Raw genomic sequence first — 54,368 nt, forward strand, 5'->3', positions numbered from 1 at the left:
TATAGTCCTGCACCGCCTGATTGTAGTCGCGCCGCGCCTGCGTGATGCGGTTCTCCGTTCCCTCCAGAGAAACCAGCAGGTCGCGATACCCCTGCTGGCTCTTCAGCTCCGGATACGCCTCCTGCAATCGTTGCAGCGATACGCCGACCGTAGTCTGCGCGGCGGCGAAGCGTTGCAGCGCCGCCGGATCGGTCAGCTGCTCGGGGGACAACCGGATCTGGTTCGCCTCCGCCCGCGCGCGCGTCACCTCGACCAGAATCGCCTTCTCCTGCGCGCCCGCCGCTTTCACCGTCGCGACCAGATTGGGGATGAGGTCGGCCCGCCGCTGATACTGGTTCTGGACATCGGCCCAGCGCGCCTTGGCGTTCTCCTCGGCGGCAGGCACGCTGTTGACGCCGCATCCTGCCAGCGAGGCGGCAATTACGACGGGGGCGAGTTGGCGAAGCTGCATGGTGGGGCCTCCTGTTGGGTAGCGGTATAGGGTCGTGAGGTGGCTTGGCGAAGAGCCATTCGCGCGTTAGCTTGCGATCATCTGGATCAGGAGGCGGTCATGCTCGACGAGTTCAAGGCATTTATCGCGCGCGGTAACGTGCTCGACCTGGCGGTCGCGGTCATCATCGGCGCCGCCTTCGGCAAGATCGTGACGTCGCTGACGGACGACATCATCATGCCGGTGATCGGCAAGATTTTCGGCGGGCTCGATTTCTCCAGCTATTTCCTGCGCCTCGGCGCGATCCCGGCCGGCTATGCCGGTTCGCCCAGCGATTATGCCGCACTGAAGAAGGCGGGCGTGCCGATCTTCGGCTATGGCGAGTTCATCACCCAGGCGGTCAATTTCCTGATCGTCGCGTTCATCATCTTCCTGCTCGTCCGCGCCGTGAACCGCATCGTCCCCAAGGCACCGGAGGTCGTGGCGGTGGAGCCGGCCGAGGTCGCGCTGCTCCGCGAGATCAGGGATGAGTTGAAGGCTCGCCGAGCGGATTAGCATCGCTAATCCGCGTGGCGCAGCGAGCCTCGGCCGGCCTCGCCCCGGCGAGGACCGACGGCGTGGCTCTGCCACGCCGCGCCTTCAAGCCGCCGCCAGTTCCTCCGCAGCCGCGTCGGCCAGGCTGGTGCCGTCCAGGATGCGCGCCGTCTCGTCACGGACACGCATCATCGCGTGGCGGATCGCACAGTTCGCCTCGTCCTTGCAGTCGCCGCAAGACCGATAGGCGGTGCGGCTGACGCACGGCACCAGCGCCAACGGCCCCTCGATCACCCGGATGACCTCGCCGAGCGAGATGAGATGCGTCGGCCGCGACAGGCAATAGCCACCCATCTTGCCGCGATGCGAGTGGATCAGCCCGGCCTCGCGCAGATCGGCGAGGATCAGCTCAAGGAACTTGCGCGGGACGGTGGCGGCGGCCGCGATGCGCGTCATCGGGATCGGCGGCCCGCCGGCGGGCGCCTCCGCAAGATAGAGCATCGCGCGCATGGCGTAGCGAGAGCGTTGGGTGAGCATACTCCCCTCCCGTTAGTGGGAGTTTGTGGCGGCGCAAAGGCAGTTCTTCTCGGCCGGGCCCGGTCCGGTCTCGGCATTGCGCCGTTCGGTGGCCCGGCCTATATCGATGGGGCAGGGGCAACCCGGCTATGGCGATAAACGACGGCGTATAATAGATACAGCGGACCCGGGGGCAGTACCCGGCGGCTCCACCAAAACCCTCCTTTCAGGAGGGGTTCTGATGGGGCCGAACCAGGATCGACGTGTGTTGAAAAGCGCTGACTTTCGCTCGGAATGGGACCACCGAAACGGCCCATTACACAAGTGCCAACGATAACGAAGCACTCGCGATTGCGGCGTAACTGAGGGCCTCGCGGCCTAAGGTTACTCCAAGATAGCGCGGTCGGACCCCACCGGGCAACAGAAGGGGACTCCAGCGGTCAGGGGACGCCGAGCAACAGAAGTCCCCACCGCGCCGCGCGGCGGCCGGCCACGTCCGGCCAACTCGCACAAGCGCGGCTGGCGGGAAGCGCAGCGCTCCCGTCCGACGTCACGACGCTGCTTCGCCGCGACGCCTCTTTCTTCGACGCCAAGCCCGACCGTCGTCCCCGCGAAGGGGACCCATCGCCTACCTTTCGAATTCCGGCACCGGCCGTATTCGCCTTCACCCGAAGGCGGGTCAGTGCGTTCGTGACGACGACGATGAAACTGCCGCGACAAGGCAAGGCTCCGAGGCGAACGACGGCCTCACCAGCCAACGACAAATGCAACGTCATTCCTCCGCCGGCTCGTCATGGATCACCCACGTCTCGTTCTCGACGATCGTGCTCTCGAACGGCACACCCCGCGCGTCATGCCCCGGCCGGAAGCGATAGCGCTGGACGATCAGCCGACAGGTGGTGTCGTCCAACAGCCGGCTCCCGCTCGATCGCGTCACCGCGCATCGCGACACGCGGCCACGCACATCGACCACGAAGCGGACGCCGACCGTCCCGCTGACGCCCTGCTCGCCGGCGTCGAGCGGATAGTCCGAGTCACGAATGCGCCCCCCGGTCCGGCGCGGCGGCACGTCGCCCGCGCCGTCGCCGTCTCCATCGCCCCCGGCGCCGAAGCCGTTGCCTTCGCCGCCGGCGCCCGTCCCCGGTCCGGCGACGTCGGCGGCGCCCGCGCTCGACTGCACGTCGGTGCTCGCGACAGGCGCGACGACGACGGTCGGGGGCACCGGCAACACTATCACGGGCGTCGGTGCGACGATCTCGGTCGGCTTGGCGCGCAGGTTCGGCGGTGCCGCCGCGCCGGCGGGGCGGTAGTTGCGAACCCGCGGCGGCACGACCTTCTCGGGGGGCGGCGGGTCCGGCGGCAGGACGCCGAACAGTTTCAGCCCGTCGTCGATGCGTCCGCCGCGCCCGATCGCCAGCCCTGCGACGAGCGCCCACAGCAACAACAGCACCACGCCGCTCGCGATCGAGGCGGCGGCCAGCCGATCGCGTTTGCCGAGCGTCGTCATGTCATACGCATACCGGAGAACGGCTGAACGATCGCTGGCCGCTCTTCAGCGTCGAAAACCGAACTTCCGCTCCAACTCTTCGCGGGTAAAGGTCGGTGGTGCATCCAGCGTCCGAAGGTTGCCGCGTTCGAGCCGGAACAGATTGGGCGCGATCTCGCGATACCAGGGCCGGTCGACGGGTGCCGCATAGGCGCGCAGATGAGCGAGATAGGCGTCAAGGGTGGCAAAGGTGCGTCCGTGCGCGGATGGCAGGCCGGTTCCGACGGCTATTCCGTCCACGGCCGGCTTTCGCACGCCTTCTCTCCACGAACGGTCCGGCCCGGCCGGGGTCTGGGTGCCGATCAAGCAAGCCGCCGCACATCCAATCCCGAGCATCGGCTGGCGAACGTTCCACATATTTCGGTGAATAGCGGATTAACCGTTGAATATCACCCGCGTTCGTGGTGCTTTGGAGCATCTCAACGGCAAGCCGCCCGATCGGGCGAGGGGGAAATACCATGTCGATCGATCTGACCGCGATGGCGAACGCCAAGTTCGACGATGCCAATCTGGCGTGCGGTTGCCCGCTTTGCATGGGCAAGTCTGTCATTGCGCGCAGCCACGTCGCCGCGACCGACGAGTCGATTCGCCATACGGTCGACACCACGATCCAGGCGGCACCGATCAGCCAGGGGGTGACGCCGACCCACTTGACCGGGACGCTGACGGCAGGTGAGGAGTACGATCTGTTCGGGCTGTCGGTAGTCGCCGGCCAGACCTATTCGGTCGCGCTGCGCGGTGTCGGCGCGAACGGCATCGACGACCCGCTCCTGTCGCTGTTCGACAGCAATTTCGGGCTGCTCAACTTCGACGACGACGGCGGTCGGGGCATCACATCGCTGCTCACCTTCACTGCTGCCACGTCCGGCACCTTCTACCTGACGGCGCAGGCGTTCGGCGCCGGCGATGTCGGCGACTACGCACTCGACGTCTGGGTGAAGCCGGCGGCGGACGCCGTGCCGGAGACCTTCGCCGCCGCCCCGACGATCGGGCTGGGCACCACCTTCGGCCATATCGACACCAGCAACGACGTCGATACCTACAAGGTCTATCTCGAGGCCGGCAAGCTCTACACCTTCGAACTCGCGGCCGGGGCCGACTACGCCACGACCTCCACTGCGGTGCCGACCGGCGAGGTCGATACCGTGCTTGCGCTGTACGCACCCAACGGCTCGCTCATCACCTTTAACGACGACATCACCTATCCCCGCGATATCAGCTCGGGCCTGTCGTTCGTCCCAGAGACGAGCGGGTTCTACTATGTCGACGCCTTCGGCTATCCCGATCAAACCGGCGGCTACACGCTAGACATCAACCAGATCGATCCGTCGCAGTTCGATCCGCTGGATGCGATCAACTGGGTCAACGCCAGCAACATCCCGACCGAAACCATCGCCGGTGCCGAGTACGCCTATGTATACTTCGGCGATTCGGACGAGAACTTCAATCAGACGGGCGACGACGGTCAGCCGATGGTCACCATCGACTGGAACAACTTCGAGAAGCAGCAGGTGATGCTCGCGCTTGAGGAATATTCGCGCATCCTCGGCATCACCTATGTCATCACCGATGACTCGTCCAAGGCCACGTTCCGCCTGCTGAAGACCGAATCCGAGCAGTACGGTGCCTATTTCTATCCGCAGGACCCGGCCTATGGGGCGGAGCAGGGCGTCGGCGTGTTCAACGTCCTCAGCGGCGGCTGGAACCAGCTGAGCCAGGTCAGCCTGCTCAAGGGTGGCTATTCCTTCGCGGTGCTGCTGCACGAGTTCGGTCACGCCCACGGCCTGGCGCACCCGCACGACAATGGCGGTGGGTCGGACATCATGCTGGGAGTCACCGGCGCGACGGGCTCGCTCGGGCTCTATGACCTGAATCAGGGCGTCTACACCGTGATGTCGTACAACGACGCGTGGCAGCTGCATCCCGATGGCCCGACGCCGTACACCCGCACCAACATCGACAGCGGCTGGTCGGGCACGCTCGGCGCCTTCGACATCGCCGAGCTGCAGGACCGCTACGGCGTCGTCGATCGGAACACGGGCAACAACGTCTACTTCCTGGGCGATGCCAACGACTTCGGCACCTATTACCAGACGATCTGGGACTCGGCCGGCACCGACGAAATCCGCTACACCGGATCGCGCGACGCGCAGATCGACCTTACCGCCGCGACCCTTGACTATTCGCCCACCGGCGGTGGTGTGGTTTCGTTCGTCGACAACATCTGGGGCGGCTACACGATCGCCAACGGGGTGGTGATCGAAAACGCGACAGGCGGGTCGGGCAACGACATCCTGATCGGCAACGCGGCCGCCAACATCCTGACCGGCGGTGCGGGCAACGACACGCTGCAGGGCGGGCTCGGCAACGATACCCTCAACGGCGGCGACGGCATCGACCTGGCGAGCTACGCCGACGCGACCGCGGGGGTCACCGTCCGGCTCGACTCGGCGGGCAAGAAAACGACCGTCATGGGCACCGACACCTTCATCTCGATCGAGGGCGTCATCGGCTCCAAGTTCAACGACACGCTCTACGGCGACGGCGGCTCCAACGTCCTGGAAGGTCGCGCGGGCGAGGATGTGATTCGGGGCGGGGCGGGCAACGACACGATCATCGGCGGCGCCGGCCGTGACGCCATGGCGGGCGGAGCGGGCGCCGACCGGTTCGTGTTTCTAAGCATCGACGACTTCGCCCCGGTCGTCACCGGATTCGCCTATGGCGACAAGATCGAAGACTTCAGCTCGGCCGAGGGCGACAAGATCGACCTGTCGGCGATCTCGAACGATCCGTTCGTGTTCCTCGGCACCGGCCGCTTCCACGCGACCGGCGAGGCAGAAGTCCGCTATGTCCGCGGCACCAACTCGACCTTGGTCCAGATCGACGCCAACGGCGACGGCATCGTCGACGGCGTCCTGCAGCTGAAGGCGATGCCGCTCTCCGCCAACGACTTCGTCCTCTGATCCCGTCGGATGCCGGAGCGTCCCGTGGGACGGCTCCGGCATCGTGACGCCAAGTGGCAAGCGCGAGGATCATCACCACCTGCTTCACGAAGACGGCGGGCAGGTAGTTCCAGTCGCCGCGATGGACTAGCGTGCACCTGATGCCGACGACCGCGATTGAATCCGTGATGCCCACCGCATCTCAACGCGGCCTTTCCTTCAGGCGGTTCTCCGCCCCCTGTCGCATCGCCTTGAACGCCCCGTCGCGATTGTTCAGCCGAGGACTTCCAGCGCGTGAGCCTCAAGGACGAACAGCCGTTAGATCAGTCCGGCAGTGTGCTCAGCGCATCGGACGCGACCTGCGTCGTCGGTCTCCTTGTTCCCGCCCGGTCCGGCGTACGATGTTGATCTCAAGCCCGTCGGCGCGGCAGGGTCGGATGATTTCATCGACGACCGCGTGCGCCATCCGCGCGGCGCTGCCGTCGATCTAGAGCTCATAAGTCACAGCGTCCTTGTACCGAGCCGTCTCCCCAATGCCTCGGACGTACGGCATCGGGTCGACGATCTCGAGGCGCCAAAATTGGATGGTCCTGCCGTTATGCCGATGGGCTACCGGCACCCACGGCGCCTTTACGCCGATCCTACGGAAATTCCGCACATCGTGCACCGGAGCATTTGACGCGCCGGGCGGCGAAGGCGTCAGTCAGCCGTCTCAGCGTACCGCGACACGCCTTGAAGTCCGGCACCGTCGTCGGCCGATCCAAGCCCGGCGCCGCCCGCAGCACGGATACTAGCCGCCCGCCAGCACCGGCCCGATACCGGACCGCTCACCGATACCCGCCCGCTCGCGGACTCCAGCGTAACGAGGGGAGGGCGTGCGGCGCCAGCGCGCTCTCGCCCGCCTGATAAAGCCTGATCTCGCGCGGCAACCCCCTTTGCCAGCGCACGAACCGGACCTTGAGCATACCGGGCGCCTCGACCGGAAACTGCTCGGGAAGCGTGCCGACCTCGCGCCCGGACGGCAGGCGCAGGATCGGCCGGGGCACCGTCTGGTCCGGATGGGTCGCGAAGAAATCGACGGCATAGGCACGATCGAGCCGCACGATGTCGACGGTCAGCGCCGGTCGCCGGTCGGGGCCGGGCACCGCGCACCGCTCGACGAACGCGGCGAGTACCGACCAGTCGGGGCCGAGCGCAGCGACGGCAGCGCCCGACAGCGCGCCGCACTGCGCGACGTCCAGCGGCGTCGAGTAAGGCGCGGATGCTGCCGCCGGCAACGCGGCGAGAAGCGAAAGAAGAAAGACCCTCATCTCAATCGCGCGTCCAGAAGGTGACCCTGCCCCAGTCGGACGCGGTCCACGGATCGCGCACCGTCTTCTCGCCCCGACTGCGCGCGCCGGGCCACGAACTCGATGCGCCGGATGCGGACGCCGGGAAGGTGCCTGACGAGGGCAGGGTCGCGCCGCTGTTCATCCTGAAGCCACCCGACGGACGTGGCGGACCCGGCATCACCATCACGACATGGCCGTGACCACCCGGCACCGCGAGTCCGCCGATCACGACCTTGCCGGCATTGGCGAGTTGTCCAGCCTCGGCGAGCGCCACCTTGCGCCAGCCGCTGCCGCGCGACTGCATGTGCGTCATCAGGTCGTTGGCGGTGCGATAGGGTTCGTCGGGGCTGCCCATCGCACGCAGCATTACCTGGATCGAGTGGCTGCAATCACGCGGATTGGCGTCGTACCCCGCACGGCCCGCCGCCGCGAGGCGCTCGGCTGCCCCCGGACCGTCCTGCGCCACGCTATTGCTCCCGCCCCGTTATCGTCGGCTTGGCGCTATCGCGACGATCGTCGCCGGGCAAGAACGGCCGGTGCCCGAAGTCCGCGCAGACGCTCGGGACTGCATGGTCCGAGTCCTAAGTCGTACCTACCGTCGCTCGGCCCAGGGAGACGGTCGCGGCGACCTTGCTGCGGCGGCGGTCGGCGAAGGCGAGGCGACCGAAACCGATCAACATCATCGCGCAGGTCGCCGGCTCCGGCACCGAGCCCGTCGGCAGACCCGGCAGCGCCTCTACGTCGAACGACGGTTTATAGTCCGCCACATCGACGTCGCCGCTGCTGTTCACCAGCATGTCGGACAAGGAGAAACGTGATCCGGCGACCTGCTGGCCAGCCAGGACCTGGAACGGGATGGTGTCGGCAGAGTCGCCGGGCGCGTTGATCGATCTCGCGAATAGGGTGCCGAACCCGAGCGGGGATCAGCCTCTGGGTCGGTTGGCCCAAAGCATCGGTCGACGTCGCAAAGGCGTCGCCACCGCCGGAGACAGCCTCGTCGTCGTTGACCTGTGCCATCGCCGGCGAGACCAGAATCGCGACAAATGCGAAGGCAAGAAGCATGGCTCCAACGAGCATCCCCTGTGGGAGTCGAAATCCCACGCCGTTCTTGATGGGCGTGGCAAGGTCGACTTGATCTCCGTTCCAAGGCGGCGGAGTCGCGTACCCGAACACGAAGAGAGGCTCGGAACCTGGGTCCCGGGCCTCTCTCGCTTCAGCCGTCGGCCCGAGTGCGTCAGTCGCGATCGCCGGTCAGGAAGGCGGGCGCGAAGCTGGGCGACGGGGCGTTGTCGTCCGTTCCGCCCTCGCGGCGCGGACCCCGATCTCCCCCATCGCGACGCGGACCACGCCCCTCTTCCCTGCCGCCGCCGTCACGACGCGGACCACGATCGCCGCCGCCATCGCGACGGGGCCCCCGGTCGCCGCCGCCGCTCCGCGGGCCACGGTCACCACCACGGCCGCCTTCACGCGGCTCGCGTGCGGGACGGGTGTCCTCCAGCTCGGCGCCGGTCTCCTGATCGACGACGCGCATCGACAGGCGGACCTTGCCGCGCGGATCGATCTCCAGAACCTTGACCTTGACGGCCTGACCCTCGGCGACGACGTCGCCCGGCTTCTCGACGCGCTCGTTGCGCATCTCGGAGACGTGGACCAGCCCGTCCTTGCCGCCCATGAAGTTAACGAACGCACCGAAATCGACGATGTTGACGACCTTGCCGTCATAGACCTTGCCGACCTCGGCCTCCTCGACCAGCCCCTTGATCCAGGCGATCGCCGCCTCGATCTGCGCGGGGTCGGACGACGACACCTTGATGACGCCCTCGTCGTCGATGTCGACCTTCGCGCCGGTGGTGGCGACGATCTCGCGGATCACCTTGCCGCCCGTGCCGATCACTTCGCGGATCTTCGACTTGTCGATCGTGAAGCTTTCGATCCGCGGCGCGTGCGCCGACAACTCGGTGCGGGTCTGGTCGAGCGCCTTGGCCATCTCGCCCAGGATGTGCGCGCGGCCCTCGTTCGCCTGCGCCAGCGCGACCTTCATGATCTCCTCGGTGATGCCGGCGATCTTGATGTCCATCTGGAGCGAGGTGATGCCCTCGGACGTGCCCGCGACCTTGAAGTCCATGTCGCCGAGGTGATCCTCGTCGCCCAGGATGTCGGACAGGACCGCGAAGTCCTTGCCCTCCAGGATCAGGCCCATCGCGATGCCGCTGACCGGCCGCTTGATCGGCACGCCCGCGTCCATCAGCGACAGCGAGCCGCCGCACACCGTCGCCATCGACGACGAGCCGTTGCTCTCCGTGATGTCCGACGTGACGCGGATCGTGTAGGGGAACTCCTCCTTGGTCGGCAGCACCGCGTGCAGCGCCCGCCAGGCGAGCTTGCCATGGCCGACATCGCGACGCGACGGCGCGCCGAAGCGACCCACTTCGCCGACCGAATAGGGCGGGAAGTTATAGTGCAGCATGAAGTGCTGATAGCTCAGCCCGTTCAGCCCATCGATCATCTGCTCGGCATCGCGCGTGCCCAGCGTCGTGGTGGCGATGGTCTGCGTCTCGCCGCGCGTGAACAGCGCCGAGCCGTGCGCGCGCGGCAGGAAGTGGACCTCCGCGCTGATCGGGCGCACCGTCTTGGTGTCGCGGCCGTCGATGCGCTTGCCGGTCTTCAGGATGGCGCCGCGGACGATCTCCGCCTCCACCTTCTTTACCAGCTTCAGCGTGCCGAGATATTCGGCCGGGTTGGCGTGCTTCAGATCCTCGAACGCCTCGCGCGCCTTGGTGCGGGCGTCGTTGATCGCGGTCTGGCGCTGCTGCTTGTCGGTCAGCTTGTAGGCCGCCTCCATGTCCGCACCGATCAGCTTCTTCAGCTTCGCCTTGTGCGCGGACAGATCGGCCGAAGCCTTCAGCTCCCACGGCTCCTTGGCGGCCTGCTCGGCCAGCTTGATGATCGCATCGATGATGTCCTGCGACGCCTTGTGCGCGAACATGACCGCGCCGAGCATGATGTCCTCGGACAGCTCCTTGGCTTCGGACTCGACCATCATCACCGCGTCGTGCGTGGCGGCGACCATCAGGTCCAGCTCGCCCTCGGCGACGTCCTTGTCGGACGGGTTGAGCTTGTACTCGCCGTCCTTGTAGCCGACGCGCGCCGCGCCGATCGGGCCCATGAAGGGCACGCCCGACAGCGTCATCGCCGCCGACGCCGCGATCATCGCCAGCAGGTCCGGCTCGTTCTCGCCGTCATACGACATCACCTGCGCGATGCAGTTGATCTCGTTGTAGAACCCTTCCGGGAACAGCGGGCGCAACGGCCGGTCGATCAGCCGCGACACCAGCGTCTCGCGCTCGGTGGCGCCACGCTCGCGCTTGAAGAAGCCGCCGGGGATGCGACCCGAGGAGGAGAACTTCTCCTGGTAATGGACGGTGAGCGGGAAGAAATCCTGCCCTTCCTTGACCGACTTGGCGGCCGTGACCGCGCACAGCACGACGGTCTCGCCGAGCGTCGCGAGCACCGCGCCGTCGGCCTGGCGCGCGACGCGCCCGGTTTCGAGGGTCAGCGTCTGGCCGCCCCACTCGATGCTGACTTTTTTGGTATCGAACATTTGATTTCCTTCACTCCCAACGCCCGATGCGGTGGGGGCCAATATGCGGGCTAAGCCGGCCCGCGGCGGTGTGGAGCGAGTTGTCGCTCCCGAGGGTCGAACCGAATTGTCCTTCCCTCCGTCATCCTCGCTAAAGCGAGGACCCAGCTCCAGCGGCTGGGGTGAGCGCTGTTGCGCCGGTGATCTGCTGGATCGGCACAGAGGCCGAATGCCAAAAAGGCGACCCGCAGGCCGCCTTCCCGTTACTTGCGAAGCCCGAGCTTCGCGATGAGGTCGAGGTAGCGCTGCCCCTCGGTCTTGCGGAGATAGTCCAGCAGCGAGCGCCGCTTGTTGACCATCATCAGCAGCCCGCGGCGCGAATGGTTGTCCTTCGCATGGCCCTTGAAATGGCCGGTCAGGTTGAGGATCCGCTCGGTCAGGATCGCGACCTGGACCTCGGGCGACCCGGTGTCGGACTCGCCGCGCGAATGCTCCTTGATGAGCTCCTGCTTGCGCTCTGCGGTGATCGTCATGCTATTTCCTTCGACATCGTCGTTACAGGTTGAAGCCCCGGACCACGCGAACCTGCCCGGCGCTGACCTCGACCAATGCTTGTGGCACGTCGTGGAGCGTCGCGAGGGTCACACCGTCGGCGGCGTCGATCCCGGCCAGCACACGCCCCTGACGGAGCGCTCCTGCCTGGTCGGGGGTCAGCGATAGAGCCGGGATGTCGTCCAGCCCCGCGCCGAGCGGCAGGAGGTATCGTTCTAGGTCGCGCGCCTTAGCGGCTTCACCCAGAATGTCCAGCGTTATCGCCTGTGCGAGCCCGAACGGGCCGGCCCGCGTGCGGCGCAGGAAGGTGACATGGCCGACGGTCCCGAGCGCTTGAGCGATGTCGCGCGCGAGCGAGCGGATGTAGGTGCCCTTGGAGACATGGGCGATGAGCGTGACCTCGTCTACCCCAACAATATCCTCGTCACCCCCGCGCAAGCGGGGGCCTATGACCTGAGCATCATCGACGTCCGAGGCAGAGGGAGTTGGGTCCCCGCTTACGCGGGGATGACGATCGAGGCGATGGATCGTCACATCACGCTTGGCCAACGTGACCGTTTCCCCCGCCCGCGCCAAATCGTACGCCCGCTCCCCATCCACCTTCAGCGCCGAATACGCCGGCGGCACCTGCTCGATCGGACCCGTGAACCGCGCCAGCACCGCCTCGATCGCGGCCATCGTCGGGCGCACTTCGCTGGTCGCGATCACCTTGCCTTCCAGATCGAGCGTGTCGGTTTCCTCGCCGAACCGGACGGTGAACGCATATTCCTTGTCGCCGTCGAGCAATCGCCCCGCCAGCTTCGTCGCCTCGCCCAGCGCGATCGGCAGCACGCCGGACGCCAGCGGGTCCAGCGTCCCGCCATGCCCGACCTTGGCCTTCGTATAACCACCCTCGCGCAAAGCGCGCTTGACCGCCGCCACGCCCTGCGTCGACCCGAGCCCGAGCGGCTTGTCCAGGATCAGCCAGCCATGCATGTCAGGCGTCGGCCAGCGCTTCGGCATGGTGGCGCCGGCACAGGGCGACGTAGCGCTCGTTGCCGCCGATCTCCGTCTGCCGCCCATGCGCGATCGCGCGGCCGTTGCCGTCAACACGCAGGTTCATCGTCGCCTTGCGCCCGCACGCGCACACGGATTTGATCTCGACCAGCGCGTCCGCCAGCGCGAGCAGGCGGGCCGACCCCTCGAACAGCGCCCCGCGAAAGTCGGTCCGCAGGCCATAACACAGCACCGCGATTCCATGCCGGTCGGCCAGCGCCGCCAGCTGCTCGACCTGCGCCGTCGACAGGAACTGCGCCTCGTCGACCAGCACGCAGGCGAGCGCGCCGCGTCCGTGCTCGTCCAGCACCAGCGCGCCGAGGTCGGTGCGCGCGTCGAAACCGGTGGCCGGCGCCGACAAGCCGATCCGCGACACGATCGTGCCCGCCGCGAACCGATCGTCGACCGCCGCGGTGAACAGCATCGTCCGCATCCCCCGCTCGCGATAGTTGAAGTCGGCCTGCAACAGGTTGGTCGACTTCCCCGCGTTCATCGAGGCGTAGTAGAAATACAGTTTCGCCATCAGGCAGGCTGCTCGATCTCGATCGGTGTGTCCGGACCGGCTTGCGCCTTAAGCCTCGTCTCGAACGAGATGAAGACGTCTGCATGGCGCGCGCCGACGAGATGCATCATGTCGGCGAAGTCCGCTCCTGCCGCGAAGCGCTCGATCGCCCAGCGCATCATGATCCGATCGCTGACGGTCAGCGACGGCAATTGGATGATGTCCTGCAACGTGGCCGCCAGATCGGCACGGTCGAAGTCGAAGCGAGACGACAAAAGCCATGCCGTTTCCAGCAGCACCGTGTCGCTCACGAAGCAGGGCGTCGCAAGCACGGCGGTAGCGCGCGGCGACTGGTCCGGATCGTCGCCGACGATGTAGCGAGCGAGGATGTTGGTATCGACGGCCCTCACTTGTCCCAGCGCGGTCCGCTACTTGTCCATAGCTTGGAGATCGCGCCGTTCATCTCCTCGACGGAAACGACCGGTCCACGATATTTCACCCGATTGCGGATGCGGGCGGTGATCTCGTCGAAACCGTCCCCGTCCGGCGCGACGGTTCTGCGGAGCAGGACGCCGTCGGGCCGCTCGACCACATCGAGCCGGTCGCCGGGCGCGAGCCGAAGGCGGTCGCGCACATCCTTCGGGATGACGACCTGCCCCTTGCCCGACAACGTAGTATACGCATTCATCAAGGTAAGATGCGTCTTACCTGCACTTAAGTCAATCCTCGGTTAAATCCCGCGCCACGCCCGGCTGCCGCAGCAACCCGTCGATCCGGCTGCCCTCGTCGAAGCTCTCGTCGGCCAGGAACTTCAGCTTCGCGGCGTATTTGGTTTGCACCCGATGCGCGACCTCGCGCTGCAGGAACGCCGTGTTCTGCCGCAGCGCCTTGAGCACCGCCTCTTCGTCCTCGCCCAACAGCGGCTTCACGAACACCGTCGCGTGGCGCAGATCCGGCGACATCCGCACCTCTGTCACGCTGACCATATGCTTCGCCAGCGTCTCGTCATGCACCTCGCCGCGCGCGAGCAGCTCCGACAGGATATGCCGCACCTGCTCGCCGACGCGGAGCAGGCGGACGGATCGTTCTTCCGGCGCACCGCTAGACTTCGGCATCGGCCAGCTCGGAAAAAAAGGTCAGCTTGTTGTGCGATGGATCATGGATCGTCATCTCGCGCGTGCCCCACGGCGTCGGCTGTGGCTCGCCGGGGCGGGCGTTGCCATGCTGCTTCGCCCGCAGTCCGGCAGCGTAGGCGATCACGTCGTCGCAAGGGATCCGCACCGCGCCGCCCGGCGAAGCGTCGCCGTAATGTTCCGACAGATGCAGCGTGCAGCCGCCAAGCACCACGCCCATGTACAACGGCAATCCGGGTTCGAACCGATGCTCGAACACCAGCTCGAATCCCAGAAAGTCCAGGTAGAACGCCTTGACGCGCGCCTCGTCGAAACTGCGTAGGACCGGGATCGGGGCGCCGAGCATCGCGAGCGGCGCCCTAAAGCGTCCGCTCGCGCATCTCGACCTCATAGGTCTCCAGATAGTCGCCGGCCTTGAGGTCGACGAAGTTCTGCGTGAACGTCACGCCGCACTCCAGCCCCGCGCGAACCTCCGCCACGTCGTCCTTGAACCGCCGCAGCGAGGCGATCTCACCCTGATAGATGATGACGTCGTTGCGCGTGATGCGGGCCTTGAGCGCCTTGCGGATGACCCCCTCGGTGACGAGCAGACCCGCCGCCCGGCCGTGCTTGCCGGCGGAGAACACCTCGCGGATTTCGGCGCGGCCGACGACGGTCTCGAACGCCTCGGGACCGAGTTCGCCCGCCATGCCGGCGCGGATCTCGTCCACCAGATCGTAGATGACGTCGTAATATTTCAGCGCCACCTTCTGCCGCTCGGCGATCTCGCGCGCCTTGGCGTTGGGGCGGACGTTGAAGCCGATGATCGGCGCGCCGGAGGCGCCGGCGAGCGTTACGTCGGACTCGGTGATTCCGCCGACGCCCGAATGCAGGATGCGGGCGCGGATCAGGTCGGTCGAGATCTTGTTGATCGACGCGACGATCGCCTCGACCGTACCTTGCGTGTCCGCCTTGACGACCAGCGGATACTCGATCGCCTGCTTGTCCTTGAGCGCGGAGAACATGCTCTCCAGGCTCGCGGGCGCGGTCGTGGTGCGCTTCTGCGTCAGCACGCTTTGGCGATACTCGGCGACCTCGCGGGCGCGCGCCTCGTTCTCGACGACCTGCAACTGGTCGCCCGCCGACGGCACGCCGGACAGGCCCAGCACCTCGACCGGCAGCGCCGGCCCGGCTTCCTTTACCTGCCGACCCTTGTCGTCGACCAGCGCACGGACCTTGCCGCTCTCCGCGCCGACCACGAACACGTCGCCGACCTTCAGCGTCCCGCGACTGACCAGCAGGGTCGCGACGGGGCCGCGGCCCTTGTCCAGCTTCGCCTCGATCACGGTGCCCTCGGCGGGCCGATCGGGGTTGGCCTTCAGTTCGAGCAGCTCGGCCTGCAGCTGGATCTTCTCGATCAGCTGATCCAGCCCGGTCTTCTTCAGCGCGGACACCTCGACGTCCTGCGTCTCGCCGCCCATCGCCTCGACCTGCACGTCCTGCTCCAGCAGGCGCTCGCGCACGCGCTGCGGATTGGCCTCGTGCTTGTCGACCTTGTTGATCGCGACGATCATCGGCTTGCCCGCCGCCTTGGCGTGATTGATCGCCTCGATCGTCTGCGGCATCAGCCCGTCGTCGGCCGCGACCACCAGCACCACGATGTCGGTGACGTCGGCGCCCCGCGCACGCATCTGCGTGAATGCCTCGTGGCCCGGCGTGTCGAGGAAGGTGACGCGCGACTTGTCCTTCAGCTGCACCTGATAGGCGCCGATATGCTGCGTGATGCCACCGGCCTCGCCGCGCACCACGTCGGTGCCGCGCAAGGCGTCCAGTAGCGAGGTCTTGCCGTGATCGACATGGCCCATGATCGTCACCACCGGCGGCCGCGTCTTCAGCGTCTCGACCTCGTCGTCGCTCGTGTCGAGCGCCAGGTCGATGTCGGACTCCGACACGCGGCTGATGTTGTGGCCGAACTCGGTCACCAGCAGCTCGGCCGTATCCTGATCGATCGTCTGCGTCATGGTGACGGGCATACCCATCTTGAACAGCGCCTTGACCAGATCCGCGCCCTTTTCCGCCATGCGGTTGGCGAGTTCCTGGACGGTGATCGCGTCGGGGACCTGGACGTCGCGGACCTGCTTCGCCTGCGCCTCGCGCGGGCCGAAGTGGCGCTTTTCCTTCTCGCGCGCACGCTTCAGCGCGGCGAGCGAGCGCGACCGTGCACCGTCGTCGCCGAGCGCGCGGTTGACGGTCAGCTTGCCGCCACGCCGCTCGTCGCCTTTGCGATCGCGCTGCTGCGGACGCGCCGGCTGCGCGCCGGTGCGCGGGGTCGCGACACCGGGGCCGAACCGCGGTCCGGCCTGCGCACCACCCTGGGCGCCGCCACTCGGCGCGGCGGCGGCGGGTGCGGCGACCGGCTCGGGCTTGGGCTGCGGCTTGGGAATTTCGGGGCGGGCGACCGGCGAGAAACGACGCGGCGCCGGCATCGCCGGGTCGCGCGCCAGTTCCGCCGACAGGGGCGGCGGGGAAGGGGGGGGCGGCGGCGTCGGCGCCGGCGCGGGAACGGCTGCTTCGACGGCCCGAGCGACTTCGGGCTCTGGCTGCGGAACGACCGCGGGCTCGATGGTCGGCGCGGGCGTGGGTGCCGCCTCGACGACGGGAGCGGCCCCGACGGGCTCCGGCGCCTCCTCAACGGCGGGTTCCGCCGGGCTCTGGGCGCGCTCGGCGATACGCTGGCGCTCTTCCTCGGCGGCGCGATCGCGCTCGCCGATCTCACGACGGCGATTGTCTTCCAGCGAATGCATCCGCTGCTCTTCGGCCTCACGCAGCAGACGTCCCTGACGCTCCTGCGCGGTCTCACCGGCCGGCGCGCGCGGCGCCACCGGCGGTGCCTGCGTCACCGGCGCGGCAACTGGCTCGGGCGCGGCCACCGGCGCGGCGGCGGCGCCGCCCGGTCCGATCACGCGGCGGCGCTTCACTTCGACCTCGACCGTATTGGTGCGGCCGTGGCTGAAGCTCTGCTTGACCTTGCCCACCTCCACCGTGCGCTTCAGCCCGAGGGGGGCGCGCATGCCGAGCTTGGGCTTTTCGTTGTCGGTCTCGCTCACTCAAAATCCTCAGTTCGTTCGACGGCCGATTGCCCGGACGGAAGTCCGGGCGCCGATGCGCCTTGCGAGGCCGTTTCGCAAGACAGGGATAGGAGTTCGGCACCGATGAAGTGCAACCAGCGGCCGAGCGCTTGCGCGAGCCGATCGGCCGCAGCCCCGTCGGTCACGCCGATATGTACCACGTTTTCGCGTCCCAGCGCCATCGACAATATGGGACGCGCGACGGGCAATGTTAACCCCTTCAGCCCGCTGCCTTCCGCGTCGCGCCCGACGCGCCACGCCTGCGCCAGCTTGCCCGCGCCGTCCGCACTCGCATCGGCGGCATGGTACAGCGCGTGCAGCTGCCCCGACCGTCCCGCCGCGGCGATCCGCTCCGACCCGGTCAGCAGCGTGCCGGCACGCGCCTCAAGCCCCAGCCGGTCGAAGGCGTTGCGCTCCAGCGCCGCCTCGATCTTCGCGGGCAGGTCGGGCGGGATGACGAACGCCGCTCCCTTGAACGCACGTGACAACGCCCCTTTGAGCTTGCCCTTGGCGAGCGCCATTTCCAGTTCCGCGCGCGTTACCCCGATCCAGGCGCCGCGACCCGGCGCCTTGGCCCGCACGTCGGGCAGGATCGCGCCGTCGGGCGCCAGCGCCAGCCGCACCAGCGATCCGGGCGATGCCCGGTCGCGGGTCAGGATGCACGAGCGGATGGGGTCGTCCTCCCCTCGATCCGTAGGAGAGAGGGGCGGACGCGCGGCGACCGGATGAGGGGACGTGCCCTCACCCTGAACGCCATGTGCGTTGGCCTCCTCCCCTGCGGGAAGAGGGCGGCTGCTGTCGCCTACAGTGTCATCGTGCCGAGTCCGCATGCGCGTCCTCCTCGGCAGGGGTCTCTTCGCCGGCCGCCGTCACGTCCTCTGACTTCGCCGACGCTGCCGCGTCGTCCTCGAACCAGTGCGCGCGCGCCGCCATGATGATCTCGTTGCCCTGCTCGTCGGTCAGCCCGTACTCGCTCAGGATGCCGCCCTTCGGCTCGGGCCGCTTGGGCGCGTCTTCGTTGCGACGGCGCGGCTCGACGCGCTTCTTCTCCACCAGTTCGTCGGTCGCGAGATCGGCGAGATCGTCCAGCGTCAGGATCTTCGCCTTGCCCAGCGTGACCAGCATCGCTTCGGTCAGATAGGGGATGTCGACCAGCGCATCCTCGACGCCCAGTGCGCGACGCTCTTCGCGCGCCGCCTCGTTGCGCCGCTCCAGCGCTTCCTGCGCGCGGCTCTGCAGCTCGTCGGCCAGCTCCTCCAGCCCCTCGATCCCGGCGATCTCCTCGGGCTCGACATAGGCGACCTCCTCCAGCGACGAGAAGCCCTCCGCGACCAGCAGCTGCGCCAGCGTCTCGTCGACGTCCAGCTCGTTCTGGAACGTCTCAGTGTTGGTGGTGAACTCGCGCTGGCGCTTTTCGCTAGCATCCGCTTCGGTCAGGATGTCGATCGCCTTGCCCGTCAGCTGCGAGGCGAGCCGGACGTTCTGCCCGCGCCGCCCGATCGCCAGGCTCAGCTGATCGTCGGGGACGACGACCTCGATCCGGTCCTCTTCCTCGTCGATGATGACGCGACTGACGCTGGCGGGCTGCAACGCGTTGACGACGAAGGTCGCGGTGTCGGGCGACCAGGGGATGATGTCGATCTTCTCGCCCTGCATCTCCTGCACGACGGCCTGAACGCGGCTGCCCTTCATGCCGACGCACGCGCCGACCGGATCGATCGACGAATCGCGGCTGATGACGCCGATCTTCGCGCGGCTGCCCGGATCGCGGGCGGCGGCCATGATCGTGATGATGCCGTCGTAGATTTCGGGCACTTCCTGCGCGAACAGCTTCTTCATGAAGTCGGGATGCGAGCGGCTGAGGAATATCTGCGGCCCGCGATTCTCGCGCACGACCTTGAAGATCAGCGAGCGGATGCGGTCGTTGACGCGCACCACCTCGCGCGGGATCTGCGCGTCGCGACGGATGACGCCCTCGGCGCGGCCCAGGTCGACGACGATGTGGCCGAACTCGACGCGCTTGACGACGCCGGTGATGATCTCGCCCGCGCGGTCCTTGTATTCCTCATACTGGCGTTCGCGCTCCGCGTCGCGGACCTTCTGAAAGATCACCTGCTTGGCGGCCTGCGCGGCGATGCGCCCGAACTCGATCGGGGGCAGCGGATCGACGATATAGTCGCCGATCGCTGCACCCGGCTGCAGCTTTTCGGCGCCCTTCACGTCGACCTGGGTGAAGTAGTTATCGACCGCCTCGACCACCTCGACCACGCGCCACAGGCGGAGGTCGCCGGTCTGGATGTCCAGCTTCGCGCGGATGTCGTTCTCGGCGCCGTAGCGGGCCTTGGCGGCGCGCTGGATCGCGTCTTCCATCGCCTCGACGACGATCGCCTTGTCGATCATCTTCTCGCTGGCGACCGAGTTCGCGATCGCGATCAGCTCGGCGCGGTTGGCGGTGGCGCCGGAGGGGGTGGGGGCGGCCATCAGTTCTGTTCCTCTGCTACGGCGTCTTCGGCCGGTTCGTCTTCCAGCTCTTCCACACCATCGGTGGAGAGGGGTTGGGTGGCGGCGATCAGGCGGTCGGTCAGCGCCAGCTTGGCGTCGGCGATAGCGGCGAACGGGATCGCGACCTCGCCCGCGTCGGTCGCGAGCAACACGTCGCCGTCGCGCGTCCCGGCGAGATCGCCCTTGAACTGTTTGCGTCCGTCACGCTTCTCGGCGAGCGTCACCCGCGCCTCGTGCCCGCGCCAGTCGTCGAAATCGGTGAGCCGGGTCAGCGGCCGGTCGATGCCGGGGCTCGACACCTCCAGCCGATACGCTCCGTCGATCGGATCGCGGCCCTCCGCCTCCAGCGCGTCGAGCACGTCCGAGATGCGCCGCGAAAGCGCAGAGCAATCCTCGATCGTCAGCTGCCGCGTGTCGGGCCGCTCCGCCATCACCTGCAACGTCCGGTCGTCAGATCCGCCGAACAGCTTGACGCGGACCAGCGCGAACCCGAGCGCGGTCGCTTCGGGCTGGATCAGCGCGGTCAGGGCGGCGGAGTCGGTCAGATGGCAATCCTTCGGGTAAGCGGGTTCGGTGCCGCGGAGCCGGACCCCGCAGCCTCTTTCATCAGCGATGTAAGAGAGTGAGCGTGATATAGGTCAAACCAGCGCAGGCGGCAAGCGGCTCCGGTGACGTCGATCCTATTCCCTCCGTCATCGCCGCGTCACCCCTCCGTCATCCCGCGAAAGCGGGGACCCATCTCCCGCGCCGGGGATTTACACCACCGTACCAACCGACCAGCCGTTCGAGATAGTGCTCTGGTGTCGCTCGACCGAACAGAAGGAACGCCCCATGCGCCGCTTGACCCTGTCCGCCCTGGCGCTCGCCGCCTGCACCTCCGCCCAGACGACGCAGGCACCGGCGCAGCCCGGCCGCGCCAACCTGTCGCCGGTCGCCAAACCCTTCGCGGTCGAGCCGATCGGACAGTTCGATGCCCCCTTCGCGATGGCGTTCCTGCCCGACGGCGGGCTGCTGGTCACGGAAAAGGCGGGCAGGCTGAAGCTGCGCCGCCCCGATGGGTCGGTGGTCGAGATCGGGGGCGTCCCCGCCGTCGCCAAGGGCGAGCAGGGCGGGCTGCTGGATGTCGCCCTCGCGCCCGACTTCGCGCAGAGCGGCGTCGTCTATCTAAGCTACGCCGAGCCACGCCCGACCGGCAGCAGCCTCGCGCTGGCGCGCGGGCACTTGGGATCACAGCAGCCTCAATGCATCCGGGCGCCTTGTCCGGCGCAGATGCGGCTCGACGGCGTGCAGGTGATCTGGCGCGCCGGGTCTGACGGCAAGGGCGGCCAGTTCGGCGCGGTCATCGCCTTTGCGCCCGACGGCAAATCGCTGTTCCTCGCGTCCGGCGAACGCCAGCGCTTCACCCCCGCACAGGACCCCGATCAGGCGCTCGGCAAGATCGTCCACCTGACGCTCGACGGCGCGCCGATGCCCGACAACCCCGGTTTCGGCCGCACCGGCGCCGCCGCGATCGGCGTGATCGATCCGCCGAAGAATACCGCCGCGGCCGCCAGCGCGCCGGTCCGCGAGTGGCGCAACCCCGGTCCCAACACCGCGCCCGCCGTCACCTGGTCGAGCGGCCACCGCAACCCGTACGGCCTCGCCTTCGACGCGGGTGGGCGACTGTGGGAGGTCGAGATGGGGCCGAAGGGCGGCGACGAGCTCAACCTGATCCAGCGCGGCGGCAATTACGGCTGGCCGCGCGCGTCCAACGGCAGCAACTATGACGGCCTCGATATCCCCGATCATCGGTCCGGCGACGGCTTCGTCGCGCCCAAGGCATGGTGGAACCCGTCGATCTCGCCGGGCGGCATGATGATCTATTCGGGCAACCTCTTCCCCGCGTGGCGCGGCTCGGCGCTGATCGCGGCGCTGTCGGCGGAGTCGCTGATCCGGGTCGGCCTCGACGGCGACCGCGCGACGCCCGCCGAGCAATGGGACATGGGCACCCGCATCCGCGACGTGGCGCAGGCGCCCGACGGCTCGGTCTGGCTGTTGGCGGATGACGGCAAGCTGCTGCGCCTGACACCCGCCCGCTAGTCGCGCCCGCCCTTGCCGCTCCGACGAGACGAACGGGTGTAAGTGCAGCCCTGAGTGGGTGGCAAGTCGTTGCAATACCGCGTAAAGAGAGTCCACCGAGTAAGGGAGCGGGCGCGATGCGAACAACGGCGATGGCGTTGCCTCTGGCGCTCCTCCTGGCTGGGTGCGGCGATGGCGGCAGCGGCGGCGGCGCCTTCACGACGCCCGCCCCGACACCCGCACCCACACCCGCACCCACACCAACACCCACACCCACACCCACACCCACTCCCACGGCCACCCCGACCCCCACGGCTACCGTCACCGCGGTCTCGCGCACTTCGGTGGCCAGCTTCGACAATCCCTGGGCGATGGTGTTCCTGCCCGACGGACGGATGCTGGTGACCGAGAAGCCGGGCAAGCTCTGGCTGGTAACGCAGGTCGGGGTAAAGACGCAGGTCACCGGCGTGCCCGCCGTCTTCTTCGGCGGTCAGCTCGGGTTGCAGGACGTGGCGCTCGCCCCCGATTTCGCGACCTCGGGCCAGATCTATTTAAGCTATGCCGAACCCGCGACCGGCGGTCAGCGCCTCGCCGTCGCCCGCGCGACCTTGAGCATCGCGGGCGCCCCGGCGCTCACCAACCTCGCGGTCGTCTGGCGCGCGCAACCGACCACCACCGGGGGCCAGCTCGGCGCGCGCATGGCCTTCTCACCCGATGGCTTTCTCTACGTCGCCACCGGCGAGCGTCAGCAGGGCACGCCCGCTCAGGATTTGTCGGGCACGCTCGGCAAGATCGTGCGCCTGAACCTCGACGGCACGACGCCCGCCGGCAATCCCTTCGCCACCACCGCCGGCGCGCGGGCGGAGATCTGGACGCTCGGCCATCGCAATCCCTACGGCCTGGTGTTCGCCAGCGATGGCCGGTTGTTCGAGTCCGAGATGGGGCCGGCCGGCGGCGACGAGTTCAACCTGATCGCAGCGGGCAGGAACTATGGCTGGCCGAACGTGTCGGAGGGCGACAACTACGACGGCAGTCGCATTCCGCGCCACTCGACCAACACCGCCTATACCGCGCCGCTGGTCAGCTGGACGCCGGTGATCGCACCGGGCGGGATGATCCAGTATCGCGGCACCCGCTTCAGCGGTTGGACCGGCGACTTCATCCTCGCCGGGCTGGCGCAACAGGGCATCGTCCGCGTCCGCGTCTCGGGCAGCACCGCCGCCGAAGCCGCCCGCATCGGGCTCGGCAACCGCATCCGCGAGGTGGAGGAGGGGCCGGACGGCGCGATCTGGGCGCTGGAGGACGGCGACGGTGGCCGCCTCCTCCGCCTCGATCCCGCCTAGGCGGCCGGCCGCCCTCAGCCCCGCACCAGCAAATAGTTCATGCGCGCCTTGGCGATCGGCTTGTCGGGCGCGTCCTGCCAGGCGGTCGCCTCGACATTCGCCATGCGGTTGCCCAGCTTCGTCACCACGCCCGCGGCCAGCGTCGGCTTGTCGCGGCCACCGCGCATGAAATCGACGGTGACGTTGACCGGCTTGATTCTGCCACCTCCATCTTCGGCGAGCGCGTGCCGCAACGCGACGATCGCCGCCATCTCGAGCAGCCCGGTGATCGCGCCGCCATGCAGGAACCCCGGCCGCCCCAGCACCGGCTCGGCGAACGGCATCGCCAACAGCGGCGGCGCACCGTCGCGCGCCACCTCTTCCAGCCCGAGCAGCCGGGCATAGGGCGGCAGCGCGCTCATCCGCCGGTCAGCATGAAGGTGCCCGCGACATGCGCCAGCGGGTCGTCGGGATCGCCGTCATGCGCCTGCCCGCGTACGAACGAGATCGTCCGGGTAAGCCGATAGCATTCGCCGCGCCCGATCACCGTCCGCCCCGGCGTCGCGGGGCGCAGATAGTCGACCCGCAGGTCCAGTGTCGCATGCGGGACGAATGCGCCGCGCTTGATCCACACCGAAAAGCTCGTCGCCATATCCATCAGCGCGATGATCGGCCCCGACGCGATCACGCCGCTGTCCGGATCGCCTACCAGGTCCTCGTGCCAGGGCAGCTGCAATTCGGCCCAATCGGCGCCATGCGCGTGATAGGCGATGCCGAGGCGACCACCATGGCCACCGAAGCCGCGGGCGGTGAAGCGCTGAACATCGAAGGGGTCTAACACCGCGTCGCCCTACACAGTCGGACGACGGATCGGCAAACCTTTCAGCGATTTAACTGAAGCCCGTCCGAGACCCCTTCTAGCATCCTAGGAGGGGAGCACATCGATGCATTCATCGGACTTCGGCAGCGTAAGGACGCGCCACGACGGGAAGCGGCTCCGAAACGGAGCTTGATGGCCGCACCACATGGTCGTGCCACGATACAAGCCGGGCTTGCGCCCGGTCCTGCTCCTCGGCATCGACCGCCCAGGACTGACGGGTCCGCTCGCCGCGCGTGGGCTGGTAGCGCGTGCCGTTACCGCAGACCCGGTTGCCGCGCTGGTTGCCGACGGCGTGCCGCGTCCGCTTTGCCCTGCGGTGGTGGAGGCCGGCTCATTGGACGTGGCCGCCCGGCTCCTCGACGACGGTGCCGACGACGTGGTGCTGCGGAGCGACTCCGACGCCCTGGTCGCGGCGCGGCTGGACGCGCTGATCCGTCGGCTGCCGTTCGGTCAGGTGCAGTTCGGTGATATCGCGATCGACACGCTGGATCGTCGCGCGAGCAAGGCGGGCAAGCCGCTGCCCTTGCTGCCGCGCGAATATTCATTGCTCCTGTTCCTCGCCCGGCGTGGCGGCGCGCTGATCGATCATGCGACGCTGCATCAGGCGTTGTGGGACCGCCGGTTCGATCCCGGCACCAACGTCATCGCGGTCCACATCTCCCGGCTCCGCGCGAAGCTCGGCGACGGGCCGGTCACCGTGATTACCGAGCGCGGTCGGGGCTATCGACTGGCGCTCTCCACCGTCGACCGCTAGCCTGCCCGAAAATCGAGGAGAGCCAGCGATGAACGACCGCGTGACCATCACCGTCGAGGATCGGATCGCCGACGTGCGGCTGGCGCGGCCCGACAAGATGAACGCGATCGACCCCGCGATGTTCGAAGGGATCGGTGCCGCCATCGGCGCGCTGGCGGGGCGGACCGACGTCCGCTGCGTCGTGCTGTCGGGGGAGGGCAGGTCGTTCTGCGCCGGGCTGGACATGACCAGCATGCAGGCGGGCGGCTCCGGCACCAGCCGCGACCGCAACGATCAGGGCGCGATCCTGCCGCAGCATGTCAGCTGGGGCTGGCGCAACCTGCCGATGCCGGTGATTGCCGCCGTTCACGGGGTGGCGTTCGGCGGCGGGTTCCAGATCATGTCGGGCGCCGACATCCGCATCGCCGCGCCCGGCACCCGCTTCGCGATCCGCGAAACCTATTGGGGACTGGTCCCGGACATGGCCGGCTTCCCGCTGTGGCGCAGCCTGGTCCGCGACGACGTGTTGCGCGAGCTGACCTATACGGCCCGCGAGTTCGGGGCGGAGGAGGCGCTGGCCTATGGCTTCGTCACCCGTATCGCCGACGATCCCCACGCTGCCGCGATGTCGCTGGCCCGCGACATCGCGGCGAAGAGCCCCCACGCGATCCGCGGTGCCAAGCGGCTGTGCAACATGGCGCACGACGCCGACCCGCGCGCGATGCTGCAGGCGGAGACCGACGAGCAGGTGGCGGTGATCGGCAAGCCCAACATGATGGAACAGGTGCGGGCGAACATGGAAAAGCGCGCGGCGGTGTTCGTCGATTAGGCCGCCGTCAGCCGCCATTTCGCCAGACCGGCCTTGAACTCGTCCGGCAAGCCGCCGCCCGCCTCGTCCTTGTCCATCACGATCGTGACGTCGCACGTCGCGAGGCACTGCCCGCCCTGGAACATCGCCGCCAGGATCTGCCAGGAGCGATTGCCCACCTCGCCGATGCCGGTCGCGATCTCGACATCGTCGGGATAGCGGCCTTCGGCGAGATAGTTGATCTCCATCTGCGCCACGACCGCGCGCCGTCCTCGCGCCCCGTGGCCCCAGAGCTGCGCGGCATGATTGAACCGGGTCCGCCCGCTCTCGAACAACGCCGCGAAGGCGACGTTGTTGAGATGGCCGAGCACGTCCAGATCCTGAAAGCGCGTCTGGATTGCGTCGCGGTGCGGATAGGCGTCCGGCGACAGGCGCCACGCTGCGGGACGCGGCACCCTATCGCGGTGCCATGCGGATGGCGCCGTCCAGCCGGACGTCCTCGCCGTTGAAATAGCCGTTCTCGATCATCGTCAGCGCGAGGCCGGCATATTCCGCCGGATCGCCCAGCCGCTTGGGGAAGGGCACGGACGCCGCCAGCGCGTCCTTCACCGCCTGTGGCGCGCCGTTCATCAACGGCGTGTTGAAGATGCCGGGCAGGATCGTGTTAACCCGGATGCCCTCGCTCATCAGGTCGCGCGCGATCGGCAGCGTCATGCCGACGACGCCGCCCTTCGACGCCGCATAGGCCGCCTGACCCATCTGGCCGTCCTCAGCCGCGACGCTGGCCGTGTTGACGATCGCGCCGCGCTCGCCGTCGACGGGGTCGAGCGTCAGCATCCCGGCCGCCGATTTCGCGACGCAGCGGAAGGTGCCGACGAGGTTGATCTGGATGATCCAGTTGAACGCATCGAGAGGGAAGTGCTTGATCGAGCCGTCTTCCTTGGACCGGCCGGCGGTCTTGATCGCGTTGCCGGTGCCGGCGCAGCAGACCAGCACGCGCTCCTGCCCGTGCGCGTCGCGGGCCTTGGCGAAACCCGCGTCGACGCTGTCGTCGGAGGTCACGTTGACCTCGCAGAAGATGCCGCCGATGTCGGCCGCGACTGCCTCGCCCTTTTCGGCCTGAAGGTCGAAGATCGCGACCTTGACGCCCTTCGCCGCCAGCGCCCGCGCCGTCGCCTCGCCGAGGCCGGAGGCGCCGCCGGTGACGACGGCGGCGACTGAACTGTTCAACTTCATCTGATTCTCTCCTTCGTCACCCTGGCCTTGAGCCGGGGTCCCGCTGTCTTGATCCCGCGGAAAAGCGTCGTTCCGGGTCAAGCCCGGGATGCCGGTGCCGCCCTACCGCTTCACAGCCGTTCGATGATCGTGACGTTGGCGAGCCCGCCGCCCTCGCACATCGTCTGGAGGCCATAGCGGCCACCGCGCTTGTGCAGTGCATGGACCAGCGTCGCCATCAGCTTGGTGCCGCTGGCGCCGAGCGGATGCCCGAGCGCGATCGCGCCGCCGTTGACGTTGATCTTCGCCGGGTCGCCGCCGGTATGCTTCAGCCAGGCGAGCGGCACCGGCGCGAACGCCTCGTTGACCTCGTACAGGTCGATGTCGTCGATGCTCAGTCCCACGCGCTTCAGCGCCTTGTCGGTCGCGAACAGCGGCTCTTCCAGCATGATGACCGGATCGCCGCCGGTGACCGTCAGGTTGTGGATGCGCGCGAGCGGGGTGAGGCCGTGCTCCTTCAGCGCCCGCTCGCTGACCACCAGCACCGCCGACGCGCCGTCGCAGATCTGCGAGGCGTTGGCGGCGGAGATGACGCCGCCCTCCTTCAACAGCTTGACCGAGCCGATCGACTCCGGCGTCGCGTCATAGCGGATGCCCTCGTCGCGGTCGTGGCGAACGACGCCCTCCGGCGTCTCGACCTCCAGCCCGACGATCTCGTCGGCGAAGTCGCCCCGTTCGGTCGCGGCAGCGGCGCGGCGGTGGCTTTCATACGCGTACCGGTCGAGCATCTCGCGGCTGAACCCGTATTTCGCCGCGATCATCTCCGCGCCCATAAACTGCGAGAACTGGATGTCGGGAAAGCGCTCCGCCTGTTTCGGGCTCATCGCCTTGCCCAGCCCGGCCTGCGCGAACAGCATGCCCGTAGAGCCCATCGGCACGCGCGTCATCGATTCGACGCCCGATGCGATCACCACGTCCTGCGTGCCGCTCATCACCGCTTGCGCGGCGAACTGGATCGCCTGTTGCGAGGAGCCGCACTGACGGTCGATCGTGACGGCGGGCACCGATTGCGGCAATTTCGAAGCCAGCACCGCGCCGCGGCCGACCTGGAACGACTGTTCGCCGCCCTGGCTGACGCAGCCCATGACGACGTCCTCGACCGCCGCCGGATCGATGCCGGTGCGGTCGACCACGGCGCTCAGCACCTCGCCCGCCATGTCGGCCGGGTGCCAGCCCGCGAGCCGGCCGCCGCGCCGGCCGCCGGCGGTGCGGACCGCCTCGACGATATAAGCCTCGGCCATTTCCACTCTCCATAACAACTGTTATCCTCGCCTTCATTGCCCAAAGCGGGCGGGTCGGCAAGAGGTCAGCGGTGGACGTCAGCGAAGCGGTGGCCGAGCGCCGGTCGGTACGTGGGTTCCTCGATCGGCCGGTCGAGCCGGCGTTGCTGAAGGACCTCGCGATCCGCGCGGGGCGGGCGGCCACGGGGGGCAACATCCAGCCCTGGCACATCGATATCGTCCAGGGCGCACCGCTGGCCAAGCTCAAGCAGATCATGCGGGTTAAGATCGCGGCGGGCGAGAAGGAGAAGCCCGGCTACGACATCTACCCGCGCGAGATGACCGAGGCCGCCAAGGCGCGGACGTTCGGCGTCGGCGAGCTACTCTACGGCCATTTGGGCATCCCGCGCGAGGACAAGGCGGCGCGGCTGACCTGGTTCGCGCGCAATTTCCAGTTCTTCGGCGCGCCCGCCGCCTATTTCTGCACGGTCGACCGGCGGATGGGACCGCCGCAATGGGCCGATTGCGGTATGTACCTGCAGAACCTGATGTTGTTGGCGGTCGAGGCGGGACTGGCGACCTGCCCACAGGAGTGCTGGGCGATGTACCCCGCGACGCTGGAGCGCTTCCTGGGAACGCCGGTGGAGCGGATGCTCTTCTGCGGGGTGGCGCTCGGCTATGAGGATGTGGCCGACCCGGTCAACCGGATGCGGAGCGTTCGGGCCGCGGAGGAAGAATGGCTGACGGTAATCGCCTGAACGTGGCGGTACGCCATCCCAGCCTTCGCCGGATAATGCTAGCCTCGACGCCTCAAAGCACCACCGTCGCCGGCTTGCCCCGCTCCAGCCCGGCGAGGATCATCGCCTCCCACACCCCCGGGTCGCCCGCATCGGCCATCGCCTGATCCGGCTCCCGCAACGTCTTCAGTACCGCGATCGCGTCGGGCAGGTAGTCGCGCCAAATGTCATCGACCTGTCGCCCGGCCGACTCGGCGTCGCCTTCGGCATTGGCGCTGATGTGCTGCCCAGCCAGCACGCGCGCGACGCGCTCGACGGCGGGGGTGGTGGATACGTCCATGACAAGACTCCTCGCGGGTTCAGCCTGTAAACCCGCGAGGCGGCCCAAATGTCCTCAGCGCGGCGACGAACCCGCGCTGCGGCCACTGCCACCGCCGGGACGGCCACGACCGCCACCAGAGCGCGCCTGTCCGCCGCCACGACTGGCGTTGGCGTAGGTGCGCCCGTTCGGAGAGGTGCCGTGCGCGGTCTGGCCCGAGCCGCGGGTCGGCTGCGGAACGTGGCTCGCGCGCGGTCGTGCCGGGCCGCGCTGGCGATCCTCGCGGGGCGCGGGATCGGCACCGATCGCCTGCACCCGCGTCGCCTTGATCGCGTTCGCCTGTTGCAGGAAATCGGCGGGCAGCGGACGCTGCTCGATCTTCATCCGCGTCAGCTTCTCGATGTCCTTCAGGTACGGCTTCTCGTCATCCGCACAGAACCCGATCGCGATGCCGCTGGCGCCCGCACGCGCGGTGCGGCCGATGCGATGGACATATTGCTCCGGCACGTTGGGCAGCTCGAAGTTGATGACGTGACTGACGCCCGACACGTCGATGCCGCGTGCGGCGATGTCGGTCGCCACCAGGACGGGAGTCTCGCCCGACTTGAACGCGGCGAGCGCGCGCTCGCGCTGCGGCTGCGACTTGTTGCCGTGGATCGCGTTGGACGCGATGCCGTTGCCCGCCAGCAGCTTCACGACGCGGTCGGCGCCGTGCTTGGTGCGGGTGAACACCAGCGCCCGCTCGATCTGCTCGTCACGTAGCACGATGGTCAGCAACGCCTGCTTCTCCGCCTGATTGACGAAGGTGACATACTGATCGACGCGCTCGGCGGTGGTCGCCGCCGGCTTGATCGACACCGTCGCCGGGTCGGTCAGGTACGCGCCCGCCAGCTCTCGGATCGACGTCGGCATGGTGGCGGAGAAAAACAGCGTCTGGCGCTTGCGCGGCACCATGCGGACGATCTTCTTCAGCGCGTGGATGAAGCCGAGGTCGAGCATCTGGTCGGCCTCGTCCAGCACCAGCACTTCGATCGTCGACAGGTTGCAATAGCCCTGCTCGATCAGGTCGATCAGGCGGCCGGGCGTCGCGACCAGTATGTCGACGCCGCGCGACAGGTCCTGCCGGTTCTTGTTGATCGAGGTGCCGCCGAACACGGTGGCGACCGTCATGCGGCTGAACTGGCCGTAACCGCGCGCGCTGTCCGCGATCTGGCTGGCCAACTCGCGGGTCGGGGCGAGCACCAGCATCCGGCAATGCGTTGGCAGCACGCGCTTGGCCGACGCGACAAGGCGCTGGATGGAGGGAAGGACGAACGCGGCGGTCTTGCCGGTGCCGGTCTGCGCGATGCCGAGCAGATCGCGGCCCTCCAGCACGATCGGGATGGCGTCGCGCTGGATCGGCGTCGGCTCGGTATAGCCCTTGGCGGTGAGCGCACGGGTAAGCGGCTCGGCGAGGCCGAGATGAGCGAATGACATGGTAGAATAGCACTTTCGGTATGGTGCCGGGCTCGCGCGTCGACAAAGGACGGGCGAGCGGCGGGGAATAATGAACCCCCGCGTGATTTTGGGAAGCCCTGCTAGAAGCAACCGAGGCGGAGCCAGGATCGCGAAACGATCCGATCACGCTGCGTTATGACGCCTCGATATGAATGCATCTGTCATGCTGCACCGCAAAAGTCAAGGCGCGGCGGGTGACGGGGCCGTGTCGGTGTGCCAAGGCCCATGCATGACTGCGATCGGCATCTACGGCAGCGCCGGGCGCATGGGCCTCGCCATCGCGCAGGCGATCGAGGCGGCGGGGGCGCGGCTGGCGGGCGGGGCGGACGCGCAGGATGCGCCGGAGCCGATCGCGGCGGCCGCCGACGTGCTGGTCGACTTCTCCGCGCCCGGTGCGCTGGAGGATCACCTGGCGGCCGCCCGTGGCGCGGGCACCCCGATCGTCGTCGGCACCACCGGCCTGCGCGAGCGGCATCAGGCGATGCTCGACGCGGCGGCGGCGGAGATCGCGGTGCTGCAGACCGGCAATACGTCGCTGGGCGTGACGCTGCTCGCCAAGCTGGTGCAGGAGGCCGCGGCGGCGCTCGATTGGGACATCGAGATCGTCGAGATGCACCACCGGCACAAGGTCGACGCGCCGTCGGGCACCGCGCTGCTGCTCGGCGAGGCGGCGGCGGCGGGGCGGCGGATGCCATTGACGGAACTGAAGGTCGAGAGCCGCGCCGGGCTGACCGGTGCGCGGACCGAAGGGACGATCGGCTTCGCGTCCCTGCGGGGCGGCTCGGTGGTCGGCGATCACAGCGTGGTGTTTGCCGGGGAGGGCGAGCGGATCGAGCTCAGCCATTTGGCGCAGGACCGGTCGATCCTCGCCCGCGGTGCGGTGCGGGCAGCGCTGTGGCTCGCCGACCGGCCTGCCGGGCGTTATCGCATGGCCGACGTGCTGGGGCTGTGAGGCCGGCCCGATGAAACGGAAGGACGTTTTCGAGTTCTATCGCCGGCTCGCCGAGGCCGACCCCGATCCGCAGACCGAGCTCGAATATCACAATCCCTACACGTTGCTGGTCGCGGTGGCGCTGTCGGCGCAGGCGACCGACGTCTCGGTCAACAAGGCGACGCGGACGTTGTTCGAGGATGTGCGCGACCCGGCCGCAATGGTGGCGCTGGGCGAAGAAGCCCTGAAGGGGCACATCAAGACGATCGGGCTGTTCAATTCGAAGGCGAAGAACGTCATCGCCTTGTCCGAGCAGCTGCTGTCCGAGCATGGCGGCGAGGTGCCCGCCGACCGCGACGCGCTGGAGCGGCTGCCCGGCGTCGGCCGCAAGACCGCGAACGTGGTAATGAACGTCGCCTTCGGGGCGGAGACGATCGCGGTCGACACGCATATCTTCCGCGTCGGCAACCGGACGGGCCTCGCGCCCGGCAAGACGCCTCTGGCGGTGGAGGCTGGGCTGGAAAAGGCCACGCCCGCGCCCTTTCGCCGCCACGCGCATCACTGGCTGATCCTGCACGGCCGCTACGTCTGCAAGGCGCGAAAGCCGGAATGCTGGCGGTGCATCGTTGCCGACCTCTGCGCGTTCAAGCCCAAGACGCCGCTGCCCGGCCCGATGCCGGTAGCGGCCTGAGGAGATCGTCATGCGTCCCCACACCGCCCTGCTGCTCGCCGCGCTGTCCGTCGCCCCCGCCGCCGCTCGCGAGCGCGTGCCCGCCGCGATGCCGACCGGTCCGGCGGTGACCTGCCTCAACATCACCCAGCTACGCGAGAGCCGCGTCCGCGATGACCGGACGATCGACTTCTACACCAGCGGCCGCCGCGTCTACCGCGTCACGCTGCCCCAGGCATGTCCGCAGCTCGGGTTCGAGCAGCGCTTCTCCTACGAGACATCGCTGAGCCAGCTCTGCTCGACCGACATCATCACCGTGTTGCAATCCTATGGCGGATCGCTGGGTCGCGGCGCCAGTTGCGGAATGGCGCCGTTTCAGCCGGTGACGCTGATAAGGTGAGGGCTGGCGCGCAGGTCGCAGCGCTGCTAACCGGTCCATGCACGCACCCGTAGCTCAGCTGGATAGAGCGCTGCCCTCCGAAGGCAGAGGCCACTGGTTCGAATCCAGTCGGGTGCACCATTTGCTATTGTCTGTTCCCCGGCACGTGTGATGGCCGACTGAGGTAACTGGCTCGACAGCTTCCGGTCGACCTGATCCGCGACCTGCTGTTCCCCCTTGCCGGCCGGGTGGCGGCCGCACTTGAACACGCGCTCTATGCCCTCCAGCCCTGCGGCGAGCGTTCCCGTGCGTTCCGCGACGCTGCGTCACCCGACGCGGCGCGCACGGTCCCGATTGCCTCCGCGCGGACGACCAGCGCGAGCCGGGGGGGAGTATGCCCTGCGGGTCCGGTTGCCAGGTCATGGGTCGGATTGGCGGCGCTGCCCATTGCCGATAAAATCACGGCCGCAGTCAGCGCTCCAAGGCACATTGCTGCAAAAAGGGGAGCTTCAGGGGCGGCCAAAACGCAGCGGCTTCTCATCGCCGCTCAAACACTGAAAAATGGTGGACGCACTTGGGCTCGAACCAAGGACCCGCTGATTAAGAGTCAGCTGCTCTACCAACTGAGCTATGCGTCCGTGACCGCTCGGGAGCGGTGCCCCGCGATCGGAAGCGGGCCGTTAGCATTCAAGCACGTTTGTGCAAACCCTTTTTACCAACCACCGCCCTTCATGCGCTGTCGATTCTGTCGATCGATCGACATCAGGATCGCGAGGCAGAGGAGGACCGTCATCTGTGCCGAGCCGCCGAAGCTGACCAGCGGCAGCGGGATGCCGACTACCGGCGCCAGGCCCATTACCATCGACAGATTGATCGCAACGTAGAAGAAGATCGTCGTCGACAGTCCCGCCGCCGCCAGCTTCGCAAACCGGCTCTCCGCACGCTGGCCGACGTCGATGCCCCAGCGGATCACCAGCATGAAGGCGAGGATCAACAGGCACCCGCCGACCAATCCCCATTCCTCGGCCATCGTCGCGAAGACGAAGTCGGTGTGGCCCTCCGGCAGATAGTCGAGATGGCTCTGCGTGCCGTTGAGGAAGCCCTTGCCCCAGATGCCGCCCGAGCCGATCGCGATCTTCGACTGGCTGATGTGATAGCCGGTGCCGAGCGGGTCGCTTTCTGGGTCGAGGAAGATCAGGATGCGGTTGCGCTGATAGTCGTGGAGCAGGAAGTTGACCGCCAGCGGCGCCGCCACCGCGACCGACAGCGCGCCGCCGACGAACAGCCGCAGCGGCACGCCGGCGAGAAACATGACGGTCGCTCCACCCGCGCCGATCATCAGCGCCGTGCCGAGATCGGGTTGCGCCATCACCAGCAGGAACGGCAGGCCGATCAGCGCGGCCGGACCGACCACGGCGGGCCAGCGGCGCACCTCGCCCGGCGGCATCATGTCGTAGAAGCGCGCGCAGGCGAGCACGACCGCGACCTTCATCAGCTCCGACGGCTGTAGCCGGATGAAGCCCAGGTCCAGCCAACGCTGCGACCCGCCCGAGATGTGGCCGAGCGCCTCGACTCCGAACAGCGCCAGGAGCAGCGCGCCATAGACGGGCCAGACGCCCGCCTTCCACACCCGCTCCGGCACCCGCGACGCGACGATCGCGCCGACGAGGAAGACGGCCAGCTTGATCCCCTGCGACAGCGCCCAGGGCCGGACCGACCCACCGGCGGCGGAATAGAGCACCACCAGCCCGAACCCGCCGATCGCCAGCACCAGCAGGATCACCCGCCAGGGCAGCTGCGCCAACGGCTCCGGGACGATGCCGCCCGACCTCAACCGCCGCTCCTCATTCGCCGCTCCGCTCGGTCGATCCGTCCTGTGCGACCGTGTTGCCCTGCGGCCCCTCGGTCGCCAGGCTCTCCTGGACGGTCGACGCATGATCGGTCGCGGTCTCGACGGCTGGCGAGTTGGACGGCACCTCGGCATCGATCTTGGTCGCGGCCGCAGCGGCGGTCGCATCGCGGGCGCGGCGGTAGTCGTCGGCCTGCGCCGTCATGCGGGTGCGGATGTCGCCGCCCCAGCTCGGCTCGTTCAACTCCAGCGACTTCATCGCGCGATCGCGGTCGAACAGATAGGTCATCACGTCGCGCCCGATCATCGGCGTGTCCAGGTTGCGGACGGTGTGGCCGTTATGCTCCAGTACGACCGCGGCCGCGTAGCGCGGGTTGTCGGCAGGAGCGAAGCAGACGAACAGCGCGTGGTCGCGCATCTTGAAGGGCAGCGCCGCGTTCTTGAGCACGCCCGTGCGCCGCTCCGCCATGGTGATGCGCCGCACCTGCGCGGTGCCGGTCTTGGCCGCGATCGCGACGCCGGGCACTTCCATCCGCGCCGCCGCCCCGGTGCCGCCGCCGTTGACCACGCCCCACATCGCCTCGCGCACCAGCTGGAGGTGCTCGGACGCGAAGGGCAGGGCAGGGGCGTCGCGATGGACGCGATCGGCGAGCAGGCTCGGCTGAAGCATCCGCCCACTCGCCAGCCGCGACGCCATCACCGCGAGCTGCAACGGGTTGGTAAGGACGTAGCCTTGGCCGATCGAGGCGTTGATCCCGTCGGCGACGGTCCACTTCGTCTTGTACTTGCGCTCCTTCCACCCGCTGTCGGGGACGGTGCCGAAGCGCTGCGTCGACAGCGGCAGATCGAACTTCTGGCCCAGCCCCATCGCGCGTGCGACCGGGGCGACGCGGTCGTAGCCGAGCCGTCGCACCATCTCGAAGAAATAGATGTCGCAGCTCTGCATGATCGCGTTTTTGAGGTCCATCGGCCCATGTCCGCCGCGCTTGTGACAGTGGAAGGTGCCGGTGCCGACGCGCATCGCACCGCTGCAACTGACCCGCGCGGTCGGCTCGACCCCCGCCGCCAGCAGCGCCAGCCCGTTCATCGGCTTGACGGTGGAGCCGGGCGGATAGAGTCCCTGCGTGATCTTGTTCATCAGCGGCACGTGCTCGTCGTCCGACAGCATCTGCCATTCCAGATGGCTGATGCCGTCGGAGAAGCTGTTGGGGTCATAGGCGGGCATCGACACCATCGCCATGATTTCGCCCGTCCGACAGTCGATCACCACCGCGGACCCCGAGTTGGTGCCGAGCCGCCGGGCGGTATATTCCTGCAACCCGGCATCGATCGTCAGCCGCTGCGTCGCGCCGGGGCGGTCGGGCCGGGTGGCGAGTTCGGCGACCAGCTTGCCCCGCGCGGTCACCTCGACCCGCTTCGCCCCGGCCTCGCCGCGCAGCTTTTGCTCCAGCGCCTTTTCCAGCCCGTCCTTGCCCAGCTTGAACCCCGGTGCGACCAGCAGCGGGTTGTGCTCGGCCTTGTATTGCTCGGCGGTGGCGGCGCCGACATAGCCGGTCAGGTGCGCGACCGCGGCACCCGCCGGATAGCTGCGAGAGAACCCGCGCGACGGCGCGACGCCGGGCAGCTCGGGCTGGCGCAGCGACACCGCCGCGAATCGCTCCCAGCTGACGTTCTCCGCCACCTGCACCGGCTGAAATCCCTGTGCCGCCTTGAGGTCGAGCCTGATCCGCGCGACATCGTCTGGCGTCAGCGCGAGGAGGCTTGCGAGCAGCGCGAGTTCGCGATCGGCGTCGTCCAGCCGCTCCGGGATGATGTCGACGCGAAAGTCGGTGCGGTTGTTCGCGATCGGCGCGCCGTGCCGGTCGACGATCCACCCCCGGCGCGGCAGCACCGGCGTGGTGTTGACGCGATTGCTCTCCGACAGGATATTGTAATGCTCGTTCTCGGCGATCGCGAGCCAGCCCATCCGCCCGGCCAGCATCGCGCCGAACCCCGCCTGTGCGGTGCCGAGCAGCCAGGCGCGGCGCGAAAAGGTGTAGGCCTGCGTCGCCGCCGACGCGATCGGCGTACCGCGGCTCACCGATAGCCCCGCTTGCCATCGACCCACGCGACCAGCCGCGTCGCGATCGGGAATAGCAGCACCGCCGCCACGCCCTGCATCAGCATCGCCAGATCGACATGCGCCTCCAGCGGCACCGCGATGAACCGGCCCGCCGCCAGGCAGAACACGATCAGCCCGGTCGCGATCAGCCAGTCGAGCCAGAAGTCGCGGAACACCAGCCGCTGATCGATCAGGTCGACGAGCAGGAAGCAGGCCGACCACAGCAGTACCGCCGAGCCCAGCGGCTGACCGCTCACCAGATCGTCTAACAACCCCAAGGGCGCCGCCGCCCACGGCCGCATCGAGAACCGGAACAGCAGCCGCCAGGCGAGCAGCATCAGCAAACCGCACGGCGGCAGCAGCGGCACCGTCGCGATCAGCGGGATCGCCGTCACCAGCGACCCGGCCATCACCGTCAGCCACGGCAACGCACGCGCGCGATTGCGCTGCAGCGGCGTGACGAAGGCATCGAACTCGTCGGCGATCATCGCGCGGGCACCGGCATGAACGGCGTCACCACCAGCGCGAAATCGAGCGCGTCGGGCTGTGCGAAGGGCCGCGCCATCGCGGTATCGACACCGCGCCGGTCGACCCGCGCCACCGGGATGCCGGGTGCGTAGATGCCGCCGGTGCTGGTGGTCACGAACACATCACCGGGGGCGAGACTCACGCCGGTGCTGACGGCGCGGATGTCGAGCTCGCCGTCGCCGCGCCCGGCGGCGATCGCGGGCAGGCCGTCGCGGGTGCGGCGCACCGGGACCAGGCTCTCCGTGTCGGTGAGCAGCAGCACCCGTGCCACCGCCGGCCCGGTCTCGATCACGCGGCCGATCAGCCCGTCGGGGCCGAGCACCGGCATCCCCGGTCGCACACCCTGCCAGCGGCCCGCGTTGAGCAGCGCGAAGCGGCGGCCCGACGACGCGGTGGAACTGACCAGCCGCGCGGTCAGCACCACGTCCGCCGTGCGCTCGCGCACCGCCAGCAAGGCGTGCAGGTGCCGGTTATCCTGAACGATCGCGCGGGCACGGGTCAGCAGCGCGCGGTTGCGGGCAATCTCTGCCTTGAGCGCCTCGTTCTCCGCCTTGACCGCAAAGTGGTCGCCGATCGCGGTGGGCACGTTCGCCGCCCAGCCGATCGCCGTATCGGCGCCCGCCGATACCGGCGCGGTAACGCTCGCCGCCCCCATCCGCAGCGCGGCGAAGGCGGGCGGGTCGAAGTGCGACAGCGCGAGCAGGAGCGCGCCGACCACGGCGCCGGCCACGGCCAGCACATAGCCGACGAAGGCACCGTATTGGCGTCGCCGCGAGAAACCGGTGCGCCGATCGCGTGAGGGGGTCGCCATGCGTGCCGTCAGCGCGTCACCCTCACGCTTCGGGCATGCCGCATCTCCCTCCCGCTCCGGGTCGGAGCGGGGAGAGCGGCGACGCCGCGAAGGGTGAGAGTGACGCGAGCCCGGTGCATCGACTTGCCAACATAACGCAGCCGCCCGCGCGGCCCTAGCGGTTACCCGTTCTGCAGCACGCCACGGAAGATCGGATCTTCCAGCGCACGGCCGGTGCCCAGCGCGACGCAGGTCAGCGGGTCGTCGGCGACGGTGACGGGTAGCCCGGTTTCGTCGCGCAGGACCTCGTCCAGTCCCTGCAACAGCGCGCCGCCCCCGGTCAGGACGATGCCTTGATCGACGATGTCGGCGGCCAGCTCGGGCGCGGTATTCTCCAGCGCGACGCGGACGCCCTCGACGATCGTGGCGACCGGCTCCGACAGCGCCTCGGCGATCTGGCCCTGGTTGATCTGGATCTCCTTGGGCACGCCGTTGACGAGATCGCGGCCCTTGATGAAGATCGTCTGGCCGATGCCGTCGGCGGGCGGCTTGGCGATGCCGACCTCCTTCTTGATCCGCTCCGCCGTCGCTTCGCCGATCAGCAGGTTGTGGTTGCGGCGGACATAGGAGACGATCGCCTCGTCCATCTTGTCGCCGCCGACGCGGACGCTGGTGGTATAGGCAAGGCCGCGCAGCGACAGCACCGCGACCTCGGTCGTGCCCCCCCCGATGTCGACCACCATCGATCCGATCGGCTCGGTCACCGGCATGTCGGCGCCGATCGCGGCCGCCATCGGCTCCTCGATCAGGAAGACCTGGCTGGCCCCGGCGTTGGACGCCGCATCGCGGATCGCGCGTCGCTCCACCTTGGTCGAGCCCGACGGCACGCAGATCACGATCACCGGCCAGCGCGCGAACTTGCGCGGGCCGTGGACCTTGCGGATGAAGAACTTGATCATGTCCTCTGCCACGTCGATGTCGGCGATGACGCCGTCGCGCAGCGGCCGGATCGCCTCGACCGAGCCGGGCGTCTTGCCCATCATCAGCTTGGCGTCGTCGCCGACCGCCTTGACGCGGCGGATGCCGTTCACCGTCTCCATGGCGACGACCGACGGCTCGTTGAGAACGATGCCGCGGCCGCGGACATAGACCAGAGTGTTGGCGGTGCCGAGGTCGATCGCCATGTCCTGCGACATGAACTTGAAAAGGCGGGGAAAGGGCATTGGGGGTTTGTGGTCCGTCTGAACGCGCGAAGGGCCGCACACCACCGCCGGAACGCCAGAACGTCCGGAGCATTCTCGCCGACGGGGTCGCGGGATGAGGCCGATTGGGCTAGGGCTTGCCCGGTGTCAATACGCCGCCTCCCGGAGCATCTGGTCAATCGCATCGCAGCGGGCGAAGTGGTGGAAAGACCGGCCAGCGCGTTGAAGGAGCTGGTCGAGAACGCGCTGGACGCGGGCACGAGCCTCGTGTGGGTCAAGCTGATCGGCGGCGGCATTGTCCGCATGGAGGTCGCCGATCTCGGCTGCGGGATGGTGCCCGACGAGATGGCGCTGGCGCTGGAACGTCATGCCACGTCGAAACTGCCGGAGTCGCTGGTCGGCGAGGACGGCGCGCTCGACGCGGTGGCGACGCTCGGCTTTCGTGGCGAGGCGCTGCCGTCGATCGCCTCGGTCGCGCGACTGACGCTGGAGAGCCGGGTGCTTGACGGCGACGGCTGGCGCCGGGTGGTCGACAACGGCGCGGTCGTCGAGGATGGGCCGGCGTCGATCCCGCTCGGGACGCGTGTCGTGGTCGAGGACCTGTTCGCCCGCATCCCCGCGCGCCGGAAGTTCCTGCGCTCGCCACGCGCAGAATACGCCGCCTGCCTGGATGCGGTCCGCCGGCTGGCGATGGCGCGGCCGGACGTCGGCTTTCGGGTCGAGAACGAGGGGCGCGGCGTCATCAGCGTGCCGCCGGGGCAGGACCGCCCGACGCGGGTCGCCGCGCTCACCGACCGCGCGCTCGCCGAGAACGCGGTCGGGATCGACTTCGTGCGGCCCGTGACGGGGTCGGCAACTGATGGCGACATGGCGCTGGGCGGGGTGGCGAGCCTGCCGACGTTCAACCGCGGCGTCGCCGATCACCAATATCTGTTCGTCAACGGCCGCCCGGTGAAGGACCGGCTGCTGCTCGGCGCGATCCGGGGCGCCTATGCGGAGATGCTGCCGCGCGACCGGCACGCGGTGGTGGCGCTGTTCCTCGACCTGCCGACCAGCGAGGTCGACGTGAACGTCCACCCCGCGAAGACCGAGGTCCGTTTCCGCGACGCGACGGCGGTGCGCGGTCTGGTCGTGTCGGGCCTGCGCCGCGCGCTGGATAAGGCGGGCTTCCGGGCGGTGCAGCGGCCGGCGATGGACGTGGCGGCGCTGTTCACGAGCGACAACGTCGCACCGCGTGATCCCGACGATCCCCATCGTCATCCCCGCAAAGGCGGGGATTCCGCTTCTTCTTTCTTGGGGGAGGACGGCGGGGTCACCGCCTTCGCGGGACCGAGCGAGGTGAGGGAGCGCCCGACCTTCTTCACCCCGCCACCGCAGGGGCGCGCCGAACCCGCCGGCGCGCCGCCGCCCGCCACCATCGACCACCCGCTCGGCGTCGCCCGCGGGCAGGTGGCGAAGACCTATATCGTCGCCGAGGCGGAGGACGGCCTCGTCATCGTCGATCAGCATGCCGCGCACGAGCGGCTGGTGCTCGAACGCATGCGCGCTGCGATGGCCGGCGGCGCGGTCTCCAGCCAGACGCTGCTCATCCCGGCGGTCGTCGAACTCGACGAGCCCGCCTGCGACCGGCTCGAAGCCCGCGCCGACGAACTCGCCGCGTTCGGCCTGGTGCTGGAGCGGTTCGGGCCGCACGCGACGCTGGTCCGCGCGACGCCCGCGCTGCTGGGCACGGCCGATCCGGCGGCGCTGGTCACCGACCTCGCCGACGAACTCGCCGCCTATGATCAGGCGCTGTCGCTGCGCGAGCGGCTCGACCACGTCGCCGCGACGATGGCCTGCCACGGCTCGGTCCGCGCCGGCCGCGTGCTCGCGGTCGCGGAGATGAACGCGCTGCTCCGCGAAATGGAGGTCACGCCGCGCTCGGGCCAATGCAACCACGGCCGCCCGACCTGGGTGAAGCTCGCCCATGCCGATATCGAGAAGCTGTTCGGGCGGCGGTGAAAGAGTAGTCGGCTATCGGGTGCCTCTAGCCGGACCATTACGACAAGCTTGCCGAATGTCCGCTTTCGCTTACGGCCGGACATCCGTAGCCCCGGCCGGGCCGTCCGGAATTGGATACCCGTTACAGAGCTGCGGCCTTCGCTAACTCAATGAAGCGCGTGCTTGAGCGCCACGATCGGTATCACGAAATAAGCGAACTTCGCCTTATCTGCTTGGCGCTTGCTTTTCGGCGTCGCCGAGCCCGAACAAGAAGGTGAGTGCGGCTGGCAAACGCTTCGCCCATGCATCTTCGCCATGATGTGCGGCCGGATCGATGACCAGCTTAACCGTTGGCGCAGTCAGTGCGGCGGCGAGCCGATCGCGTAGCCGCTTCGCGCCGACGACGAGCCCGGCATTGATGCGCGCGATCTGCTCGCGCATTGCCGGTGGTGCGCCAGGTGGTATCGCCGCCTCCTCACCGCCCATCCCGACATAGACTCGATCAGGTAGCGTGGCGGCGTCGGTCGCGTCGCGCAGCAACTGCCCATTGCCGACCTGCAAGGATGGGCTCTCGATCAGCGCTTTGCCGAACAGCTGGGGATTGCTCAGCGCCATGTGCAGCGTGGCTACGCCGCCATAGGAGAAGCCGCCCACCCCAATCTCGGCTGGATCAGTCGATACGCGGAACGATGCCGCGACCGCAGGCATGACGTCGCCCGCAAGGAATGCTGCCATCCGATCGCCTTCCACCTGGCCGGCTGTCGGCATGAACGGGTCGGCATATGGGAGATACTCGTTGGCGCGACGCGCGCCGGCGTTATCGATGCCAACGATGACGATCGGCGAGATGGCTCCGCTTGTGATCAGCCGAGTGGCGACTTCATCCAGCGTCCACTCGTGGCCCTGATAGCCGGTGCAGGTGTCGAAGGCATTCTGACCGTCGAGAACGTACAGCACAGGATAGCGTCGCTGCCCCGTCGTATCGTAACCGGGCGGCAGCCAAATCCGCAACGTGCGCTCGCCGGGAAACACCTTGCTCTGCAGCGTGATGGTGCGAACCGTCCCGACGACGCTGGAGCGACAGGCGGGAGCGCTTGATCCCGCAGGGGGGACCTGTGCGGGGACCGACGTTGCAGCGGCGAGCATAACAGCCAGCATGATCTCACGTCCCCTTGCTCGAAAGTTGTCGTAGCAAACGGATAGCGCTCACGGATGCAGGTAGCCAGCCTCCTTGGCGATCTCGGCCACAGTCGGGTTTTCTGCTGCTCGGTGGAGAGGCCGCTTTCCACCAAAGGTGGACATCCAAAGATCAAGTGATGCTTTCGCCGCGAGCGAATTATCTCCACACCGAGTACCCACTCGGATTGCATCACGTCCCCACGCTACAATTTAACCCCGGTGATCGCGGTCCCCGCAACGGTCGTCCCGTTAAGGCGGTCATTGACCCCGCCGACGCTATTCCAGCGGTCGTAGTGCAGCGTCTCCAGCCCACCTTCGCTCTGCCACTTCAGCTCGACCTTGTCGCCGAACGCGCTGGTCACCGCGCCGGCGTCGAGCGTCGGTGCATCCACGATCGCGGATCGCGCCTGGAACGCCTTGTGCTCGACCCGGCCGTAGCGATCGAACTCGTAGATGAAGGTCTGCCCGTCGGAATAGATGACCCAGCTGCCGACCAGCCACGGCGGCAGGGCCGGCTTGCCCGAGAGCAGCAGGCGCATGTCCACCCAGCCGAGCAGATGCGCGATGTTGTACTTCTTCTTGACGCGGCAGATCCGGTCGGCCCCCATGGCCGGCCCGCCCTGACCGCCCTCGATCGTCCACCACGTCTCGCCGTCGACCTTCAGGCTGAAGCCGACGTGCAGGTTTTCGTAGCCGACGTTCATCGACCGGGTCTCGAACAGGTCGCCATGGCGCGGCTTCTCGCCGGACTTCGGCGTCATCCAGCAATGCACCTTGCCTTGGGTACGGAGGATGTTCTCGACGTTGAACCCGCCAAGCCCCGGCAGCCCCAATTCCTTTGTGACGTGACCGGCGAAGGCGTTGCAGCTGGTCATGATGCCGCCGCCGATCCAGTTCCGCATCAGTCGGGTGTGGTTCAGGCCGTCGGCGGCGGTGGTGAAGTCCGGATTGTCGCTGAAACTGCCGTAGGACATGCGTTCGAAGCGGTCCTGCTGCAGCTTGTCGATCCGCTCGCGGTCGGCCTGGGTCGCCTTCGCGGCGGCCACCGGTTTGACCATCGCCGGCGAGCCCGAATGAAGCTCGCCATAATAGTCGATGTGGAGATTGCCGTTGGAGCTGGTCAGCTTCCTGGGATCCGGCACCAATTTGGTGATCTCGTCGAACCGCTTGCTGTAATCGTCCTCGGCCATCTCGTCGCTCCCCCTCGATCGGTGGGCCGACGCTGCAGCCCGTTCGGTGCGACCCGATATGCCTGGGATGCGTATCACCCGATCGGGGTGCCGCATCCTCGCGAGAGCTGATGCTTGGTCTTCGTCGCAGCGGCAACGGCGCGGCAGGACGCTCGTCTCAAGCTGATCGCATCTTGGGAGCGCGATTAACCATCGTTAATATTTCGGTTCATCGCGCTGCAACCTTTGTTCGTCGCGGGGATTTGAACGGGCAACACAGACTTACGAACAGGGTGCCGATATGAAACAGCTCTTCCCCGTCGTTCTCGCCCTCATCCCGCTGGCCGCCGTCATCAGCGCCTGCGTCACCTGCCCCTGAACGACGTCATCTGATACGGATGTGAAAAGGGCCGCCCGGCATGACGCCGGACGGCCCTTTTCGTTTTCACGTCGACGGCAGCGATCAGTTCGCGGCCGGCTCCGCTTCGGTTTCGGCGGTCGCGCCCGGCTCGGCGTTCGGATCGTAGGCCTCGACAAAGCCGGCCTCGTCACGCTCGAACATCTGCGCCATGACGTCGACACCCGACGCCTGCATTTCGGCCTCTTCGGGCGAACGGGCGACATTGACCTTGACCGTCACCGACACCTCGGGGTGCAGCGCGACCTTGACGTCGTACAGGCCGATCGCCTTGATCGGCTTGTCGAGCACGATCGCGGACTTTGCGACCTTGTGCTTGCTCGCGGTCAGCGCGTCGATCAGGTCGCGCACCGCGACCGAGCCGTAGAGCTGGCCGGTGCTCGACGCCTGACGGATCAGCGTGACGGTCACGTCCTTGAAGCTGCCCGCCTCCTTCTCGGCATCCGACCGGCGCGAGGCGTTGTCCGCCTCGATGCGCGAGCGGTTGGCCTCGAACACCTTGCGGTTGGCCTCGTTGGCGCGCAGCGCCTTCTTGTTGGGCAGGAGGAAGTTGCGGGCGAACCCGTCCTTCACCTTGACCACGTCGCCGATGGCACCGAGCTTCTCGACACGTTCCAGCAGAATGACGTCCATGTCTGCTACTCCTTACTTAACGACGTAGGGCAGCAGGCCCAGATGACGCGCACGCTTGATCGCCTGGGCGAGTTCGCGCTGCTTCTTGGCGGCCACGCTGGTGATGCGCGAAGGCACGATCTTGCCACGTTCGGACACGAAGCCCTGCAGCAGCCGGACGTCCTTGTAGTCGATCCGGGGCGCATCCTTGGCGCTGAACGGGCACGACTTGCGGCGACGGAAAAACGGGCGGGCCATTATGCCATCTCCTCTTCACGGCGGGGGCGCGGCGCGCCGCCATCCCGACCACCGTCGCGATCACGATCACGACCGCCGTCGCGGTCACGACCGCCACGCTCGCCGTCACGGTCGGCGCGGCGCTCACGGTCGCGCTCCTGCTTGCGCATCATCACCGACGGACCTTGCTCGGTCTCGTCGATCTTGACGGTCATATAGCGGATCACGTCCTCGTTGATCTGCGTCTGACGCTCCAGCTCGGCGATGACGTCGCCGGGGGCGTCGATCTCGAGCATCACGTAATGCGCCTTGCGGTTCTTCGCGATCCGATAGGCGAGGCTACGCAGCCCCCACGCCTCGGTCTTGGTGACCTTGCCGTTGCCGTCCTGGATGATCTTGTTGGCGTTTTCCGCCAGTGCGTCCACCTGCGCCTGTGCCAGATCCTGGCGCGCAAGGAACACATGCTCGTACAGAGCCATGTTCGGGTTCTCCATGCCGATCGCTGACGCCGCCCCATGCGGACGCCCCTCCGGCCGTCGTCGAATATAAAGCGGGCGAGAGACTTGCGCCTTCGCCCGCTGGCGGTGCCCCTAGCCGAAGCGGCCCCGAACCGCAACTCTTGCCGTTTAATCGGTCTTGTCCGAAGGCCGGGCCGGCGAAACAAGCGAGAGGAAGCCATGCGCGCGTTCATCTTTCCCGGCCAGGGCAGTCAGGCGGTCGGCATGGGCAAGGCGTTGGCCGAGGCCAGTCCGCATGCGCGCGAAGTGCTGCAAGAGGTCGACGAGGCGCTGGGGCAGCGCCTGTCGCGGCTGATGGCCGATGGGCCGGCCGACGAGCTGACGCTGACCGAGAACGCGCAGCCCGCGATAATGGCCAACGCCATCGCCACGCTGCGTGTGCTGGAGCGGGAGGGCGGTGTCCGGCTGGCAGACAAGGCCGACTATGTCGCCGGGCATTCGCTCGGCGAATATACGGCGCTGTGCGCGGCGGGTGCGTTCGACCTCGCCACCACCGCCGCGCTGCTGCGGACACGCGGGCAGGCGATGCAGGAGGCGGTGCCGGTCGGCGAGGGCGCGATGGCGGCGCTGCTCGGCTGCGATTTGGAACAGGCGCGCGTGATCGCGGGGGCGGCGGTGGACGCGATCCTGGCGGAGGGCGGACCCGAACTGGTATGCACCGTCGCCAACGACAACGACCCATCTCAGGTCGTGATCTCCGGCCATCGCGCCGCGATCGAGCGTGCGATACCGCTGGCGAAGGAACTCGGCGCGAAACGCGCGCTGCTGTTGCCGGTGTCGGCGCCGTTCCACTGCCCGCTGATGCAGCCCGCCGCCGACGTCATGGAAAACGCGCTACTCGACGCCGATCTCCGCGCGCCGCTGGTGCCGGTCTATTGCAACGTCGACGCCGCCCCGATCGCCACCCCCGGCACGATCCGCGTCGCGCTGGTCCGGCAGGTGACCGGCATGGTCCGCTGGCGTGAGTCGGTGCTGGCGATGACGGCGGCGGGCGTGACCGAATTCGTGGAGGTCGGCGGCAAGGTGCTCGGCCCGATGGTCAAACGCATCGCGCCGGATGCGACCGTCACCAGCGTCGTGACGATGGACGACATCGAAGCACTCGCGGCGCGACTGTGATGCGGATCGCCCTGCTCGCGCTTGCCCTGCTTCCAGCTCCCGCTTTGGCGCAACGCGCGGAGCTGCCGGTGCGGGAGGTCGATCTGCCCAACGGCGACCGCCGCTTCGCCATGACGCTTCGGATCGACGGCCGTCCGGTCGAGGTCGGGATCGACACCGGCTCGACCGGCCTGCGGGTGCTGCCGCGCGGCCTGTGGCCGACGGGCACCGCCGCCCGCGGGCCGACGGTGACCTATAGTTACGGCGCAGGCACCGCGTTTTCGGGCCACGCCGTCAGCGTAGCCGTCGGCGCAGGAGACATCGGCGGTACGATCAAGGTCATGCGGATCGAGGCGGTCGGGTGCACCGCGGCCCGGCTGGACTGCCCGGTCGCGCACGCCGACCTGACGAGCTACGGCGTTCAGGGTGACGGTATCGCTGGGCAGGGCTTCGCGGCGATCCTCGGTATCCGTGTCCAGCACGACCAGGTCGACAACCCGTTCCTGCAGCTCGGGGTCCGCCGCTGGATCGTCGAGTTGCCGACGTCGGCCGCTCGAACCGGTCGGATCGTGCTCAATCCGACGGATGCCGAGGTCGCCGACTTCGCGCGGATAGCGGTCGATGCGAATGGCACGACGCCGGTCTGTCTCGAAGGACCGCAGAAGATCTGCGCGCGCGGCTTCTTCGACTCCGGTGCCGCCGGCCTGCGCGTCATCCGCGCCGACCCCTTCCGGCCCTGGCCCAACGGCACGGCTGCGACCATCACGATCGGGACCGACGCCGCGGCGCAGCGGATGACGGTGACGATCGGTCGGCGTGACGAGGCGAGCGCGCTGCTCTACGCGCCGGGCGGTGCGGAGACGCGGCTGTCGCTTGGTTTCGCGCCCTATTTTCATTGGTCGGTGCTGTATGACGCCGACGCGCATCAGATCGGGCTCAAGCCCCGCTAGGAGAGACGATGTTCGACCTCACAGGCATGACCGCGCTGGTTACCGGCGCCTCCGGCGGGATCGGGTCGGCGATCGCGACGGCATTGGCGGGGCAGGGGGCTCGGTTGGCGGTGTCGGGGTCGAACGCCGAGAAGCTGGCGCGCTTCCGCGACGACCTCGGCGGCGAGCATGTCGCGCTGCCGTGCGACCTGTCCGACGGCGCGCAGGTCGACGGCCTCGTACCGCAGGCGGTCGCTGCGTTGGGCAGGCTCGACATTCTCGTCAACAACGCCGGCGTCACCCGCGACAACCTCGCCATGCGGATGAAGGACGAGGAGTGGGACACCGTCATCCGCGTCAACTTGGAGGCCGCGTTCCGCCTTGTCCGCGCCGCCGCCAAACCGATGATGAAGGCGCGGTTCGGGCGGGTGATCTCGATCACTTCCGTCGTTGGGGCGACCGGCAACCCCGGCCAGGCGAACTACGCGGCGTCCAAGGCGGGGCTGGTCGGCATGTCCAAGGCGCTGGCGCAGGAGCTGGCGAGCCGCAACATCACCGTCAACTGCGTCGCGCCCGGCTTCATCCGCTCGGCGATGACCGACGGGCTGCCCGACGCGCAGAAGCAGGCGCTGACCGCGCGCATCCCCGCCGGCGACCTCGGCAGCGGCGAGGATATCGGCGCGGCGGTGGTCTATCTAGCCAGCCGCGAGGCCGGCTACGTCACCGGGCAGACGCTGCACGTCAACGGCGGCATGGCGATGATCTGACGCCGGCAGCGCTCGCCGCCCCGCCAGCGCCGCCACGACCAGAATCGCCAGCAGGTTGAGCGGCACGCCGGTCGACTGCGCTACCGCCCGCCCGATCAGCGGCGCGGCCCACGCGAAGGCGAGGCCGGTCCGCTCCCACGGTCGCCAGCCGTCGCGCATCGCCTCGCGCGCCACGAACGCGATCGCGACGCCGAGCACGACCATGTCGTAGTCGAACGCATAGGGCGTCGCGAGCAGCGCCGCCGCGCAGACGAGCGCGTTGCGCCGATCCGCCGACCCGCGCCACGCCGCCGCTGCGACCGACAGCACCGCCGCGCCGCTCACCAGCGCCTGCGCGCCATAGGCCAACGCCACGCCGCCGCCGTTCAGCCGGATGGCGGCAAAGGCGCTGACGATCTTGTATGCGCCCGTGCCCGCCCCCTCAATGACGGTGGCGCGGGTCAAGGCGAGCGACTGCGCGAAGGCGGCCCACACCTCCGTCCCCCAGATGCCGGTCGTCGTCAGCACCAGCGCCGCGACGCTCGCCGCCGCGGAGGCGAGCGCCCGCCACTGTCCGCCCGCGATCAGCAGCACCGGCAGCACCGGCGCGAACTGCGGCTTGTAGCAGAGGCAGCCGAACAGCACGCCGGCCAGCACCGGCCGACGCTCCAGCGCCAGCAACCCGCCACCCAACAGCGCCGCCGTCAGGAAGCCGTTCTGGCCGTGCCCCAGGCACACGAACACCGCCGGGAAGCCGAGTGCCAACAAGCCTGCGCCCGGTACGATCCGCCGCGCGACCAGCCAGGCGGCGAGCAGGGTGGCACCCTGATAGATCAGATAAGCGGAAACGTAAGGCAGCCAAGCCAGCACCGCCGCGACCAGCAGGAACGGTGGCGGATAATGCCACCCGTAGAAGGGCACGCCGCGTCCATGCACCGCCACCTGTTCGGCATAGTGGCGCGGCCAGTCCCACGCCGCCGCCGCCCGGCCGGTGTCCGTCATCCGCCCCGCCGTCCAGACGTTGGAGAAGTCGGTGCCGATCGGCCGCCCCCAGGTGTCGACCGTCCCGTGGCCGGTCAGGAGCACATAGCCGATCGCGAGCACCGTCACGGCGATGCTGACCCGCGCCACCCGGCGCGCGCGCCCGGCGGTCAGCCAGGTGCCGGAGCGGAGCGCGTGCCACATGCGAACTGCCTAGCGCGGAGGCGGTTAACGCCGCCTCAAGCGGGTCCGCACGGGCTTGTCAGGCAACGGACCCCGCTCTACGTGCGTTCAGGAACAACAAACCCAAGAGGGACGAGAGACATGAGCGAGACCGCCGACCGCGTGAAGAAGATCGTTGTCGAGCACCTCGGGGTCGAGGCCGACAAGGTGACGGAGGACGCCAGCTTCATCGACGATCTGGGCGCGGACTCGCTCGATATCGTCGAGCTGGTGATGGCCTTCGAGGAAGAGTTCGGCGTCGAGATCCCGGACGATGCGGCCGAGAAGATCACCACCGTCAAGGATGCGATCAGCTATATCGACGAGCACAAGGGTTGAGCCCTTGGGGCTGACCGTGCTTCGATGAAGGATCGAACGGCTCTCGCCCGTGCTACGGGCCGGGAGCCGTTTTCGTTTGGCGCGAAGGGGAAGAGCGCATGCGTCGCGTAGTCGTCACCGGACTGGGACTCGTCACGCCGCTGGGCGCGGACGTCGAGACCGCGTGGAAGAACATCGTCGCCGCCAAATCGGGCGCCGCGACGATCACCCGCTTCGACGCGACCGACTTCCACACCAACTATGCCTGCGAGGTGAAGTCGCCGGACCATGAATATGGCTTCGATCCCGGCAAGCGCGTCGACCACAAGGTCCAGCGTCAGGTCGATCCGTTCATCGTCTATGGCATCGACGCCGCCAGCCAGGCGCTGGAAGACGCCGGGCTGACCGACATGAGCGAGGCCGAGCGCTTCCGCGCAGGCTGCTCAATCGGTTCGGGCATCGGCGGCCTGCCGGGGATCGAGAGCGAGTCGCTGGTACTCGCCGCAAAAGGCCCGAAGCGCGTCAGCCCGCATTTCGTCCACGGTCGCCTCATCAACCTCATCACGGGGCAGGTGACGATCAAATACGGGCTGATGGGGCCGAACCACGCGGTGGTCACCGCCTGCTCGACCGGCGCGCACTCGATCGGCGACGCCGCGCGGATGATCGCGATGGACGATGCGGACGTCATGCTCGCGGGCGGCGCGGAAGGCGCGATCTGCCCGATCGGCATCGCCGGCTTCGGTCAGGCGCGCGCGTTGTCGACAGGCTTCCGCGACGAACCGTGGCGCGGCAGCCGACCTTACGACAAGGGCCGCGACGGCTTCGTCATGGGCGAGGGCGCGGGCGTCGTCTGTCTGGAGGAATACGAGCACGCGAAGAAGCGCGGCGCGAAGATCTACGCCGAGGTCATCGGCTATGGCCTGTCGGGCGACGCCTATCACGTCACCGCCCCGCATCCGGAAGGCTCCGGCGCCTATCGCGCGATGGAGATGGCGATGCGCAAGTCCGGGCTGGCGCTGACCGACATCGATTACGTCAACGCGCACGGCACCTCGACCCCGCTCGGCGACGAACTGGAGCTGGGCGCGGTGCGGCGGCTGTTCGGCGACGCGATCGGCAGCCTGTCGATGAGTTCGACCAAGTCCGCCATCGGCCATCTGCTCGGCGGCGCGGGCGCGGTCGAATCGATCTTCTGCATCCTGGCGATGCGCGATCAGGTCGCGCCGCCGACGCTCAACCTCGACGATCCGAGCGACAATTGCGCGGGCGTCGACCTCGTCCCGCACCAGGCCAAGCAGCGCCCGATCAAGGCGGTGCTCAACAACAGCTTCGGCTTCGGCGGCACCAATGCGTCGCTGGTGATGAAGGCGATCTAAGCCGATGCGGAAGCTCGGCTGCTTCGGGTTGCTTGTCCTGGTCGCAGGCGTGCTGGCGGTGCTGCTGGTCGTCCACAGCTGGGGCGGCGCCGGGCCGAACCCACGCACGCTGACGTTTCAGGTGACGCCGGGCATGTCGCTCAACACCGCCGCGCGCGATCTGGAAAAGGCGGGCGCGATACCGTCGGCCGGACGCTTCCGCCTGCTGGCGCGCGCGTTCGGATCGGGCGACGGCATCAAGGCGGGCGAGTACCGCATTCCGCCGCACCTCTCCCAGGCCGACATCCTCAAGATGCTGCAGGGCGGCCGGACGCTGCAACGGCTGGTCGTGGTGCCGGAGGGATGGCCCGCGGTGCAGGTGCAGGACGCGCTGACGCAAGCGCAGGGGCTGACCGGCGCCGCACCGCTGCCGCGTGAGGGATCGGTGCTGCCCGACAGCTACGCCTTTGAACGCGGCGACACACGCGCCTCGGTCGTGACGCGGATGCAGCGCGCGATGACGACCTACGTCGCCGCCGCCTGGGCGAAGCGCAAACCGGGGCTCGCGGTAACGACGCCTGAACAGGCGATCATCCTCGCGTCGATCGTGGAGAAGGAGACGGGCAAGCCGTCGGAGCGTCGGCTGGTGGCGGCGGTCTATGCCAATCGCCTGAAGCGCGGCATGCCGCTCCAGGCCGACCCGACCGTGATCTATCCGATCACGCACGGTCGCCCGCTCGGCCGGCGCATCCTGCTGTCGGAGCTGCGCGCCAGAAACGGCTACAACACCTATGCCTCGACGGGCCTGCCGGAGGGCCCGATCGCCAACCCTGGCCGTGCGTCGATCGACGCGGTGCTCGATCCGGCGAACAGCCAGGCGCTGTATTTCGTCGCGGACGGCTCGGGCGGGCATGTATTCGCCAACACGCTGGCGGAGCACAACGCCAACGTCGCGAAGTGGCGGGCGTATCGCGCGGCGCACGGAATCTAATCTCCCTGTTTCTGAAAGGGAGAGGGGAACGCTTAGCCGAACCGCTGCGCGAACGCCGCCGCCGCGCCGAACAGCCCAGGTTGCGGATGGGTGATGACCTTCACCGGCACGCCGGCCATCAGTTGCTGGAACCGACCCTTCGCCGCGAACCGTTGCGCGAAGCCGGAGGTCGGTAGGCGCTCCTTCAGCCGCAGCCCCAGCCCGCCCGCGATCACCACCGCCGTCGGCCCGTGCGCCAGTGCCAGGTCGCCCGCGATCGCCCCCAGCGCGAGGCAGAACCGGTCCAGCGCCGCCAGCGCCAGGCTGTCACTGCCGTCCAACGCCGCCGCCCAGATCGCCTTGTCGGTCTGGGGCGCTACCGTCCGTCCCTCGATCGCCGCCAGCGTCTCATAGATCGCGACGATCCCCGGCCCCGCACAGACCCGCTCCGCCGACACCCGCGTGAACTGCGCGCGCAGCCGTTTGACCAGCGCATCCTCCAATGCATCGAGCGGCGCGTAGTCGACGTGTCCGCCCTCCGTCTCGATGATGTGATAGCCGCCGTCATGGCGGAATAGCTGCGCGACGCCCAATCCCGTGCCCGGCCCGCAGATCGTGATCGCGCCGCGTTCCGGCAGCACCGTGTCCGGCCCGCAGACATGCTCGAACTGATCGGGCGCGGCATGTTGCACCGCGTGCCCGACCGCGCCGAAGTCGTTGATGAGGATATACTGGTCGACTCCGAGCCGCTCGTTCATCAGCGCCGGCCGGATCACCCACGGGTTATTGGTGAGCCGGATGACCTCCGCCCCGACCGGCGACGCGACCGCGATGGCGGCGGCACGGGGCAGGGGCCGACCGCCCAATCGCCCGAACTGCTCCCAGGCGAGTTGCAGGCTCCCGTGATCGGCGGTCTTCAACGTCACCGGCTCTTCGAGGTGGACGACACGCCCGTCCGCCACCTCGGCGATCGCGAAGCGGGCATGGGTGCCGCCGATGTCCGCCGCGACCAGCTCCATGGCCGCGCCTATGGTGCCCAGTGGATGTCGACCGGCAGCTCGACGTCGGCGAGCACCCGGCCGATCGGGTAACGCGACGACTCACCCTGCTTGATCGCGTCCTCCAGCACCTGGCGCTTGCCCGCGCCGGTGATGACCACGGTCAGCGCCTTGGCGGTCACGATCCCCTGCCGCGACAGCGTCACCCGCGGCACCGGCGCCTCGGGCGGCAGCGGCTCGGGCATCACGCCGAGCGCGCGGCGCTCGCGCGGGCCCGACAGCGCCTCGTCGTAATCGGGACCGGGAAAGATCGACGCGGTGTGACCGTCCGCGCCCATGCCGAGCAGGCACAGGTCCAGCGGCCAGTGCAAGTCCTGCATCAGCGCGTCGGCCGACCGCCCCGCTGCCTTGTAGTCCGACGTCGCCTGCGGGACGATCGGCATCACCCGCGCACCCTTGGGGATGAAGGTCTTGCCGATCATCGTGACGTTGGACAGCTTGTCGCCGAGCGGCACGATCCGCTCGTCGCCGGGGATGATCGTCACCCGCTTCCAGTCCAGCTTGGCCGCCGCGAGCTTGGCATAGATCGGCGCGGGCGTGTTGCCGCCCGCCAGCGCGATCACCGCCGTGCCGCGCGCGTCGATCGCCGATTCGATGACGAACTGCAGATCGCCCGCGACCGCATCGGCCAACTCGGCCGCATCCTCATATTCCCACCATTCGACTTCGTCGGTCATCGTTCTTCCTTGATTTCACCCGCTCCCTTCCAGGAAGAGAGCTTTCACTCGTCAGTCGTCCTGCCACGTCACCCCGTCGCGCTCGGTCAGCGCGATCGCGGCGTTCGGGCCCCAGGTGCCCGACTGATAGCTTTTCGGCTTCATGCCGTTGGCGGCCCAACCGGCGCGGATCGAGTCGGTCCAGGCCCATTGCGCCTCCACCTCGTCGCGCCGCACGAACAGCGTCTGGTCGCCCTCGATCAGGTCGAGCAGCAGCCGCTCATAGGCGATCCGCCGCCGCGTTCCCGCGAACTCGGAATCGAGCGACAGCTTCAGCGGCACCTCGCGCAGCTTGACGCCGTCACGGTCGAGGCCCGGCTCCTTCGCCATCACCAGCAGCTCGATATATTCCTCCGGCTGCAACCGGATCACCAGCGTGTTGGGCTGGAGCGCCCCGCCGCGCCCGGTGAACATCGAATGCGGCACCGGCTTGAACTGGATCGCGATCTCGCTGCGCCGCACCGCCATCCGCTTGCCGGTGCGGATGTAGAAGGGCACGCCCTGCCAGCGCCAATTGTCGAGATGCGCCTTGATCGCGACGAAGGTCTCGACGTCGGAGTCCTTGCCCAGCTCCTCGTCGTAGCCCTTGACGATCGCGCCGCCGACCGCGCCGCCGACATACTGGCCCGTGACCGTGACCTGCCTGGCGTCTTCGGGCGTGATCTGGCGCAGCGAGCGGAACACCTTCGCCTTTTCGTCGCGGATCGCGCTCGGTTCATAGCGCGCGGGCGGCTCCATCGCGATCAGCGCCAGCAGCTGGAGCATGTGGTTGGTTACCATGTCGCGCAGTGCGCCGGCACCCTCGTAATAGCCGGCGCGATCCTCAAGCCCGACGGTCTCCGCGATCGTG

At 68.3% G+C, this 54,368-nt stretch carries 57 protein-coding genes, 2 tRNA genes and 1 other RNA gene (1 of these 60 running past the window's edge); 19 read left to right on the plus strand and 41 right to left on the minus strand.

Annotated features, from left to right (window positions below; translation table 11 throughout):
• The coding region (locus ACOFKS_RS04595) for a LemA family protein (RefSeq protein WP_419808076.1) at positions 1-451 on the minus strand (451 nt) is incomplete at its 3' end.
• A gap of 99 nt (positions 452-550) precedes the next feature.
• Between ACOFKS_RS04595 and mscL the strand changes: the two genes are divergently transcribed.
• Positions 551-985 carry a large conductance mechanosensitive channel protein MscL gene (mscL, locus tag ACOFKS_RS04600; protein ID WP_419808077.1) on the plus strand — a complete coding sequence of 145 codons (435 nt, stop codon included), beginning with the start codon at positions 551-553 and terminating at the stop codon, positions 983-985.
• Positions 986-1,069: 84 nt separating this feature from the next.
• Here mscL and ACOFKS_RS04605 read toward each other — a convergent pair whose 3' ends face one another.
• Positions 1,070-1,501, minus strand: a complete 432-nt coding sequence (locus tag ACOFKS_RS04605; RefSeq protein WP_419808078.1) for an RrF2 family transcriptional regulator — start codon at positions 1,499-1,501, stop codon at positions 1,070-1,072.
• 72 nt (positions 1,502-1,573) lie between these two features.
• Here ACOFKS_RS04605 and ssrA point away from each other — a divergent pair.
• Positions 1,574-1,916: a transfer-messenger RNA gene (gene ssrA / locus ACOFKS_RS04610) on the plus strand.
• Positions 1,917-2,252: 336 nt separating this feature from the next.
• Here the strand turns inward: ssrA and ACOFKS_RS04615 are convergent.
• A complete protein-coding gene (locus ACOFKS_RS04615) occupies positions 2,253-2,987 on the minus strand; it encodes an energy transducer TonB (RefSeq protein WP_419808079.1) in 735 nt (244 codons plus the stop codon).
• A gap of 45 nt (positions 2,988-3,032) precedes the next feature.
• The gene (locus ACOFKS_RS04620; RefSeq protein ID WP_419808080.1) at positions 3,033-3,281 is read right to left on the minus strand and encodes a hypothetical protein; all 249 of its coding nucleotides are present in this window, start codon (positions 3,279-3,281) and stop codon (positions 3,033-3,035) included.
• A gap of 203 nt (positions 3,282-3,484) precedes the next feature.
• Between ACOFKS_RS04620 and ACOFKS_RS04625 the strand changes: the two genes are divergently transcribed.
• Positions 3,485-5,989 carry a M10 family metallopeptidase gene (locus ACOFKS_RS04625; RefSeq protein ID WP_419808081.1) on the plus strand — a complete coding sequence of 835 codons (2,505 nt, stop codon included), beginning with the start codon at positions 3,485-3,487 and terminating at the stop codon, positions 5,987-5,989.
• A gap of 806 nt (positions 5,990-6,795) precedes the next feature.
• On the opposite strand, the gene ACOFKS_RS04630 is transcribed toward ACOFKS_RS04625, so the two are convergent.
• From ACOFKS_RS04630 to rimP, 15 genes are all read right to left on the minus strand, one after another.
• Positions 6,796-7,278 carry a hypothetical protein gene (locus ACOFKS_RS04630; protein WP_419808082.1) on the minus strand — a complete coding sequence of 161 codons (483 nt, stop codon included), beginning with the start codon at positions 7,276-7,278 and terminating at the stop codon, positions 6,796-6,798.
• A gap of 1 nt (position 7,279) precedes the next feature.
• Positions 7,280-7,765, minus strand: a complete 486-nt coding sequence (locus ACOFKS_RS04635) for a hypothetical protein (protein WP_419808083.1) — start codon at positions 7,763-7,765, stop codon at positions 7,280-7,282.
• Positions 7,766-7,880: 115 nt separating this feature from the next.
• Positions 7,881-8,096: a PEPxxWA-CTERM sorting domain-containing protein gene (locus ACOFKS_RS04640; RefSeq protein ID WP_419808705.1), complete on the minus strand. Its 216-nt coding sequence runs from the start codon at positions 8,094-8,096 to the stop codon at positions 7,881-7,883.
• A gap of 437 nt (positions 8,097-8,533) precedes the next feature.
• Positions 8,534-10,900, minus strand: a complete 2,367-nt coding sequence (gene pnp / locus ACOFKS_RS04645) for a polyribonucleotide nucleotidyltransferase (protein WP_419808084.1) — start codon at positions 10,898-10,900, stop codon at positions 8,534-8,536.
• Positions 10,901-11,142: 242 nt separating this feature from the next.
• The gene (gene rpsO / locus ACOFKS_RS04650) at positions 11,143-11,412 is read right to left on the minus strand and encodes a 30S ribosomal protein S15 (RefSeq protein ID WP_419808085.1); all 270 of its coding nucleotides are present in this window, start codon (positions 11,410-11,412) and stop codon (positions 11,143-11,145) included.
• Between the two features lie 22 nt (positions 11,413-11,434).
• Positions 11,435-12,406 carry a tRNA pseudouridine(55) synthase TruB gene (truB, locus tag ACOFKS_RS04655; protein ID WP_419808706.1) on the minus strand — a complete coding sequence of 324 codons (972 nt, stop codon included), beginning with the start codon at positions 12,404-12,406 and terminating at the stop codon, positions 11,435-11,437.
• 1 nt (position 12,407) lies between these two features.
• On the minus strand, positions 12,408-12,989 hold the full coding sequence (locus ACOFKS_RS04660; protein WP_419808086.1) for a thymidine kinase: 582 nt from the start codon (positions 12,987-12,989) through the stop codon (positions 12,408-12,410).
• Complete coding sequence (locus ACOFKS_RS04665) at positions 12,989-13,378, minus strand: type II toxin-antitoxin system VapC family toxin (RefSeq protein WP_419808087.1); 390 nt, start codon at positions 13,376-13,378, stop codon at positions 12,989-12,991. The genes ACOFKS_RS04660 and ACOFKS_RS04665 overlap by 1 nt, the downstream gene beginning before the upstream one ends.
• Positions 13,375-13,656 carry an AbrB/MazE/SpoVT family DNA-binding domain-containing protein gene (locus ACOFKS_RS04670; RefSeq protein WP_419808088.1) on the minus strand — a complete coding sequence of 94 codons (282 nt, stop codon included), beginning with the start codon at positions 13,654-13,656 and terminating at the stop codon, positions 13,375-13,377. Before ACOFKS_RS04670 ends, ACOFKS_RS04665 begins: the two co-directional genes overlap by 4 nt.
• A gap of 31 nt (positions 13,657-13,687) precedes the next feature.
• Positions 13,688-14,083, minus strand: coding sequence for a 30S ribosome-binding factor RbfA (gene rbfA / locus ACOFKS_RS04675; protein WP_419808089.1), 396 nt, complete (start codon positions 14,081-14,083; stop codon positions 13,688-13,690).
• Complete coding sequence (locus ACOFKS_RS04680; protein ID WP_419808090.1) at positions 14,070-14,447, minus strand: glyoxalase superfamily protein; 378 nt, start codon at positions 14,445-14,447, stop codon at positions 14,070-14,072. The genes rbfA and ACOFKS_RS04680 overlap by 14 nt, the downstream gene beginning before the upstream one ends.
• Before the next feature lie 13 nt (positions 14,448-14,460).
• Positions 14,461-17,187, minus strand: a complete 2,727-nt coding sequence (gene infB / locus ACOFKS_RS04685) for a translation initiation factor IF-2 (protein WP_419808091.1) — start codon at positions 17,185-17,187, stop codon at positions 14,461-14,463.
• The gene (locus tag ACOFKS_RS04690) at positions 17,184-17,879 is read right to left on the minus strand and encodes a DUF448 domain-containing protein (RefSeq protein ID WP_419808707.1); all 696 of its coding nucleotides are present in this window, start codon (positions 17,877-17,879) and stop codon (positions 17,184-17,186) included. The genes infB and ACOFKS_RS04690 overlap by 4 nt, the downstream gene beginning before the upstream one ends.
• Positions 17,880-18,018: 139 nt before the next feature.
• Complete coding sequence (gene nusA, locus ACOFKS_RS04695) at positions 18,019-19,689, minus strand: transcription termination factor NusA (RefSeq protein WP_419808092.1); 1,671 nt, start codon at positions 19,687-19,689, stop codon at positions 18,019-18,021.
• Positions 19,689-20,255 (minus strand): ribosome maturation protein RimP, encoded by a 567-nt coding sequence (gene rimP / locus ACOFKS_RS04700; RefSeq protein ID WP_419808708.1) that lies wholly within the window; start codon positions 20,253-20,255, stop codon positions 19,689-19,691. The genes nusA and rimP overlap by 1 nt, the downstream gene beginning before the upstream one ends.
• 286 nt (positions 20,256-20,541) lie before the next feature.
• Between rimP and ACOFKS_RS04705 the strand changes: the two genes are divergently transcribed.
• Together ACOFKS_RS04705 and ACOFKS_RS04710 are read left to right on the plus strand one after the other, a co-directional pair.
• Positions 20,542-21,789, plus strand: coding sequence for a PQQ-dependent sugar dehydrogenase (locus ACOFKS_RS04705; RefSeq protein WP_419808093.1), 1,248 nt, complete (start codon positions 20,542-20,544; stop codon positions 21,787-21,789).
• Between the two features lie 323 nt (positions 21,790-22,112).
• Positions 22,113-23,111: a PQQ-dependent sugar dehydrogenase gene (locus ACOFKS_RS04710; RefSeq protein ID WP_419808094.1), complete on the plus strand. Its 999-nt coding sequence runs from the start codon at positions 22,113-22,115 to the stop codon at positions 23,109-23,111.
• Positions 23,112-23,125: 14 nt separating this feature from the next.
• On the opposite strand, the gene ACOFKS_RS04715 is transcribed toward ACOFKS_RS04710, so the two are convergent.
• Positions 23,126-23,512: a PaaI family thioesterase gene (locus ACOFKS_RS04715; protein ID WP_419808095.1), complete on the minus strand. Its 387-nt coding sequence runs from the start codon at positions 23,510-23,512 to the stop codon at positions 23,126-23,128.
• Positions 23,509-23,931: a PaaI family thioesterase gene (locus tag ACOFKS_RS04720; RefSeq protein ID WP_419808096.1), complete on the minus strand. Its 423-nt coding sequence runs from the start codon at positions 23,929-23,931 to the stop codon at positions 23,509-23,511. The genes ACOFKS_RS04715 and ACOFKS_RS04720 overlap by 4 nt, the downstream gene beginning before the upstream one ends.
• Positions 23,932-24,142: 211 nt before the next feature.
• On the opposite strand from ACOFKS_RS04720, the gene ACOFKS_RS04725 reads away from it, so the two are divergent.
• Complete coding sequence (locus ACOFKS_RS04725) at positions 24,143-24,724, plus strand: winged helix-turn-helix domain-containing protein (RefSeq protein ID WP_419808097.1); 582 nt, start codon at positions 24,143-24,145, stop codon at positions 24,722-24,724.
• Between the two features lie 28 nt (positions 24,725-24,752).
• Positions 24,753-25,532, plus strand: coding sequence for a crotonase/enoyl-CoA hydratase family protein (locus ACOFKS_RS04730; RefSeq protein ID WP_419808098.1), 780 nt, complete (start codon positions 24,753-24,755; stop codon positions 25,530-25,532).
• On the opposite strand, the gene ACOFKS_RS04735 is transcribed toward ACOFKS_RS04730, so the two are convergent.
• From ACOFKS_RS04735 to ACOFKS_RS04745, 3 genes are all read right to left on the minus strand, one after another.
• Entirely contained in the window at positions 25,529-25,966 is a 438-nt protein-coding gene (locus ACOFKS_RS04735; protein ID WP_419808099.1) for an acyl-CoA thioesterase, read from the minus strand. The genes ACOFKS_RS04730 and ACOFKS_RS04735 overlap by 4 nt on opposite strands.
• A 1-nt stretch (position 25,967) precedes the next feature.
• The gene (locus tag ACOFKS_RS04740; protein WP_419808100.1) at positions 25,968-26,747 is read right to left on the minus strand and encodes an SDR family NAD(P)-dependent oxidoreductase; all 780 of its coding nucleotides are present in this window, start codon (positions 26,745-26,747) and stop codon (positions 25,968-25,970) included.
• 110 nt (positions 26,748-26,857) lie between these two features.
• Positions 26,858-28,027 carry an acetyl-CoA C-acetyltransferase gene (locus ACOFKS_RS04745; RefSeq protein ID WP_419808101.1) on the minus strand — a complete coding sequence of 390 codons (1,170 nt, stop codon included), beginning with the start codon at positions 28,025-28,027 and terminating at the stop codon, positions 26,858-26,860.
• A 71-nt stretch (positions 28,028-28,098) separates the two neighbouring features.
• On the opposite strand from ACOFKS_RS04745, the gene ACOFKS_RS04750 reads away from it, so the two are divergent.
• The gene (locus tag ACOFKS_RS04750; protein ID WP_419808102.1) at positions 28,099-28,764 is read left to right on the plus strand and encodes a nitroreductase; all 666 of its coding nucleotides are present in this window, start codon (positions 28,099-28,101) and stop codon (positions 28,762-28,764) included.
• 52 nt (positions 28,765-28,816) lie between these two features.
• Here the strand turns inward: ACOFKS_RS04750 and ACOFKS_RS04755 are convergent, their stop codons facing one another.
• Together ACOFKS_RS04755 and ACOFKS_RS04760 are read right to left on the minus strand one after the other, a co-directional pair.
• The gene (locus ACOFKS_RS04755; RefSeq protein ID WP_419808103.1) at positions 28,817-29,083 is read right to left on the minus strand and encodes a hypothetical protein; all 267 of its coding nucleotides are present in this window, start codon (positions 29,081-29,083) and stop codon (positions 28,817-28,819) included.
• Positions 29,084-29,137: 54 nt separating this feature from the next.
• A complete protein-coding gene (locus tag ACOFKS_RS04760; RefSeq protein WP_419808104.1) occupies positions 29,138-30,538 on the minus strand; it encodes a DEAD/DEAH box helicase in 1,401 nt (466 codons plus the stop codon).
• Positions 30,539-30,788: 250 nt separating this feature from the next.
• Here ACOFKS_RS04760 and dapB point away from each other — a divergent pair, with 250 nt between their 5' ends.
• The 4 genes from dapB (at position 30,789) to ACOFKS_RS04780 (ending at position 32,680) form a co-directional block, all read left to right on the plus strand.
• Positions 30,789-31,511: a 4-hydroxy-tetrahydrodipicolinate reductase gene (gene dapB, locus ACOFKS_RS04765; protein ID WP_419808105.1), complete on the plus strand. Its 723-nt coding sequence runs from the start codon at positions 30,789-30,791 to the stop codon at positions 31,509-31,511.
• Positions 31,512-31,521: 10 nt separating this feature from the next.
• Positions 31,522-32,181, plus strand: coding sequence for an endonuclease III (gene nth / locus ACOFKS_RS04770; RefSeq protein ID WP_419808106.1), 660 nt, complete (start codon positions 31,522-31,524; stop codon positions 32,179-32,181).
• Positions 32,182-32,191: 10 nt separating this feature from the next.
• Positions 32,192-32,560, plus strand: coding sequence for a hypothetical protein (locus tag ACOFKS_RS04775; RefSeq protein ID WP_419808107.1), 369 nt, complete (start codon positions 32,192-32,194; stop codon positions 32,558-32,560).
• Positions 32,561-32,603: 43 nt separating this feature from the next.
• A tRNA-Arg gene (locus ACOFKS_RS04780) sits at positions 32,604-32,680 on the plus strand.
• A gap of 421 nt (positions 32,681-33,101) precedes the next feature.
• Here the strand turns inward: ACOFKS_RS04780 and ACOFKS_RS04785 are convergent.
• The 6 genes from ACOFKS_RS04785 to ACOFKS_RS04810 all read right to left on the minus strand — a co-directional run bounded on the left by ACOFKS_RS04785 (position 33,102) and on the right by ACOFKS_RS04810 (position 39,030).
• Positions 33,102-33,177: transfer RNA gene (locus ACOFKS_RS04785), tRNA-Lys, on the minus strand.
• Between the two features lie 74 nt (positions 33,178-33,251).
• Positions 33,252-34,373, minus strand: a complete 1,122-nt coding sequence (gene rodA, locus ACOFKS_RS04790) for a rod shape-determining protein RodA (RefSeq protein WP_419808108.1) — start codon at positions 34,371-34,373, stop codon at positions 33,252-33,254.
• 10 nt (positions 34,374-34,383) lie between these two features.
• Positions 34,384-36,468, minus strand: coding sequence for a penicillin-binding protein 2 (mrdA, locus tag ACOFKS_RS04795; RefSeq protein ID WP_419808109.1), 2,085 nt, complete (start codon positions 36,466-36,468; stop codon positions 34,384-34,386).
• On the minus strand, positions 36,465-36,977 hold the full coding sequence (gene mreD / locus ACOFKS_RS04800) for a rod shape-determining protein MreD (protein ID WP_419808110.1): 513 nt from the start codon (positions 36,975-36,977) through the stop codon (positions 36,465-36,467). Before mreD ends, mrdA begins: the two co-directional genes overlap by 4 nt.
• Positions 36,974-37,828 (minus strand): rod shape-determining protein MreC, encoded by an 855-nt coding sequence (gene mreC / locus ACOFKS_RS04805; protein WP_419808111.1) that lies wholly within the window; start codon positions 37,826-37,828, stop codon positions 36,974-36,976. The genes mreD and mreC overlap by 4 nt, the downstream gene beginning before the upstream one ends.
• A 161-nt stretch (positions 37,829-37,989) precedes the next feature.
• Complete coding sequence (locus ACOFKS_RS04810) at positions 37,990-39,030, minus strand: rod shape-determining protein (RefSeq protein WP_419808112.1); 1,041 nt, start codon at positions 39,028-39,030, stop codon at positions 37,990-37,992.
• Positions 39,031-39,153: 123 nt separating this feature from the next.
• Here ACOFKS_RS04810 and mutL point away from each other — a divergent pair, with 123 nt between their 5' ends.
• A complete protein-coding gene (gene mutL / locus ACOFKS_RS04815; RefSeq protein ID WP_419808113.1) occupies positions 39,154-41,010 on the plus strand; it encodes a DNA mismatch repair endonuclease MutL in 1,857 nt (618 codons plus the stop codon).
• Positions 41,011-41,214: 204 nt separating this feature from the next.
• Here mutL and ACOFKS_RS04820 read toward each other — a convergent pair whose 3' ends face one another.
• From ACOFKS_RS04820 to rpsF, 5 genes are all read right to left on the minus strand, one after another.
• Entirely contained in the window at positions 41,215-42,147 is a 933-nt protein-coding gene (locus tag ACOFKS_RS04820; protein WP_419808114.1) for an alpha/beta hydrolase, read from the minus strand.
• Positions 42,148-42,371: 224 nt separating this feature from the next.
• Positions 42,372-43,358, minus strand: coding sequence for a hypothetical protein (locus ACOFKS_RS04825; protein WP_419808115.1), 987 nt, complete (start codon positions 43,356-43,358; stop codon positions 42,372-42,374).
• Between the two features lie 442 nt (positions 43,359-43,800).
• Positions 43,801-44,388 (minus strand): 50S ribosomal protein L9, encoded by a 588-nt coding sequence (gene rplI, locus ACOFKS_RS04830; protein ID WP_419808116.1) that lies wholly within the window; start codon positions 44,386-44,388, stop codon positions 43,801-43,803.
• Between the two features lie 12 nt (positions 44,389-44,400).
• Entirely contained in the window at positions 44,401-44,625 is a 225-nt protein-coding gene (rpsR, locus tag ACOFKS_RS04835) for a 30S ribosomal protein S18 (RefSeq protein ID WP_174298474.1), read from the minus strand.
• Positions 44,625-45,083, minus strand: a complete 459-nt coding sequence (gene rpsF, locus ACOFKS_RS04840) for a 30S ribosomal protein S6 (RefSeq protein ID WP_419808117.1) — start codon at positions 45,081-45,083, stop codon at positions 44,625-44,627. Before rpsF ends, rpsR begins: the two co-directional genes overlap by 1 nt.
• Positions 45,084-45,281: 198 nt before the next feature.
• Between rpsF and fabD the strand changes: the two genes are divergently transcribed.
• Genes fabD through fabG form a run of 3 tightly spaced genes read left to right on the plus strand, consistent with a single transcriptional unit; the run spans position 45,282 to position 47,916 of the window.
• Positions 45,282-46,241 (plus strand): ACP S-malonyltransferase, encoded by a 960-nt coding sequence (fabD, locus tag ACOFKS_RS04845; protein ID WP_419808118.1) that lies wholly within the window; start codon positions 45,282-45,284, stop codon positions 46,239-46,241.
• Positions 46,241-47,170, plus strand: a complete 930-nt coding sequence (locus ACOFKS_RS04850; protein WP_419808119.1) for a hypothetical protein — start codon at positions 46,241-46,243, stop codon at positions 47,168-47,170. Before fabD ends, ACOFKS_RS04850 begins: the two co-directional genes overlap by 1 nt.
• An 8-nt stretch (positions 47,171-47,178) precedes the next feature.
• A complete protein-coding gene (gene fabG / locus ACOFKS_RS04855; protein ID WP_419808120.1) occupies positions 47,179-47,916 on the plus strand; it encodes a 3-oxoacyl-[acyl-carrier-protein] reductase in 738 nt (245 codons plus the stop codon).
• Here the strand turns inward: fabG and ACOFKS_RS04860 are convergent.
• The gene (locus tag ACOFKS_RS04860; RefSeq protein ID WP_419808121.1) at positions 47,845-49,080 is read right to left on the minus strand and encodes a glycosyltransferase family 87 protein; all 1,236 of its coding nucleotides are present in this window, start codon (positions 49,078-49,080) and stop codon (positions 47,845-47,847) included. The two genes, fabG and ACOFKS_RS04860, sit on opposite strands and share 72 nt — an antisense overlap.
• Positions 49,081-49,200: 120 nt before the next feature.
• Here ACOFKS_RS04860 and ACOFKS_RS04865 point away from each other — a divergent pair, with 120 nt between their 5' ends.
• From ACOFKS_RS04865 to mltG, 3 genes are all read left to right on the plus strand, one after another.
• Positions 49,201-49,437: an acyl carrier protein gene (locus ACOFKS_RS04865; RefSeq protein WP_093663957.1), complete on the plus strand. Its 237-nt coding sequence runs from the start codon at positions 49,201-49,203 to the stop codon at positions 49,435-49,437.
• 98 nt (positions 49,438-49,535) lie between these two features.
• Positions 49,536-50,795, plus strand: a complete 1,260-nt coding sequence (gene fabF / locus ACOFKS_RS04870) for a beta-ketoacyl-ACP synthase II (RefSeq protein WP_419808122.1) — start codon at positions 49,536-49,538, stop codon at positions 50,793-50,795.
• Positions 50,796-50,799: 4 nt separating this feature from the next.
• The gene (gene mltG, locus ACOFKS_RS04875; protein WP_419808123.1) at positions 50,800-51,765 is read left to right on the plus strand and encodes an endolytic transglycosylase MltG; all 966 of its coding nucleotides are present in this window, start codon (positions 50,800-50,802) and stop codon (positions 51,763-51,765) included.
• Between the two features lie 32 nt (positions 51,766-51,797).
• Here mltG and glk read toward each other — a convergent pair whose 3' ends face one another.
• The 3 genes in view from glk to zwf are tightly spaced (at most 51 nt apart) and all read right to left on the minus strand, a layout consistent with a single transcriptional unit that may run on beyond the window.
• Entirely contained in the window at positions 51,798-52,763 is a 966-nt protein-coding gene (glk, locus tag ACOFKS_RS04880) for a glucokinase (RefSeq protein ID WP_419808124.1), read from the minus strand.
• A gap of 8 nt (positions 52,764-52,771) precedes the next feature.
• Complete coding sequence (gene pgl, locus ACOFKS_RS04885; RefSeq protein ID WP_419808125.1) at positions 52,772-53,479, minus strand: 6-phosphogluconolactonase; 708 nt, start codon at positions 53,477-53,479, stop codon at positions 52,772-52,774.
• Between the two features lie 51 nt (positions 53,480-53,530).
• On the minus strand, positions 53,531-54,368 hold the 3' portion of the coding sequence (zwf, locus tag ACOFKS_RS04890) for a glucose-6-phosphate dehydrogenase (protein ID WP_419808126.1). It continues 626 nt past the right edge of the window; the window shows 838 of its 1,464 coding nt (coding positions 627-1,464); its start codon lies beyond the right edge, outside the window; the stop codon is at positions 53,531-53,533.

The organism is Sphingomonas sp., from assembly GCF_965200135.1.
Lineage (GTDB): Bacteria > Pseudomonadota > Alphaproteobacteria > Sphingomonadales > Sphingomonadaceae > Sphingomonas.

What these genes read in the sequence shown, in the direction of transcription:
- mscL (WP_419808077.1), top strand. Translation starts at nt 551, where the DNA reads ATGCTCGACGAGTTCAAGGCATTTATCGCGCGCGGTAACGTGCTCGAC.
- ACOFKS_RS04605 (WP_419808078.1), bottom strand. Translation starts at nt 1,501, where the DNA reads ATGCTCACCCAACGCTCTCGCTACGCCATGCGCGCGATGCTCTATCTT.
- ACOFKS_RS04615 (WP_419808079.1), bottom strand. Translation starts at nt 2,987, where the DNA reads ATGACGACGCTCGGCAAACGCGATCGGCTGGCCGCCGCCTCGATCGCG.
- ACOFKS_RS04625 (WP_419808081.1), top strand. Translation starts at nt 3,485, where the DNA reads ATGTCGATCGATCTGACCGCGATGGCGAACGCCAAGTTCGACGATGCC.
- ACOFKS_RS04630 (WP_419808082.1), bottom strand. Translation starts at nt 7,278, where the DNA reads ATGAGGGTCTTTCTTCTTTCGCTTCTCGCCGCGTTGCCGGCGGCAGCA.
- ACOFKS_RS04640 (WP_419808705.1), bottom strand. Translation starts at nt 8,096, where the DNA reads ATGCTGGTGAACAGCAGCGGCGACGTCGATGTGGCGGACTATAAACCG.
- pnp (WP_419808084.1), bottom strand. Translation starts at nt 10,900, where the DNA reads ATGTTCGATACCAAAAAAGTCAGCATCGAGTGGGGCGGCCAGACGCTG.
- rpsO (WP_419808085.1), bottom strand. Translation starts at nt 11,412, where the DNA reads ATGACGATCACCGCAGAGCGCAAGCAGGAGCTCATCAAGGAGCATTCG.
- truB (WP_419808706.1), bottom strand. Translation starts at nt 12,406, where the DNA reads ATGCATGGCTGGCTGATCCTGGACAAGCCGCTCGGGCTCGGGTCGACG.
- ACOFKS_RS04660 (WP_419808086.1), bottom strand. Translation starts at nt 12,989, where the DNA reads ATGGCGAAACTGTATTTCTACTACGCCTCGATGAACGCGGGGAAGTCG.
- ACOFKS_RS04670 (WP_419808088.1), bottom strand. Translation starts at nt 13,656, where the DNA reads ATGAATGCGTATACTACGTTGTCGGGCAAGGGGCAGGTCGTCATCCCG.
- rbfA (WP_419808089.1), bottom strand. Translation starts at nt 14,083, where the DNA reads ATGCCGAAGTCTAGCGGTGCGCCGGAAGAACGATCCGTCCGCCTGCTC.
- ACOFKS_RS04680 (WP_419808090.1), bottom strand. Translation starts at nt 14,447, where the DNA reads ATGCTCGGCGCCCCGATCCCGGTCCTACGCAGTTTCGACGAGGCGCGC.
- nusA (WP_419808092.1), bottom strand. Translation starts at nt 19,689, where the DNA reads ATGGCCGCCCCCACCCCCTCCGGCGCCACCGCCAACCGCGCCGAGCTG.
- ACOFKS_RS04705 (WP_419808093.1), top strand. Translation starts at nt 20,542, where the DNA reads ATGCGCCGCTTGACCCTGTCCGCCCTGGCGCTCGCCGCCTGCACCTCC.
- ACOFKS_RS04715 (WP_419808095.1), bottom strand. Translation starts at nt 23,512, where the DNA reads ATGAGCGCGCTGCCGCCCTATGCCCGGCTGCTCGGGCTGGAAGAGGTG.
- ACOFKS_RS04730 (WP_419808098.1), top strand. Translation starts at nt 24,753, where the DNA reads ATGAACGACCGCGTGACCATCACCGTCGAGGATCGGATCGCCGACGTG.
- ACOFKS_RS04740 (WP_419808100.1), bottom strand. Translation starts at nt 26,747, where the DNA reads ATGAAGTTGAACAGTTCAGTCGCCGCCGTCGTCACCGGCGGCGCCTCC.
- ACOFKS_RS04745 (WP_419808101.1), bottom strand. Translation starts at nt 28,027, where the DNA reads ATGGCCGAGGCTTATATCGTCGAGGCGGTCCGCACCGCCGGCGGCCGG.
- ACOFKS_RS04755 (WP_419808103.1), bottom strand. Translation starts at nt 29,083, where the DNA reads ATGGACGTATCCACCACCCCCGCCGTCGAGCGCGTCGCGCGCGTGCTG.
- ACOFKS_RS04760 (WP_419808104.1), bottom strand. Translation starts at nt 30,538, where the DNA reads ATGTCATTCGCTCATCTCGGCCTCGCCGAGCCGCTTACCCGTGCGCTC.
- dapB (WP_419808105.1), top strand. Translation starts at nt 30,789, where the DNA reads ATGACTGCGATCGGCATCTACGGCAGCGCCGGGCGCATGGGCCTCGCC.
- nth (WP_419808106.1), top strand. Translation starts at nt 31,522, where the DNA reads ATGAAACGGAAGGACGTTTTCGAGTTCTATCGCCGGCTCGCCGAGGCC.
- ACOFKS_RS04775 (WP_419808107.1), top strand. Translation starts at nt 32,192, where the DNA reads ATGCGTCCCCACACCGCCCTGCTGCTCGCCGCGCTGTCCGTCGCCCCC.
- mreD (WP_419808110.1), bottom strand. Translation starts at nt 36,977, where the DNA reads ATGATCGCCGACGAGTTCGATGCCTTCGTCACGCCGCTGCAGCGCAAT.
- mreC (WP_419808111.1), bottom strand. Translation starts at nt 37,828, where the DNA reads ATGGCGACCCCCTCACGCGATCGGCGCACCGGTTTCTCGCGGCGACGC.
- ACOFKS_RS04810 (WP_419808112.1), bottom strand. Translation starts at nt 39,030, where the DNA reads ATGCCCTTTCCCCGCCTTTTCAAGTTCATGTCGCAGGACATGGCGATC.
- ACOFKS_RS04820 (WP_419808114.1), bottom strand. Translation starts at nt 42,147, where the DNA reads ATGCTGGCTGTTATGCTCGCCGCTGCAACGTCGGTCCCCGCACAGGTC.
- ACOFKS_RS04825 (WP_419808115.1), bottom strand. Translation starts at nt 43,358, where the DNA reads ATGGCCGAGGACGATTACAGCAAGCGGTTCGACGAGATCACCAAATTG.
- rplI (WP_419808116.1), bottom strand. Translation starts at nt 44,388, where the DNA reads ATGGACGTCATTCTGCTGGAACGTGTCGAGAAGCTCGGTGCCATCGGC.
- rpsR (WP_174298474.1), bottom strand. Translation starts at nt 44,625, where the DNA reads ATGGCCCGCCCGTTTTTCCGTCGCCGCAAGTCGTGCCCGTTCAGCGCC.
- rpsF (WP_419808117.1), bottom strand. Translation starts at nt 45,083, where the DNA reads ATGGCTCTGTACGAGCATGTGTTCCTTGCGCGCCAGGATCTGGCACAG.
- fabD (WP_419808118.1), top strand. Translation starts at nt 45,282, where the DNA reads ATGCGCGCGTTCATCTTTCCCGGCCAGGGCAGTCAGGCGGTCGGCATG.
- ACOFKS_RS04850 (WP_419808119.1), top strand. Translation starts at nt 46,241, where the DNA reads ATGCGGATCGCCCTGCTCGCGCTTGCCCTGCTTCCAGCTCCCGCTTTG.
- fabG (WP_419808120.1), top strand. Translation starts at nt 47,179, where the DNA reads ATGTTCGACCTCACAGGCATGACCGCGCTGGTTACCGGCGCCTCCGGC.
- ACOFKS_RS04860 (WP_419808121.1), bottom strand. Translation starts at nt 49,080, where the DNA reads ATGTGGCACGCGCTCCGCTCCGGCACCTGGCTGACCGCCGGGCGCGCG.
- ACOFKS_RS04865 (WP_093663957.1), top strand. Translation starts at nt 49,201, where the DNA reads ATGAGCGAGACCGCCGACCGCGTGAAGAAGATCGTTGTCGAGCACCTC.
- fabF (WP_419808122.1), top strand. Translation starts at nt 49,536, where the DNA reads ATGCGTCGCGTAGTCGTCACCGGACTGGGACTCGTCACGCCGCTGGGC.
- mltG (WP_419808123.1), top strand. Translation starts at nt 50,800, where the DNA reads ATGCGGAAGCTCGGCTGCTTCGGGTTGCTTGTCCTGGTCGCAGGCGTG.
- glk (WP_419808124.1), bottom strand. Translation starts at nt 52,763, where the DNA reads ATGGAGCTGGTCGCGGCGGACATCGGCGGCACCCATGCCCGCTTCGCG.
- pgl (WP_419808125.1), bottom strand. Translation starts at nt 53,479, where the DNA reads ATGACCGACGAAGTCGAATGGTGGGAATATGAGGATGCGGCCGAGTTG.